Annotated in this window: 57 protein-coding genes, 1 tRNA gene and 1 pseudogene (1 of these 59 cut by a window edge); 38 read left to right on the top strand and 21 right to left on the bottom strand. The window is 37.6% G+C overall.

Annotated features, from left to right (window positions below):
- From QE431_RS13545 to QE431_RS13515, 7 genes are all read right to left on the bottom strand, one after another.
- A protein-coding gene (locus QE431_RS13545; RefSeq protein WP_307296750.1) for a DNA polymerase III subunit alpha crosses the window boundary here: on the bottom strand, window positions 1-956 show its beginning. The gene continues 2,098 nt to the left of window position 1, outside the view; the window shows 956 of its 3,054 coding nt (coding positions 1-956); the start codon lies at window positions 954-956; its stop codon lies beyond the left edge, outside the window.
- Window positions 957-959: 3 nt separating this feature from the next.
- A complete protein-coding gene (gene dinB, locus QE431_RS13540; protein WP_307300552.1) occupies window positions 960-2,141 on the bottom strand; it encodes a DNA polymerase IV in 1,182 nt (393 codons plus the stop codon).
- Window positions 2,142-2,310: 169 nt separating this feature from the next.
- A complete protein-coding gene (locus tag QE431_RS13535; protein ID WP_307296747.1) occupies window positions 2,311-2,550 on the bottom strand; it encodes a hypothetical protein in 240 nt (79 codons plus the stop codon).
- Window positions 2,551-2,608: 58 nt separating this feature from the next.
- The gene (locus QE431_RS13530; protein ID WP_307296745.1) at window positions 2,609-3,079 is read right to left on the bottom strand and encodes a RadC family protein; all 471 of its coding nucleotides are present in this window, start codon (window positions 3,077-3,079) and stop codon (window positions 2,609-2,611) included.
- A 270-nt stretch (window positions 3,080-3,349) separates the two neighbouring features.
- Entirely contained in the window at window positions 3,350-4,666 is a 1,317-nt protein-coding gene (locus tag QE431_RS13525) for a PcfJ domain-containing protein (RefSeq protein WP_307296743.1), read from the bottom strand.
- Window positions 4,663-5,040 (bottom strand): Cas9 inhibitor AcrIIA9 family protein, encoded by a 378-nt coding sequence (locus QE431_RS13520; protein ID WP_307296740.1) that lies wholly within the window; start codon window positions 5,038-5,040, stop codon window positions 4,663-4,665. Before QE431_RS13520 ends, QE431_RS13525 begins: the two co-directional genes overlap by 4 nt.
- Before the next feature lie 38 nt (window positions 5,041-5,078).
- Entirely contained in the window at window positions 5,079-5,468 is a 390-nt protein-coding gene (locus QE431_RS13515; RefSeq protein WP_307296739.1) for a single-stranded DNA-binding protein, read from the bottom strand.
- 314 nt (window positions 5,469-5,782) lie between these two features.
- On the opposite strand from QE431_RS13515, the gene QE431_RS13510 reads away from it, so the two are divergent.
- The 3 genes from QE431_RS13510 (at window position 5,783) to QE431_RS13500 (ending at window position 10,659) form a co-directional block, all read left to right on the top strand.
- Complete coding sequence (locus tag QE431_RS13510) at window positions 5,783-6,217, top strand: DUF1810 domain-containing protein (protein ID WP_307296737.1); 435 nt, start codon at window positions 5,783-5,785, stop codon at window positions 6,215-6,217.
- A 571-nt stretch (window positions 6,218-6,788) separates the two neighbouring features.
- Complete coding sequence (locus QE431_RS13505; protein WP_307296735.1) at window positions 6,789-8,936, top strand: AAA family ATPase; 2,148 nt, start codon at window positions 6,789-6,791, stop codon at window positions 8,934-8,936.
- Window positions 8,917-10,659 carry a UvrD-helicase domain-containing protein gene (locus QE431_RS13500; RefSeq protein WP_307296733.1) on the top strand — a complete coding sequence of 581 codons (1,743 nt, stop codon included), beginning with the start codon at window positions 8,917-8,919 and terminating at the stop codon, window positions 10,657-10,659. Before QE431_RS13505 ends, QE431_RS13500 begins: the two co-directional genes overlap by 20 nt.
- A 439-nt stretch (window positions 10,660-11,098) precedes the next feature.
- Here the strand turns inward: QE431_RS13500 and mobC are convergent, their stop codons facing one another.
- From mobC to QE431_RS13485, 3 genes are read right to left on the bottom strand one after another with little or no spacing between them, the layout of a single operon-like run.
- Window positions 11,099-13,087: a conjugal transfer protein MobC gene (gene mobC / locus QE431_RS13495; protein WP_307296730.1), complete on the bottom strand. Its 1,989-nt coding sequence runs from the start codon at window positions 13,085-13,087 to the stop codon at window positions 11,099-11,101.
- Between the two features lie 19 nt (window positions 13,088-13,106).
- A complete protein-coding gene (locus QE431_RS13490) occupies window positions 13,107-14,357 on the bottom strand; it encodes a relaxase/mobilization nuclease domain-containing protein (RefSeq protein WP_307296728.1) in 1,251 nt (416 codons plus the stop codon).
- On the bottom strand, window positions 14,342-14,734 hold the full coding sequence (locus QE431_RS13485; RefSeq protein WP_307296725.1) for a plasmid mobilization relaxosome protein MobC: 393 nt from the start codon (window positions 14,732-14,734) through the stop codon (window positions 14,342-14,344). Before QE431_RS13485 ends, QE431_RS13490 begins: the two co-directional genes overlap by 16 nt.
- 398 nt (window positions 14,735-15,132) lie before the next feature.
- On the opposite strand from QE431_RS13485, the gene QE431_RS13480 reads away from it, so the two are divergent.
- The 3 genes from QE431_RS13480 to QE431_RS13470 all read left to right on the top strand — a co-directional run bounded on the left by QE431_RS13480 (window position 15,133) and on the right by QE431_RS13470 (window position 17,509).
- Window positions 15,133-15,423: a hypothetical protein gene (locus QE431_RS13480; protein ID WP_307296723.1), complete on the top strand. Its 291-nt coding sequence runs from the start codon at window positions 15,133-15,135 to the stop codon at window positions 15,421-15,423.
- A gap of 207 nt (window positions 15,424-15,630) precedes the next feature.
- On the top strand, window positions 15,631-17,154 hold the full coding sequence (locus QE431_RS13475; protein WP_307296721.1) for a DoxX family protein: 1,524 nt from the start codon (window positions 15,631-15,633) through the stop codon (window positions 17,152-17,154).
- 91 nt (window positions 17,155-17,245) lie between these two features.
- Window positions 17,246-17,509 (top strand): hypothetical protein, encoded by a 264-nt coding sequence (locus QE431_RS13470; RefSeq protein ID WP_026983230.1) that lies wholly within the window; start codon window positions 17,246-17,248, stop codon window positions 17,507-17,509.
- Between the two features lie 73 nt (window positions 17,510-17,582).
- Here QE431_RS13470 and QE431_RS13465 read toward each other — a convergent pair whose 3' ends face one another.
- From QE431_RS13465 to QE431_RS13455, 3 genes are read right to left on the bottom strand one after another with little or no spacing between them, the layout of a single operon-like run.
- Window positions 17,583-20,237: a prolyl oligopeptidase family serine peptidase gene (locus QE431_RS13465; RefSeq protein WP_307296719.1), complete on the bottom strand. Its 2,655-nt coding sequence runs from the start codon at window positions 20,235-20,237 to the stop codon at window positions 17,583-17,585.
- A gap of 10 nt (window positions 20,238-20,247) precedes the next feature.
- Complete coding sequence (locus QE431_RS13460; RefSeq protein WP_307296717.1) at window positions 20,248-21,630, bottom strand: RagB/SusD family nutrient uptake outer membrane protein; 1,383 nt, start codon at window positions 21,628-21,630, stop codon at window positions 20,248-20,250.
- Between the two features lie 13 nt (window positions 21,631-21,643).
- Entirely contained in the window at window positions 21,644-24,664 is a 3,021-nt protein-coding gene (locus tag QE431_RS13455) for a SusC/RagA family TonB-linked outer membrane protein (protein ID WP_307296715.1), read from the bottom strand.
- 513 nt (window positions 24,665-25,177) lie between these two features.
- Between QE431_RS13455 and QE431_RS13450 the strand changes: the two genes are divergently transcribed.
- The 3 genes from QE431_RS13450 (at window position 25,178) to QE431_RS13440 (ending at window position 26,608) form a co-directional block, all read left to right on the top strand.
- Window positions 25,178-25,444, top strand: a complete 267-nt coding sequence (locus QE431_RS13450; protein ID WP_307296713.1) for a helix-turn-helix domain-containing protein — start codon at window positions 25,178-25,180, stop codon at window positions 25,442-25,444.
- Window positions 25,445-25,574: 130 nt separating this feature from the next.
- Window positions 25,575-25,838, top strand: a complete 264-nt coding sequence (locus tag QE431_RS13445) for a hypothetical protein (RefSeq protein WP_307296710.1) — start codon at window positions 25,575-25,577, stop codon at window positions 25,836-25,838.
- A gap of 2 nt (window positions 25,839-25,840) precedes the next feature.
- Window positions 25,841-26,608 carry a hypothetical protein gene (locus QE431_RS13440; RefSeq protein ID WP_307296708.1) on the top strand — a complete coding sequence of 256 codons (768 nt, stop codon included), beginning with the start codon at window positions 25,841-25,843 and terminating at the stop codon, window positions 26,606-26,608.
- A gap of 213 nt (window positions 26,609-26,821) precedes the next feature.
- Here QE431_RS13440 and QE431_RS13435 read toward each other — a convergent pair whose 3' ends face one another.
- The gene (locus QE431_RS13435) at window positions 26,822-26,998 is read right to left on the bottom strand and encodes a histone H1 (protein WP_042565375.1); all 177 of its coding nucleotides are present in this window, start codon (window positions 26,996-26,998) and stop codon (window positions 26,822-26,824) included.
- Between the two features lie 77 nt (window positions 26,999-27,075).
- Window positions 27,076-28,749 carry a helix-turn-helix domain-containing protein gene (locus tag QE431_RS13430; protein WP_307296703.1) on the bottom strand — a complete coding sequence of 558 codons (1,674 nt, stop codon included), beginning with the start codon at window positions 28,747-28,749 and terminating at the stop codon, window positions 27,076-27,078.
- Window positions 28,750-29,080: 331 nt separating this feature from the next.
- Between QE431_RS13430 and QE431_RS13425 the strand changes: the two genes are divergently transcribed.
- The 20 genes from QE431_RS13425 (at window position 29,081) to QE431_RS13330 (ending at window position 44,138) form a co-directional block, all read left to right on the top strand.
- Window positions 29,081-29,686: a hypothetical protein gene (locus QE431_RS13425; protein WP_307296700.1), complete on the top strand. Its 606-nt coding sequence runs from the start codon at window positions 29,081-29,083 to the stop codon at window positions 29,684-29,686.
- A 336-nt stretch (window positions 29,687-30,022) separates the two neighbouring features.
- Window positions 30,023-30,892 (top strand): AraC family transcriptional regulator, encoded by an 870-nt coding sequence (locus QE431_RS13420; protein WP_307296697.1) that lies wholly within the window; start codon window positions 30,023-30,025, stop codon window positions 30,890-30,892.
- Between the two features lie 56 nt (window positions 30,893-30,948).
- Window positions 30,949-32,142 (top strand): hypothetical protein, encoded by a 1,194-nt coding sequence (locus tag QE431_RS13415; protein WP_307296694.1) that lies wholly within the window; start codon window positions 30,949-30,951, stop codon window positions 32,140-32,142.
- Window positions 32,143-32,340: 198 nt separating this feature from the next.
- Window positions 32,341-32,802, top strand: a complete 462-nt coding sequence (locus QE431_RS13410) for a hypothetical protein (RefSeq protein WP_307296691.1) — start codon at window positions 32,341-32,343, stop codon at window positions 32,800-32,802.
- Window positions 32,803-32,980: 178 nt separating this feature from the next.
- Window positions 32,981-33,265 (top strand): DUF4134 domain-containing protein, encoded by a 285-nt coding sequence (locus QE431_RS13405; protein WP_223704658.1) that lies wholly within the window; start codon window positions 32,981-32,983, stop codon window positions 33,263-33,265.
- A gap of 12 nt (window positions 33,266-33,277) precedes the next feature.
- Window positions 33,278-33,604, top strand: coding sequence for a DUF4133 domain-containing protein (locus QE431_RS13400; protein ID WP_307296689.1), 327 nt, complete (start codon window positions 33,278-33,280; stop codon window positions 33,602-33,604).
- A 20-nt stretch (window positions 33,605-33,624) separates the two neighbouring features.
- Window positions 33,625-36,096, top strand: coding sequence for a TraG family conjugative transposon ATPase (locus QE431_RS13395; protein ID WP_307296687.1), 2,472 nt, complete (start codon window positions 33,625-33,627; stop codon window positions 36,094-36,096).
- Window positions 36,097-36,105: 9 nt separating this feature from the next.
- Complete coding sequence (locus QE431_RS13390; RefSeq protein WP_307296685.1) at window positions 36,106-36,789, top strand: conjugal transfer protein TraI; 684 nt, start codon at window positions 36,106-36,108, stop codon at window positions 36,787-36,789.
- Between the two features lie 14 nt (window positions 36,790-36,803).
- On the top strand, window positions 36,804-37,037 hold the full coding sequence (locus tag QE431_RS13385) for a hypothetical protein (protein WP_307296683.1): 234 nt from the start codon (window positions 36,804-36,806) through the stop codon (window positions 37,035-37,037).
- Window positions 37,038-37,095: 58 nt separating this feature from the next.
- Window positions 37,096-37,419: a hypothetical protein gene (locus tag QE431_RS13380; RefSeq protein ID WP_307296681.1), complete on the top strand. Its 324-nt coding sequence runs from the start codon at window positions 37,096-37,098 to the stop codon at window positions 37,417-37,419.
- Between the two features lie 11 nt (window positions 37,420-37,430).
- A complete protein-coding gene (locus QE431_RS13375) occupies window positions 37,431-38,066 on the top strand; it encodes a TerB family tellurite resistance protein (RefSeq protein WP_307296678.1) in 636 nt (211 codons plus the stop codon).
- Window positions 38,067-38,069: 3 nt separating this feature from the next.
- Window positions 38,070-39,281, top strand: coding sequence for a conjugative transposon protein TraJ (gene traJ, locus QE431_RS13370; RefSeq protein ID WP_307296677.1), 1,212 nt, complete (start codon window positions 38,070-38,072; stop codon window positions 39,279-39,281).
- A gap of 12 nt (window positions 39,282-39,293) precedes the next feature.
- Window positions 39,294-39,914: a conjugative transposon protein TraK gene (traK, locus tag QE431_RS13365; RefSeq protein ID WP_307296675.1), complete on the top strand. Its 621-nt coding sequence runs from the start codon at window positions 39,294-39,296 to the stop codon at window positions 39,912-39,914.
- A 6-nt stretch (window positions 39,915-39,920) separates the two neighbouring features.
- Window positions 39,921-40,172 (top strand): hypothetical protein, encoded by a 252-nt coding sequence (locus QE431_RS13360; RefSeq protein ID WP_307296673.1) that lies wholly within the window; start codon window positions 39,921-39,923, stop codon window positions 40,170-40,172.
- A 4-nt stretch (window positions 40,173-40,176) separates the two neighbouring features.
- Complete coding sequence (locus QE431_RS13355; RefSeq protein WP_307296670.1) at window positions 40,177-40,551, top strand: hypothetical protein; 375 nt, start codon at window positions 40,177-40,179, stop codon at window positions 40,549-40,551.
- A complete protein-coding gene (gene traM, locus QE431_RS13350) occupies window positions 40,511-41,467 on the top strand; it encodes a conjugative transposon protein TraM (RefSeq protein WP_307296668.1) in 957 nt (318 codons plus the stop codon). The genes QE431_RS13355 and traM overlap by 41 nt, the downstream gene beginning before the upstream one ends.
- Before the next feature lie 12 nt (window positions 41,468-41,479).
- Window positions 41,480-42,325 carry a conjugative transposon protein TraN gene (traN, locus tag QE431_RS13345; RefSeq protein WP_307296665.1) on the top strand — a complete coding sequence of 282 codons (846 nt, stop codon included), beginning with the start codon at window positions 41,480-41,482 and terminating at the stop codon, window positions 42,323-42,325.
- A 33-nt stretch (window positions 42,326-42,358) separates the two neighbouring features.
- On the top strand, window positions 42,359-43,516 hold the full coding sequence (locus tag QE431_RS13340) for a hypothetical protein (protein ID WP_307296664.1): 1,158 nt from the start codon (window positions 42,359-42,361) through the stop codon (window positions 43,514-43,516).
- Window positions 43,517-43,520: 4 nt separating this feature from the next.
- Window positions 43,521-43,823, top strand: coding sequence for a hypothetical protein (locus tag QE431_RS13335; RefSeq protein WP_307296662.1), 303 nt, complete (start codon window positions 43,521-43,523; stop codon window positions 43,821-43,823).
- A gap of 36 nt (window positions 43,824-43,859) precedes the next feature.
- Complete coding sequence (locus tag QE431_RS13330; protein WP_307296659.1) at window positions 43,860-44,138, top strand: DNA-binding protein; 279 nt, start codon at window positions 43,860-43,862, stop codon at window positions 44,136-44,138.
- A 344-nt stretch (window positions 44,139-44,482) separates the two neighbouring features.
- Here QE431_RS13330 and QE431_RS13325 read toward each other — a convergent pair whose 3' ends face one another.
- The 6 genes and pseudogenes from QE431_RS13325 to QE431_RS13300 all read right to left on the bottom strand — a co-directional run bounded on the left by QE431_RS13325 (window position 44,483) and on the right by QE431_RS13300 (window position 49,118).
- A complete protein-coding gene (locus tag QE431_RS13325) occupies window positions 44,483-45,790 on the bottom strand; it encodes a site-specific integrase (protein WP_307296658.1) in 1,308 nt (435 codons plus the stop codon).
- Between the two features lie 291 nt (window positions 45,791-46,081).
- Window positions 46,082-46,162: transfer RNA gene (locus QE431_RS13320), tRNA-Tyr, on the bottom strand.
- 461 nt (window positions 46,163-46,623) lie between these two features.
- A pseudogene (locus QE431_RS13315) lies at window positions 46,624-47,010 on the bottom strand (TlpA family protein disulfide reductase); the annotation flags it as partial.
- An 18-nt stretch (window positions 47,011-47,028) separates the two neighbouring features.
- Window positions 47,029-47,790 carry a DUF4369 domain-containing protein gene (locus QE431_RS13310; protein WP_057116262.1) on the bottom strand — a complete coding sequence of 254 codons (762 nt, stop codon included), beginning with the start codon at window positions 47,788-47,790 and terminating at the stop codon, window positions 47,029-47,031.
- Window positions 47,791-48,051: 261 nt separating this feature from the next.
- On the bottom strand, window positions 48,052-48,492 hold the full coding sequence (locus tag QE431_RS13305; protein WP_057116261.1) for a KTSC domain-containing protein: 441 nt from the start codon (window positions 48,490-48,492) through the stop codon (window positions 48,052-48,054).
- Between the two features lie 380 nt (window positions 48,493-48,872).
- Window positions 48,873-49,118 carry a hypothetical protein gene (locus QE431_RS13300; protein WP_057116260.1) on the bottom strand — a complete coding sequence of 82 codons (246 nt, stop codon included), beginning with the start codon at window positions 49,116-49,118 and terminating at the stop codon, window positions 48,873-48,875.
- Window positions 49,119-49,205: 87 nt separating this feature from the next.
- Between QE431_RS13300 and QE431_RS13295 the strand changes: the two genes are divergently transcribed.
- The 9 genes from QE431_RS13295 (at window position 49,206) to QE431_RS13255 (ending at window position 57,480) form a co-directional block, all read left to right on the top strand.
- Window positions 49,206-49,748: a hypothetical protein gene (locus tag QE431_RS13295; protein WP_307296652.1), complete on the top strand. Its 543-nt coding sequence runs from the start codon at window positions 49,206-49,208 to the stop codon at window positions 49,746-49,748.
- Window positions 49,748-49,894, top strand: coding sequence for a hypothetical protein (locus tag QE431_RS13290; RefSeq protein ID WP_095931643.1), 147 nt, complete (start codon window positions 49,748-49,750; stop codon window positions 49,892-49,894). The genes QE431_RS13295 and QE431_RS13290 overlap by 1 nt, the downstream gene beginning before the upstream one ends.
- 98 nt (window positions 49,895-49,992) lie before the next feature.
- A complete protein-coding gene (locus QE431_RS13285) occupies window positions 49,993-50,226 on the top strand; it encodes a hypothetical protein (RefSeq protein WP_057116258.1) in 234 nt (77 codons plus the stop codon).
- A complete protein-coding gene (locus QE431_RS13280; RefSeq protein ID WP_307296645.1) occupies window positions 50,198-50,596 on the top strand; it encodes a YchJ family protein in 399 nt (132 codons plus the stop codon). The genes QE431_RS13285 and QE431_RS13280 overlap by 29 nt, the downstream gene beginning before the upstream one ends.
- A 106-nt stretch (window positions 50,597-50,702) precedes the next feature.
- The gene (locus tag QE431_RS13275; RefSeq protein ID WP_057116256.1) at window positions 50,703-51,821 is read left to right on the top strand and encodes a VWA domain-containing protein; all 1,119 of its coding nucleotides are present in this window, start codon (window positions 50,703-50,705) and stop codon (window positions 51,819-51,821) included.
- 146 nt (window positions 51,822-51,967) lie between these two features.
- Window positions 51,968-53,431 (top strand): AAA family ATPase, encoded by a 1,464-nt coding sequence (locus QE431_RS13270; protein WP_307296642.1) that lies wholly within the window; start codon window positions 51,968-51,970, stop codon window positions 53,429-53,431.
- Between the two features lie 103 nt (window positions 53,432-53,534).
- Window positions 53,535-54,389: a DMT family transporter gene (locus QE431_RS13265; protein WP_307296641.1), complete on the top strand. Its 855-nt coding sequence runs from the start codon at window positions 53,535-53,537 to the stop codon at window positions 54,387-54,389.
- Window positions 54,390-54,839: 450 nt separating this feature from the next.
- Window positions 54,840-56,126: a Glu/Leu/Phe/Val dehydrogenase gene (locus QE431_RS13260; protein ID WP_307296639.1), complete on the top strand. Its 1,287-nt coding sequence runs from the start codon at window positions 54,840-54,842 to the stop codon at window positions 56,124-56,126.
- A 130-nt stretch (window positions 56,127-56,256) separates the two neighbouring features.
- Window positions 56,257-57,480, top strand: a complete 1,224-nt coding sequence (locus tag QE431_RS13255) for a sterol desaturase family protein (protein ID WP_307296637.1) — start codon at window positions 56,257-56,259, stop codon at window positions 57,478-57,480.
- The last annotated feature ends 191 nt before the right edge of the window (window positions 57,481-57,671 follow it).

Genomic DNA, 57,671 nt, shown 5'->3' with positions numbered 1-57,671 from the left:
CCCAGACAGTAGGCAATAATGCTGTTGGCGCCCGAACCCCTTCCGATATGGAGAAAACCCCGGCTGCTGCTGTATCGTATGATATCCCAGGTAATGAGAAAATAGCCGCTGAATTCAAGATCATTGATGACTTTGAGCTCTTTCTCCACACGCGCTTTTGCCTCTGCATTATGTCTTCCATAGCGCCACACCAGACCTTCTTCGGCCAGTGTGGTCAAAAGGGCAATGTCACCGGCTTTATTTTTGGTGTAATGTTTTTTGTTTTTCGGGCTTTCGAAATCATATTTAAAATTACAGTGCTCGATGATGTATCGCGTATTCTGGATAATCTCGGGATAATCTTTATAAAGGGCGGTAAGTTCAGCTTCAGCAATCATCATATCGGATTTTCGGCAGCAGTCATTGGGCCCAAGTTTGGACAGTAGCTCATTGAGGTCAACGGCGCGCAGGATCCTATGCAGGTTGTATTCCCTTTTGGTTCGGAATACCACGGACTGCAGGATAACCATTTTGGAAATCTTCTTTTTAAGCTCAGGCATATAAAGCTTTCCGAGCTGGTCAGGCTCAATACCTATAAATTCATTTTCGCTGAGCTCTGCCGGCGCATTTTCCAACGTATATATAAAAAAAACCGATTCAAACGGCGGAGCCTTTTCCGGCAGGGGATTTCCGCTGAAATTGTGATCGGTCAGAAAGCGGTTCATCTGGGCAAGTCCTGCAGCATTTTTGGCCAGACCGATATAGCGAAATTTATGTCTGCAGCGGAATTCTATCCCGACAAGCGGTTTTATGCCTGAGGTCTCGCAGCCTTTTATAAAATCATAAATCCCTGTTACGGTATTGATATCGGTCAAGGCTGCCGCCGTGGCACCGCAATCCGCTGCCTGTCTTATCAGATCATCCAGCGGAATGGTGCCGTAGCGCAGGGAATGAAAAGAGTGGCAGTTGAGGTACATGATCTATTTTTTGCGTTTTAGAATTTCGTCTTTATTATTGGGTTTGAAAGATGCGCCGGCGCATCTCATCACGGCATCAAATCCGTAACGGGTCTTCATTCTGTCCATAGCCTGATAGAGTGCCAGCATTTCTTCGGTATCATTGAATAGGTCAATCTGGTAGGTTCCCCTGACCAGTCCGCTGAAGCGCACGCCTATAAGACGCAGGCGCATACGGCGCTGGTAGAGTTTGGTAAAGAGATCTGTTACCGTCTGAGTCAGAATATGATCCGCTGAGGTGTACGGGACTCTGCACTGTTTGGTTTCGGTATCAAAATTGGCGTATCTGATCTTCACGGTCACCGTTGAGGTGAGCCACTGCTCTGCACGGAGCTGATAGGCCAGTTTCTCCACCATTCCCTGCAGGATTCTGTTTAGTTTCAGCACATCAATAGTGTCCTGGGAAAAGGTGTCTTCGGTTGAAATTGATTTTCTTTCCGTGTAGGGCTCCACAGGCGTGTTGTCAATGCCATTGGCTTTTTTCCAGAGTTCGGTTCCGTTTTTGCCGATCATCTGCTGCAGGGATTCGGCAGGCATTTCAGAGAGTGTCTGGATGGTGCGGATGCCGATTCGGGAAAGAAGCTCAAAGGTTTTCTGGCCGACCATCGGAATTTTTCTAATGGAGAGCGGATTTAAAAAGGACTGGACAAGATGTTCAGGAATTTCAAGGTTCTGCTTCTGCTTGCCTTCCCCTGTACCGATTTTCGATACGGTTTTATTGACCGAAAGCGCAAAGGTGAGAGGAAGGCCTGTTTCTTTTGTAATGCGCTGCGCGAGCTCATCGGTCCATCTGTAGCTGCCGTGGAATCTATCCATGCCGGTGATGTCCAGATAAAATTCATCAATGCTGGCTTTTTCCACCACGGGCGCTTTTTCCTGAATGATTTCGGTAATGTCATGGGAGAGCCTCGAATAGAGCTCCATATCGCCTTTCATGATTTTTGCCTGAGGGCAGAGCTTCATGGCCATGTGGATCGGCATGGCCGAGCGCACGCCGAATTTTCTGGCTTCATAGGAGCACGAAGCCACAACGCCTCTCTCACCGCCTCCAATGATAAGCGGTATGCCGTTAAGTTCAGAATTTGTGAGTCTTTCGCAGGATACGAAAAACGTGTTCATGTCGATGTGTACAATAGCCCGGCTCATAATCTTAATCATTTTATACAGACCAAAATTAGTACAGTTGGTAACAAATTTTAAAAATAAAATGTTCCAAATAATAACAAAGTTTAAAAAGCCTTATTTTTCGGGGCATAAAAAAAGCACCGATTTCGGTGCTTTTTTCCTTTATTAAGAATTTACGGAAGGATCAGAATTATTCTGAAGCTGGTTCCTCATTGATTGGCTGGCCTGCTGTTTTTTTCATAAGCAGGTAAAAATCTCGTAAATGCCACCATGCCGGACAGCGGTCTATCGGGCCGCTAAAATTTCTGATGGTGGTATAACAGCTGTTCAGGAAAACCTGAGTGTCGGTAATCTTCGCCCATTCGGTCCACACTACTTCCTTCGGCGGCGGATTGTTCTCAAAATGGCGTTTTATTTCTTCATGATTCATAGGGCAAAATTACTTCAAAAAACAGAACAGCGCAAGGGCATGAAAGATGAAAACGCCCTTACAGGGCGCCTTCATCTGCAAAAGAGTAATAGGTCTCGGGTGTCACGATCAGGTGGTCGAGCAGCGGGATATCCAGCAGTTTTCCCGCTTCGCGGATTTTTCGGGTCATATTTCTGTCGGCCTCGGAAGGTGCAGTCTTTCCGGAGGGATGGTTGTGGGTGATAATGATCCCGACGGCGGCAGCTTTTAGGGCTGCCGCGAAAAGCAGGCGCATATCAACCACGGTTCCTGAGATGCCTCCTGAGGAAACCTCATAGATTCCCAGAACCCTATTGGACTGGCTGAGCAGCAGCACTTTGAACTGCTCAAAGAATTCTATTTTTCCGGGATCCCAGCTGTCGAGCAGTATGCGGTAAGCATCTCTGGAAGAAGTGATACACGGTCTTTCAGTGCTTTTTACTTTGGTTTTATAGATCAATTCGATTTCTGATACTTTCTGCCAGTCTGTGTTTTGATATTGATTTTTCATAATTGCTGCAGTTTTAAGATTAATTACAGCACCGCCGTGCGGGCAGGGACGAGCGAACGCAGAAAGCAACGCAATAAAGCAGGAGCGCAGCCCTGCATTTATGGGGGAATTTTTTGCGGAGAACCGAAGGACGTGCCCGAACTTTGTGATGAAATTGACTTAACATTCCACAGTAGCCCCTAAGCCGGGACTGCTCCGTGCACCTTAAAGTGTCTGCGCGCGCAAAAAAATACCGCAGTGTAAAATCTGCGGTATCAATAGTAAAATGGGTTAAGCGGGAGCAGTCTGTTTTTTTCGTTTCTTCAGCCGTCCGGCAATCTCAGGCAGGTTTTTATTTATAATCCTAAGAATCCTGCTGTGATATTTAGTGGCTTTATTGCGAAGCCCCCTGCACTGGATAATTTCCATTTTGGAAAGGGAGAGTTCAATGGTTTCCACGGGTCTGTTTTCAATCTGAGCAGAAAGAATCAGGGAATCTTTCTTTTTATAATATTCATTGGTAAATACGCAGTGGTGGAGCGTGTCGCCCTCATAGAGAAAATCCTGCACACGGTCAAGGACTTTTACGGTAAGGTCATTATCGGTAAAAGAAAGTCCGAAGAACTGTTTTTTATCATTTTCATAAATCGGCTCTGCTTTCTGTATTTCAGCACGCATCTGCGCAAGATGCTTTCTGCGCTGTATGTCCCTTTTTTTGGCAACAAGCCTGTCATGCGCCTGGTCTAAATTTTCAGGGCAGACAAGCGCAGGTGAGCTGAGGTCTTTTTTGAACCATCGGAGCAGGGCAATATAATCCTCCCAAATTTTTATGTCCTGAATCTGATAACGCTGTTTAAGGCAGGTTTTTACTGCCTGCCAGTTTTCACGCAGATGCTGTTCATGCGAAGTCAGGTAATGCTTGAGCAGAGAGGTCTGCGAGCTTTTCAAAAGGGTTTCTGCAATATAGTCCTTTAACAGGGCAGTAAAGAGTATCTGCGGTGCAATGCCGTGCACGGAAGTTTTAAAGCCGTTTCTTTTCAAAAACGTAATGACTTTCATGTGCGGATAAACCTTGTAGGGATTGATGCGGTATTTTGGGGAGTTCTGAAAATCCTTTGGACGGATTTCTAAAGGGGAATAGTACTGCCATGCATCATAGGCATTGGAAAAAACATTGGTGCTTCTTGAGATGGTGCGTACTTCCCCTTTTGGATTTATCCAATGCTGCATTACTTCGGTATGGCAATAGGCGGGAAGAACATTCTTTTTCATGTTCTTGTGCGAGCAGATGATTCGCACCACCTGATACCCAGAGCAGGTATCGGTGAGAGCGAAGTATTCGATTTCTTTGAAATGCACCTGATTGTGCTGATGCATTTTAAGTTTTCCCTGACAGGAGGCACATTTGATAAACTTCTGGCAGGACTGGCTTTGACTGTCGGGCTTCCACGAATGGGTGCATTCCAGACAATGGAATTTTCCCCTTGAGAGCACCGCCCATTTCAGGAAAATGTTTTTTTCCGCCCACTGATGCATCTGCGCTGTGATTGGGGTTAGGGTTTTGCTTAAAGCGCTTATTTCTTTTTCTGTAACTGTTTTGGGTATCATAAGTCAAAGAGTGTTAAGGGTTTTACAGGCTTTACAGGCTGTACCGTTTCTGTTTTTTGAAATGTGCTTTGCGATACTCCGGGAGCAGTTGAGAACAAATCAGGTTTTGCAGGAGCACTTAGCGCCACTCTGCACGCAACAGGGGCAGGCGTTCCAATGCTGTCGTCTGCGTAATACCTGATAGCCATGTCAAAGATTTCCTGATTGTCAAAGGCGCATTCGCCTGTTTTTCTGACCTCGCCGAAAATGTAATGGAAACAGCTTTCGAGGTTTTTGCTCTCTTTGTTGAGGTCAGCGGAAAACTCGGCGTCGTTCTGCGCTTTTTCGCTCAGGTAACTTTCTATGGCGGTTTTAAATTTTTCTGATGCTTTCATGGTGTATAAATTTTAATATGAAAAGGCGTTTGTTTGAATCAGAACGGCAGGTCGTCGGGTTCATTTTTAACCTTTTTTTTCTTTGAAACTGCGGGAGCATTGGAATCGCTTTCCGCTTTCGGGAAAACCAGTATCTTGATATTACTGGTGTGAAAGGTCAGCGAGCCGAGCGCTTTTCCCTCGGCATTATTGTAGACATTCAGACCTATGCGCCCGAAGAGTTCGACCATAGTTCCTTTTTTAAGCCACTGCGCCATTTTGGAACCCATCCAATAGGAGCAGTCGATGTAGGTCACAATCTTTTTAAGTTCTGCAGACCCTTTTGGTCTGTAGCTGTCGTTTATGGCAATGGAGAAATTTATCACCTCCCTGTCGTTTGAAACTTTTGCCGTTACGGCATCTTTTGTAATTCGTCCTGAGATTTCCATGATGCAAGATTTTAAGTGAATGTTTATCTGTTTTTTCCCAAGCCCCGCATGAAATTTTCCAAAAGAAAAACGGGAAAAAAGAAAGCACAAAATCAAGCGCCCGATAAAGGCTTCGGAGTGCTATAAGTCCCGAAGGGCGGCAGGGCCGTTATGCGCATGCAGGAGACTGCGGGTGCTATTTTCGCGGCTCTTTTAATCCGTTTTCATTGGAAATTTCCCAGTTCATTTTACGGCAGGCAGAAGCAATTTCAGACGCCTGTTCTGGGAACGGCATTGAAATATTTTGTAAATTCAAACGGCAAAAAAACACCGCAATGGAAAAGCAATATGATCTGGACCGTTTTTTAGAGGCGCAGCGGGAAACGTACGGCAATGCACTGCGCGAAATCGGAGAAGGAAGAAAACAGACCCACTGGATGTGGTTTATTTTTCCCCAGCTGAGAGGACTGGGATATACGGATTACAATATCTTTTACGGCATTGAAAACCTAAAGGAAGCCTCACTGTATCTTGACCATCCGATACTTGGAAAACGTCTGATGGAGATTACCCGTGCAATGCTTAAAATCGAAAATAAAACGGCACTGGAAATCTTCGGCAGACCGGATGAGAGAAAACTCAAATCCTGCATGACCCTCTTCAGCCTGCTGCCAGATACGCCCGACTGTTTCAGGAAGGTGCTTGAGAAATATTACCATGGAGAGCAGGACGAAAAGACGCTGCAGATTTTAAAGAAATCTACCACCTAAGAAAATTATTTTGCACAAGTAAATATAGTTTTAAAGCAGCGTACAGAAATCCAATGTATAAGTTTCGAACGTAAACCCGGAAAGCCTTGATTTTGCTGAGGTAAATTGGAAGTGCCACGATTTTACCACAAAACTTAAAACATCTATTTTCAAAATAGATTTTAGATGATTTATGGTAAATTTGCTACTTGTGAACAGGTTTCGATCTAAATTATTTGAACCCCTAATGTATACTAGGATTTATATTTATTTTTTAGCAGGTGCAAAAAAAAGTGGATCTCCGAATTTTTGGGATTGCAAGTCCAATTGTCAGAGATTGATTCTATTTGCTACAGAGAAATTTGCTTGCTAAAATCAGGTATTTATACTTGTTTATGTTTTATTAATATAGTCGATGTTTACCGCTATAATGTAGATTTAGAATTATAATGAGCAAATTTTCGAATATTCGGAGTTTCATAATACTCAGTGTTTTGAAAGCTTTTGATGTTTCAATACTTTTCATTAAAATTTATTTTTCTAAAAATGAAGGGTCTATATAGATCTGCATTATCTTTTAAAGTATTTAAAAATGTATATATCAAAGCTGTCAATAAGAAATTTTAGAAACTTTCGCAATGTATCTCTGCGATTTAATAAAGGAGTGAATACTGTAATCGGTGAAAACGGTTGCGGAAAAACAAACTTATTTCATGCAATTCGAATTCTTATTGACGAAAGCATGCCACGAACAATTAAACTGCATGAAACCGATTTTAATCGTTCAATAGGCGGATGGAAAGGAAACTGGATAATCATTCAAATCGAATTTGAAGACCTTGATTCTAGTGAAGAAGCGCAGTCAATAGCAATGCATAAAATGGGAGTTGTAAATGATTTTGACCATTCAAAAGGCACGTACTCTATGTACTTTAGGCCAAGAATCGATATTAGACGAAAGCTTTTTGAATTGTCTGAAGATGAATTTAAATCAAAGGAATTACTTGAGGAAATATTGGTGGACGTTTCACTCAATGACTACGAGGCTGTTTTTACAGGACGCGGAAATATTGATTTTTCAGATGATTTAAATTATTCTCAATATGTTGCAGATTTTGATTCTCTTGTTTTTCCTAATCCGGATGACGAACGTGCAGATATTTATGGAGTAAAAATGTATGGCATTTCAATTCCCAATGAATTTGCCTGCACGTTTGCAAAGGCGCTAAGGGATGTCGAATCTGATTTACGCTCTTACAGAGACAATCCTTTGCTTAATCTTCTTAGAGATAAGGAGAAAAACATATCAATTGATAAAAAGACCCACATAGAGTCACAAATTACGACCTTAAATAAGAATATTTCGGATCTTGACGAAGTAAAGCTGGTATCGTCAGGGATTTCGCAAAGCATAAAAGAAACAGTTGGAGAAACATATGCTCCAAATGTACGGATTAAGTCAGAGCTTCCCGATGAAATGGAAAAGCTGTTGCAATCATTGAAATTATGGGTTGGGGATTCAGATGAAGAAGATTATGAGGGAAGATTGTGGGAATTAAGTCTTGGTGGCGCAAATCTTATATATCTTTCTCTAAAGTTATTGGAATTTGAAAAAATTAAAAAAGAAAATAAAATAGCTAATTTTATTTTAATAGAAGAACCTGAAGCACACCTGCATACTCACATTCAAAAAACTTTGTTTCAAAAATTAAAGAATGAAAGAACGCAGATTTTTATTTCGACTCACTCGACCAATATTTCATCTGTAAGTGCAATAGGTTCTATGAATATACTAGGAAAAGGGAATAGAAAAACTGAAGTGTATAATCCAGCAAAAAATCTGAGCCCAAAAAAAATTGTAAAATTAGAAAGGTATTTAGATGCCAACAGAACGAATCTGCTTTTTGCAAAAGGTATCATAATGGTCGAAGGGGATGCAGAACATATCTTAATACCAACATTAATTAAAAAAGTTTTTGGTGTTTCTTTAGACGAATTAGGTATCTCGTTGATCAATATAGGCAGTACAGGTTTTGAAAATCTCGCGCAATTATTTAGTGAAGACAGAATACGAAGAAACTGCAGCATATTAACTGATAACGACATGTCAATTGTTCCTTTACCTGATCCGGCTGAGAGGGATGATACAACTTATGAGAAGAATTGCAGACAATCTGAGGTGGCAGGTATAGCGCGAAAGGTAAAACTGGACTCATATTGCCTAGATAATATTTATGTGGCGCCATTTTATGCAAAATATACTTTTGAGGTCGATTTTCTACGGTCCAATAATTCATATGAAGTAATTGCTGCACTTAAAAAAGAATATAAAAAAAAGACAGAAATAGATAAAATAGAAAAGCTTCTAAAAGACAAGAGCGTTGCCGTATCTGGAAAGGAAATTTTACGTTTGGCTGAAAAATTTAAAAAAGGATGGTTTGCAATTATGATATCTGATGAAGTAACGTGTATAACTGTAATTCCGGAATATATCATAAATGCTGTGGTTTTTTCGTGCCAGAGCTTTAATGACGCAACTTTAATATCGATTGCACAATATAGGCTTAAATCCCTATCAATTAGATGCTTTGATGGTGATGATAAAGATTATAAAAAAATATTCGAAATACTAAATGCCTTTGCCTCACATGCTGAAGCGCTTGAGTATTATAAAGAAACTTTGCCGAATGATGTATTAACCGCGTTAATTACGAAAATCAATGCTAAAGGGATTAAATAAACAACAAATAGATGCGGTTACTGAGCCTTCCAGTGTTTTTTTGACCGCATGTCCGGGGTCCGGAAAAACTAGGGCACTTACGTTTAAAATTGCTTATGAGTTAAATCAACTGATTACTTTAAAAAAGGTAATTGTAGCTGTGACATTCACAAATAGAGCAGCGGATGAAATTAAAAAAAGGATTCGAGATTTAAATGCTGAAGATTCAAATTTATGGGCAGGTACTATCCATGCGTTCTGCCTTGAATGGATTTTAAGGCCATACATGTGCTATTTGGAAGAACTGAAAAACGGCTTTTCGATATCAGATGAGTATAACTCCGAGAATATAATAGATAGTTTAAAAAAACAATATAATCTTAAGTATTGGGATGATGTCTCAACTAGATACTCGGTTTCAGGCGAGAAGGAAGAGAAAATTAATAAAGCACTGATTGATGAATACCATGAACTGCTGAGTAAAGACAGATTAATAGATTTTGACCAGATATTGCATTATTCAAATAAGCTCCTCTCTTTATATCCTAAAATATCAGAAACGCTTAAAAATATGTTTCAAATGATTTGCGTTGATGAATATCAGGATACCCAAGAATTGCAGTATGCAATTTTAGCAAATATCATGAATGCTAAAACAGGCAGTTGTAAAATGTTTGTCGTTGGCGACGAAGATCAGGCCATATATGGTTCTTTGGGTGGCATTGCAAAAACACATTCTGAAATGCAAAAACAATTTAATACAGTTTTTAAAAAAATGGAGCTATCTGGAAATTATAGAAGTAATCAGTCGATAATAAATTACTGTAGAAATTTTCAGACTTCAGATATTGACATAAACGCAGTTGGAAACAATGCAGAGGATCCAGCTGTCATTACATATAATAATACCGTGCATAAGGATTTCCTTGTTGCGCACATAGTTGAAATAATTAAAAAAAAAATGAGTGAAGGTGTGCCTGAGCGTGAAATCTGCGTTCTTGCCCCAACTTGGTATCTCGTAATTCCCATGGGCAGAAAACTTAAATCACTATTGCCTGAGGTTAATTTTGATGCTGTCGGATTATCTCCTTTGCTGAAAAATAAAGAAAATTTATGGTTCAAGATTGCAAGACTATTTCTTGTTCCCCCTTCTCCAAAATCTTATATTTTGCGTAAGAGATGGGCAAAAGAAATCATAAATGAATTACAATGTTATGATGTCTTTATTTTTGAAGAAGCGCTATATAAGGAAAAAGAATTCTTAAAGGTTATTAATTCTATTAATTCCAATAATGATGATGGATTAGATTATCTGAGAGAATGTTTCTATTATTTATTTGATGTATTGGAAATTGATATCCATTCCAATGAACATCTGAAAATTCATTGGGATGCATTTTTCGAGGGAGCGATTAAAAGACTAGAAAATCCCGACTTTGAATTGTCTAAGGATATTGAAAGTTTTAAAAAAATGTTTAAACATGAGGAAGGTATTGTAATTAATACCTGCCACGGTATTAAAGGAGAAGAATTCGACACAGTAATCTCTTTTGGATTATTACATGGAAAATTACCAAATTGGAATGAAAAAACAGAGAGGGCGGCGGAAAAACTGCTTTATGTAATTTGTTCAAGAGCAAAAAGGGAACTTCATCTTATTTCTGAAAGGGGGCGAACGACAGGGTCAGGAAATGCTTATCTTCCTACAAAGGAATTGATTTCAATAGATTACACGTATGACTAGATCATAAGGACAACCAAGATAGTGGCAGCGGTCTGCTGCATGCGCATAACCAACTCAATTTCATTTCGTCCGCCCTTCGGGACTGGTTTAATATGGGCTATTTAATGGCGGGTTATAATGAGTTCGAAATCCTACACCAAATACTGATAAATTTGCTTCAAAAGGCCTTGTACTGATGTCTGCCTATTCTCAGCCGACCATCTCTCCAAGTCGCTGTACAATAGTGACCGGCCAGCTTCCTATTCATCATTCACTGAGAAATCCAATATATACACCTTTAATTTGTAGTAACAGTTTATTGTATGTAATTGTAAAAAAAACAGGTAATTTTACTGGGATACTTAAATCATAAAAAATTAAATTAGTAGAATAAAAAATATAATTACGTTAAACCGTAAAAATTATATAAACCGCTAATTTATTTTTGAGCGGTTAACATTTACTTTTCTTTTTTGAGAACCAGCGGGGAAAGCGCCGGATTTTTAATTATCCTTTCCATTTCGCTGTGGATTATTTCCTGAATCTCAATTTTGATCTGAAGGTAATTTTTTTGGATGATGACATTATCAATGGCTCGAATGATGGGGATTTCCTTGTAATTATCGGTCTCTTTTTTTATTTTTTCGTGGTCGTTGATGATCTCGCAGTGAAAGGTTTTAAGCTCAATGCGGCAGTCCGGATTATCGGCTGTCATGCCGACAAATTCCCCCGAACTCAGCGTAGAGATCTTGGATGGCGGTACTGCAGATTCGAGCTGTCTTGAACGGCTTATCGAGGTGTCGCTGCTGTTGATGGAGAGGCTTTCGCGATCCTGCATTATCTTTCCGAAACGCTCTGATAGCTGTTTGGCCGTATCTCCGCTGACCTGTCCTGAAACAATATTTCCAACAATGTTGACAATCACGTCAGCCTGCTCGCGTCCGTAGTCCTTACGCAGCTGGCTGAAGTCCTGAATTCCAAGGCAGGTGCTCACTCTGTTGCTTCTTGCAGTCGCAATCAGGCTGTCGATATTGTTGAGATAGATAGTGGGAAACTCGTCAAAAACAAGGCTGCTTTTAAGTTTCCCCTTTTGGTTTACCTGTTTGATCAGACGGCTCACGAAAAGGGAAAGCACCGCTCCGTAAGTCTGTATTTTCTGCGGATTGTTTCCCATTGAGACAATTTTCGGATCGGTTGGATTATTAATATCAAGTGTGAAATCACTGCCCGAGAGCACGTAGTAAAGCTGCGGGGAGGAGAGTTTTGCCAGCGAGATTTTAGCCGAAGCGATCTGGCCCTCCAGCTGGTCGACTGCCTCCTGCTGGAACGCACTGACAAAGGGATTGATCAGCACTTCAATCTCTTTTTCGGTTCTGAGAATAGTGAAAAGGCTCTCGTAATCGGTCTGTATCATTTCAATGACATGGGGCAGGGTGCAGTACTCGCCATCGCTGTATTTTCTGAGGTACCAGATGACTGCCGTCAGGAAATTTATGGGCGATTCGACAAAGAAATCCCCCTGTTTTTTGATCCACTCCCGGTTGAGCCCCATAAGGATGGTGCGCGCCGATTCAGCGGCATCGGTAATGTCTGACATTGCTGCAGGATCGAGAGGATTGCATCTGTGGGTACGGGAGAGGTCATCAAAATTTATGATGTAAAATTTTGGCTCCACGGCATAAAGATGACGGAATTCCAGCCAGGCATTATAGGCGATGATGGTAAGGTCATCGAACTTAAAATCATATATGAACATGGAAAATCCCTTGGCGATATGCTGGGTGATTACATGTCGTATTACGAAGTAGGATTTTCCAGAGCCGGGAGTTCCGGGAACCAGAATACCGCGAAAAGGATTTATGATATTGATCCAGCTGTCACGCACTTTGTCTTTGAGATGGTAACGGGCGGGAAGGTTGACGGAATATTCATTTTCAATGAGCCTTTCCTCCTGAGGGAAAGTTTCATTTTCCTTATTGAAAATATCTGCAGGACCAAGCTTTCTGCGTATGATGCGGGAGATGAGCGTGCCACCGGAAAGCATCAGCAGATAGCCCAGAGAACACAAAGAAATATACAATACTGAACACAGCTCAATATCTGAAAAGATTACAAGAGCCAGATAAGATCCAAAGTAAAACACCAGCCCCAATGCCATATAATAAAAAGCAGTTCTGAAATGGAGCTTTTCATCTTTTCTTCCCCTTGCACCCATTAGGGAAATAACCAAGAATCCAAGCGCAAAAAGCTTTGATTTATGGAAGCTGTCCAGAAGCCCCGTACGATGGATATTCTCCAGAATCCTGATTGCAAAATCGGGCGCAAGATTCCACCGGCTGAACGAATCGAAGCAGTAATAATAAAAATGGATGAGCAGCACTGCGATACCCATCAGTCTAGTCATATCCAATATTTTTCTAAGCGCCTGTTCATTTTCTCCTGTCTGCATGCTCATGATTTTTTAAGTATTAACGGTTATCAGACTGTCCTTTTCTTTTTCTTTTTTTCCGTTTGTTTTTAAGCTGATTGGGAACGTAATCTGAAGGTGCTCCCGCATACAGTACATCATCAATTATCCGCTGCACTTGCGCTGCGGAAATAAAAGAACCCCGGTTCTGAGCAGTACCATCAGGAACGGTATAATGTTTCTCAGAATTAAAGGAATGCCCCAGACGCTGAAGCAGCCCTTTGGCTGCATATTCAGCGCCGAGACTGCTTCCGTTGAAAACGCATCTGGTATAATGATCTATGTAGGTCATGCCGTAGATTATCCCATGTTCATTTTTTCTGACAACTGCCGTGATGCCCTGATTTGCCAGCCGTGTTTCGAGCTGTGATAGCGTAAGGGACGGGTATTTTAAAAGCAGCAGATCGATGGCATTTCGGGTTCTTTTCATGTTTACAATACGCGCCGTTTTAGCTGAGGCAAAATTAATTTCAAGCCGGGAAAGGGTAGGTTTGGAATAAAAACTGCTGGCTTTTATGGGAACCCCGACGGTCTTTTTATTCTCATCGATAATCTGGTAGATCAGCCCTTTGTTCTGAAACATTTTTGAATTTTCCTTTCCTCTTTCCGCCTTGACGTTATACAGATTCAATACTGCGTTAAGCTCGCCAAGGGTTGTGTATTTGTAGTGCGGAATAACTGCGTTTAGTACGCTGCCGATAGCTCTTTTGGAATCCACTGCGCCGTATTTTACTTTTTCCACATCAATGGAATCCATTAGTGCAGGACCCTGTTTTTTTCTTGAATCTGCCCGAACCAGATTAAAAGAAATCTCCAATTCTCTGCGGGCCGTTTCGGACTGGTATCTTCCAATATTGTGCATGTTGATCCTGGATCCATCTACTCTCACATTTATGGACGCGATATGCAGGTGTGGATGTCCCGAATCGTGGTGCTGGTAGACCAGATAGGGCTGTGCGCCAAATCCAATTTTCTCCATATAAGAAGAGGCAATCTCCATGAGTTTCTCTTTTGATAAATCCTTGTCCGAACGGTCAAAATTCAGTGAGATGTGCACTGCGCCGCGCTTTACATTTTCATTGAGCTGGAGCTGTTTTAGAAATACGCCGAGCTTAAATGATTCTGACATTTTTTCAATATCGGCTGGATAATTTCCCTCACCGATGCACACCGCGCACCCCTGGGCAACTTTATTCTCATTGTATATGAGAATTCCTCGTATCGATTGTCCCGTGTTTATGACTGCAACCATTTCTGGGCAAGATTTTCAATGTGTTTTTTAATTTCGTCCACCAGCGAAAAAAAATTATTCCTGTCTAAATCATACGCTAGAATCCATACTCTGAAATCGGAAATTTCAAAAAGGGTATGGAGTTTTTTAACGCTCTGATTGAAATTGTTTCCCATGTAATTCAGCTGGATTTTGAGCTGGATAAGCTCCTGCAGCAGCTTATCCAGCGACTCGTTTCTATATCTCATTACAATGGGTTTTCTCAGCAGATTTCTGCGCACGAAATCACTGCGTTTGCGGCAGGCTGACGCTTTGAAATTCTTATCAATAAAATCAAATTCTTCTTTAGTCAGCCGGATGTGCAGCCATCTGTTTCTGCTGCTGTTTTTGTCTTCCATAATCTTTTCTTTTCATTGTTTCAATTTCATTCAATCTTAAAGTTTCACTGCCAGCGAGTTCCGAGCAGAGGGGCAGCAAGATTTTTGGTTGTGATACAACCAGACATCTTGCTGACGGCTAAAAACCGCAGTCCGAAAGCTTCTAAAAGGCTTTTTCAGCGTTTTCAATCAGCTGAACTAAAGTTTCATAGCATACAAAAATTCAAAGGAAATCCATATCAGAATCTGCCTTAAAAATTTAAAATGCACCAATTGCAGAGTTACTGCGGATTTACCTGAGGCTAAATTAGAAAAGACGGCCAAGCCAAGCAATCCTCCCCAAATTTTGAGTAGGGTAAATTGGTAGTATACTTTCTAATTTTGCGGTGAGCTAAATATTAATTTTAAAACATTACGTTATGATTACAGCAAATGATGCGGCCAGGGTTTTTGATACGGTGCTGAGTATCCCGGGCATGAACGAGACGGTGAAGATGGATTTGAAAATTTCAAGAAAAAATGTGCTGCTATTAAGCCATCTGATTCAGGACGGACTGAAGATCAGGGAAGGTTCATCAGTCCTTTTGGAGACCATTAGCGAGCAGGGAAGAACTGAATTGGAGAGCCTCTCTGAGGAATGCCTTCAGAAAGCAGGGCTTATAGAACTGCATGAAAAACTTGCCGGAATCAGTGCCTCTATAAAAGGCTGATTGAAAAGAGACTCAACATGATTTATTGCCTGCACGATTCTTACAAAGTGCAGGCATTTTTTTATGCTGCAAATGTAGAAGTATAAAATTGCCTGATTTTCAAAAGTTTTTGGCTTGGTTTTTAAAGTATCTGCACGAAAAATCTGATTTACATTTGCATTAATTACACAGTAGAAAATTTATAATGTATTTTAAAACGATAAGCAAATGACCTTAAGCAATCATGTTAAATATTATATTATCGAGACGATCTGTCTGCTCTATATACTGTTGTTCATTTACGCTTCAATAAGCAAACTAATGGATTTTGAAAATTTTCAAGTTCAGGTTGGACAGTCCCCTTTGATAAGTGCCTTTGCTTCATGGATTGCATGGTTAGTTCTAATTTTAGAATTAACTGTTGCTTTACTATTATGTATACCTAAATTCAGAATATGGGGGCTGTTGGGGGCTTTCAGCTTAATGACATTTTTTACTATATATATATTCATCGTTTTGAATTACAGTTCTTTTGTTCCCTGCTCCTGCGGTGGAATTTTGGAGAAAATGAGCTGGAAAGTACATCTGGTTTTTAATTTTGTTTTTATACTGCTGGCAGCATTGGCGGTTTATTGGCGAACTAAGATTGATCACATAAAAATCTTCAGCTATAATTTAAAACCAGTTAGGAGTATGTTTATCCTCTGTCTTTGCAGCACAGGAATCATGATATTTTTATTCCTGTATTCAGAAGATATTATGCATTATGAAAATCCTTTTATAAGACGTTATGCAAAGCATCCTGTCACATTTCTTTCTAAAAAAAATCTAACGTTTAATTCTTTTTATATCGCAGGAATCTCTCAGGGAAGAATTTATTTGGGAAATTATACGAGCCCTTTACATATTGTTTCGGTGGATGAAAAACTGCAGGACGAGCAAGTGCATCAGATTAGTTTTATCCCCCAAAAAAATCCTTTTAAAAGTATAACAATTAATGTCAGAGGAAAGTATTTTTATCTGAAAGACGGAACGGTTCCCGCGATTTTCAGAGGAAAAATTTCTGATTGGAGAGTTAATAGTGAACTTAAAAGTCTGCCATACTTTACACAGGCAGAACCAATGGACAGTACAGCTGTTGTGTTTCGTTCCAACAATGGTAAGAACCTCGCTCATGTTTTAGGGATATACAATTCGAATGACAAAACAAAAGTGGTTTATAATGACTCTTTGCTTCAAAAGCAGATAGATGGTGTTTTTGATACGGACGGAATATTGACTTACAGTGAGAAGCAGCGTAAAATAGTTTATCTGTATCTGTACAGAAATGAATTTATCGTAGCTGACCAGATAGGCAGACTGACTTTTCGTGGTAACACAATTGATACAACTAGTAAAGCAAAAATAAAGGTCTCTTACATTAAAGACAGCACACAGAGAAAAATGTCAGCTCCTCCTTATGTTGTTAATGCTAAAGCTGCCGTATGTGAAAATCTGCTTTTTGTCCAGTCAAAAATAAAGGGAAGATATGAAAATGATAAACTATGGAACCAGGCATCCATAATCGATGTTTACGATTTAAGTAAGAACGCTTATGTACTGAGCTTTCCGGTTTATAATTTAAAAGACGAAAAAATGAAATCATTCAGAGTAAGCCATACCCATTTATATGCAGTGATTGGACGTGATTTAGTGGTTTATGACTTTAAAGATGAGCTGAGAAATAAGATGGAAAATAAGGATTCAGAATAATTTGAATTTGAAAATATACTGGCCAGTATCAGGAGGCAGATCGAAAACCTGTAAAAAAAAGTAGATCAAAGTTAACTTAATATTTGATATTATGAAAACGCAATTTTTTAAAAACGCAATGCCTTTTGCAGTAGCTGCATTGGGTATTATTGGGGCTTTTACAACCACTTCGATGCAAAGTGCAGAAAAAGAAATGGTTCTTGTTGATGCTTACAATCCGAGTAATTGTCAGGACATTGTCAAACAATGTGATAATCAGGAAAGAACCTACATCTGTAGTTTTAACGGTAATCAGCTCTATGCTAAAGACAATATTGGAAATTGTACAGAGACCTTATGGCAAGAGCAGCCATAAGCTTGTTACTAACTTTTAAAAAACAATGCCGCTCCAAACAGGAGCGGCATTGTGAGTTTTAATTATTTAATGATTAAATATGACCGTTGATCCAGTCAGGTGTTTTTTCATCTTTAAGATAATAATCTAACCATTGTAACACTCGAATGGTTAGATCTTTCTGGTTAACTGGATTAAGGAGTGTGTGGCTTTCTTTTGGATAGAGAAGCATGATGCTTTTTTTGTTTAGCCTGCGCAGTGCCATGTAATATGCTGTGGTCTGGAATGGATCAACCTGTGTGTCTTCTTTTCCGCTCCACATTAAAAGCGGAGTCTGTAAATTTTCAATGAACGCAAGTGGTGAATTTCTGTCAAAATCTTCCCTGCTGGAGAAAGGCGTTTTGTCTCCCATACGCCAGCCTCCTGATGCAAAACGCCATATTTCTGGTCTTGCCGTATTTATGCCTACGGTGAGATATCTTCTTGTCAGGTCTGTTATGGCTCCGCTGGCTATTGCCGTAGCAAATACGTTAGTCTGATTTATAACATATGAAGTTTCGTAGCCTCCGAAGGAATGTCCCATAATTGCAATCCTTTTAGTATCCACTTTTCCTGTTTCCATGATTTTTTTTGTGCCGGAAAGCACACAATCCAAGGTGGAAGGGCCGACATTTTCCTTTTCATGGAGGATGTCAGGCAGAAAGACAAAATAGCCGGTAGTCGTAAAAACACTTGGATTGTAACCTGATTCGTTTTCCAGCGTAGGGTTCCAATATTTGTGGAGTCCGCTGGACTGTATTTCATAAATATATACAATCATGGGGTATTTTTTATTTGGGGAATAGTCTGCTGGGTAATATAAAACACCTTTTAAGTTTTTATTTTTTGAATTCTGAAAAGATACAAGTTCGCTTCTTCCCCAGTTAAAATCATCATGCTGAGAATTACTCTGGAAAATACATTTTTCATTTAAATTGTTTCCCACAGCAATCATCCTCGGAGGAAGATTAAATTTCTGTTCCATACAGAAATAGGTGCCTCTTTTTGATCCTGTAATAAGATTGGAAAAATAGGAATCGCGGGCTATGATTGTCTTTATTCCCTCAGTGGAATTCCACGTGTAAAATCCTGTTTGACCATTTTGGTTTTCACCCCGCATCAGTAGTGTTTTTTTTATATCATATTGCTGGTGCACTAGTCCGTCATAAAGATATTTACGGTTAATTGTTTTAGGTTTCAGATCCAGTTTAAATCTAATTTGTGCTTCCCTGCCATTAGTTAATCTTCTGTTTCGGGTGCCATCCGGTTTAAAAGCCCACAAATCAAATTCGTCATAAAGAAGAATTTCTTCGTCTGAAGAAGTCCAACCGGCATTTCCATAAGGACTGTCAGCTGAAAGCGCGACTACTTTTCCTAAAAAAGGAATGCCAGTTTTTGAAGTTAGGTTGGTATGGGTTTTATCCTTTAGGCAATAAATCCACCAGTTTTTGTCTTTAAAGTACGTGATATATTTTCCTGTTGGAGAAATGGAAATATCATGCATTAATACAGATTGTTTTCTTAGAAGAAGATGTTTTTCAAAAGTGATAAGATCTAAAAGATAATAATCCCTGGGACCTTCAAATTCGAACTGTGGTTCATAGGCTTTTGGATCGGACAGCACAGCGTAGCTGCAGTCAGGGGAAAGCATCATAGAAGACAAGTTATTGTCTGTAATCTGTCTGAATAATTTTTGTTCAGGCATCCATACCGCAATTTTTGGAGTCGAGTAAGAATTTCCGTTTCGCTGCTCCTGTGGGTATATCCATTTGTCATTAGTACTCCAGATCTCTACTTTTGAATCTAATTGATTAAGGGGCGCTTCGCTTTTGTTTTTTAAAGAAAAAAAAACCTTTTTAAGATCGTCTGATATCAGCATCTTATTTCGTGAAGTGGCGGCTATGGAAGCTCCTTTAGGAAAACTATCCACTACATTTAAATCAAGCTGATAAATTTTCTTGTCAGCAATGGTATAGAGAAGCAGTGATACTGGAGCTCCTGCTTTTGAATTACTGCAGAAAGCGACAGCTTTATCAGTTCTCTGCCAGGTAAAATTGTCATAATAGTTTTCATCAGTTTTTACCAGCTGTTCTGACACGGATATATTTTTAAGATCAAAAAGAAACAGGGAATTCTTTCCATTGAGAGTGATGTTATATAACAATCGACTACCTGAAGGGCTCATGGAAAATTTAGTCACATTAGGTATCTCCAGAAGCGTTTTATCTAGCGGGGACTTAACTCTTAAGATACCTTTGTTTTTCTCTGAACGGATAAAAACCAGCAGCAGGTTATTCTGATAGGAATACTCATAATGATCAGCTCCTGTGATTATGTCCTTTTTTCCGTTTTCTGGATTAATGGTGGTTAAGGTATCTCCTTTCATAAAGAGAAAGAGATTATTTTTAGTAAACAAGGACTTTACAGCAGTAGGAAAACTGTAGGTTCTGCCGTCCGTAACGTTGCGCAGGAATAACGTATCGAAGCTGTAGGCGTAATTAATGCCGTAGCTTACCCATTTTTCATTCGGTGCCGTTTTATCTATTTCAAAATTAGACCATAGTTTGTAAGAGGCCTGATCTAATTTCTTTTTTTGCATTACCTGCCCCTTTAAAGGGCAGGTTACTAATGGCAAAATAAAAAATGGAACAAGGTTAAAAAATGGTAAAAATGAGATTTTAAATATTCTCAATGGAATAAATGTTGCCATAATAAAAGGTTTAATATCCAGGATTTTGAGGAAGAAGGTTGGGATTTAAATTAAGTTCATTCTCGGGCAAGGGAAGAAGCTTGTCCGTGGCATCCCAGCCTGGCTTAACTTCTGAGAGCACGGCATCTATTTCCCCAAATCGGCGTAAATCAAAAAAGCGATGTCCTTGTTCTGTAAAAAGCTCCCATCTTCTTTCCTGAAGAATAGCATTCAGGATTTCTTGCGGAGAAACTGCAGCAGTGCTTGCAAGACCTGCCCTGCTTCTGATTTTATTCAGATCCTCTTTTGCCCCAATGAGGTCTCCCTGACGGATCCGCGCTTCAGCTCTAATTAGATATTGTTCGGCAGTGCGAAAAATGATGGAATATTCTTTAGAAACTGAAGTGTTGTTCTGTTCTTTGTATTTGTAAGCATGAGACCATGAACCATTTGCATTGGTAACGGTCCTGATCCAGCTGGCTTTGCGCAGATCGGCATTTGAAAAGGAGTTCAACAGATAGGGGGTGAGTGCTACAGTGGAAGGCGGACCGGCCTGAAAGATAAAAAAGGATCCTTCAGCTGCATTCTGGCCTGCTACCGAGGTCTGCAGCTGCCAAATAGTTTCTTTCGAATTATTTATAAATACCTTTGAAAGATCATTTTCCATTATAAAAAGTTCTGTTTTGTTCAGCACTGCAGAGGCTTCATTTGATGCCTGCTCATACATTTTATTGTAGAGGTAAACCCGCGCAAGAAAAGCGTGGCAGACATATTTATTGGGACGGATTCGATCTGTAGAGCTGTAATTCTCCGGTAATAGATCTATTGCTTGTTTTAAATCATTAATAATATTCTGATACACTTTTTCTTCGGTCATCCTAATGACTTTTGTGTTTTGCTCAAAGTCAGTCTCTTTGATGTATGGTATACCACCGAAAAGATTGAGAAGATAGAAGTGCGATAAAGCCCTGATAAAAAGGGCTTCACCAAGAAGCTGTTTTTTTCGGTCTTGACTGAAATTAATATTGTTTTCGACCCCTTTTAATATTGCATTGGCGGTATAGATCTGGTTGTAGGAACTGTTCCAATATGTCAGTATCACAGTTGATGAAGCAGGAACCGTGTTATCATAAAATGTAAATACTGCATTTGAGGGGAGGCCATAAGCAGTCAATTCATCTGCATAATTTCCAAGCTGGTTTGAAATTCCTATGGTTGATCCGTTCAGAATTCCGTTATCTCTGATCTTTGAATAAATATTGGTAAGAGCGGCATTTGCAGTGTCGTAATTATCAAATACAGCTTGTGCGGTCAGTTGTGACTTTGGAAGGTCAACTTCGACAAAATCAGTACAGGAGCTGAACATTAGCAATATGGCCAGCATTGAAAAAAATGAATTAATAGAATGTATCATTAGAATATCTTTTTTAAAAGGTTAATTGTACCGCTGCAGTCACAACTTTAAGAGGAGGGAGGTAACCGATAGTAGAAAATTCAGGATCGCCGTCCTGATACTTTGTAAAAGTCAGCAGATTCTGAGCCTGCAGCATTACCTTGCAGCTTGTATCTTTCAGGTTTAACGGAACAGTATAGGAAAGCGCAATATTTTTTAAACGGATAAAGCTGGCATCGGTTATGATTGCATTGCTGAGCAGGTAATTATTATTTGCATTTACTACGTTTCTATCTGTGCCAGTTGTATACATTTGATAGGCTGTCTGGTTCCCTATTGTCTGCCAGCTGTCTGTTAATCTTGTCTGCTGATTGGACATCATCCCGGGCGTCCCCATTGGAAATATTCGGTTCTGTTGTTTTGTGAACTGAAAAAGAAAATCAAGATTCCAGCCTTTATAAGTGAGCTGATTTTGTATGCCTCCAAAATACTTGGGATTCAGATCAGCGGTATACTGCCTGTCATAAGGTGAAGATATTACGCCGTCGTTGTTTACATCTTCAAAATCATAAATGCCTGTCTGTGCATTTACGCCCTTAAGTCTATACAGCAGCAGAATATTGAGAGGTTCACCTATTCTGTACTGTTGGCTGTAGGTTGAACCCTCCAGACCAGGAAAACTCAGCAGTTTATTTTTTGCAAAGGTGAGGTTGAAATTGGTAATCCACTGAATATCTGCTTTTTTTAGATTAACTGTACGCAGTGTAAATTCTAAACCTCTATTTTCAACAACAGCATTAAGATTGGCCTGAATGGAGGAAAAACCTGTTGTTCCTGGAAGTGGAATACCTACCAGTTGATTAGAGGAACGGTTTTGATACCACGCTGCCGTTGTGAAGATTCTGTCTCTGAAAAATCCTGTTTCAAATGCAAATTCAAGTTTTTTATTTATCTCCCAACCGAAATCAGCATTGTAAAGCCTTGAAGGGGAAATTCCGGTCACACCATCATAGTTGACACCTGTTGTACCATAGGTGTCAAAAAACTGATAATCTCCAATCTGGTCGTTTCCTGTAGTTCCGTAGCTGCTACGGAGTTTTCCAAAACTGAGCCATGAACTGTTTTTAAAGAAATTTTCATTTGTGAAGAGCCATGCAAATCCCGCCGCTCCAAAGTTGGCGAATTGTCTGCCGGGTCCAAAGCGGCTGGATCCGTCTCTTCTTGCCGTAAGGTTTAAAATATATCGGTCCTGCCAGTTATAGTTTAACCTTCCAAAAATAGCCTGATACTTATATTGTGTTTCATCGTCCAGCTGTATGGTAATGACTTTGGCGGCTGCAAGATTATAAATTAAGCTGTTGGAACTGAAACCGCTCCCTGACTGATAAAGAGCAGCTGTGGTCTGGTTTTGAAAAGTGGTGCCTGCCAATAAATTTATTTTTCCCTTTGCAAATTCTTTTTCCCACGTAAGCTGTGGTTCTATAATCCATGAAGTCCTTGAAGTCTGGTTTTGATAAAGCACTGATCTCTGACTGGTGTAATTGTAAGCGGGGTTAAAGATTGTTGAAGGTGCCGTGCGGGTTTCCTGAGTACCCAGATCAGTAAAACCGAAGTTGCTTTTAATACTTAAACCTTCTGATAGCTCATAAGACAACATAGCGTTTGCAATGAGGTCTTTGGTCTTCGATTCATATTTTGCATTAAGGTTTCGCAGTGGATTTTCCCAAGTCTGATTTTCCCAGTTTAAACTTCCGTCTGCATTGTAAAGTGCAGGGGCGTTAGGTGCCAGAAACCTTGTGGCATTAGTTAGATCACTGGCTGGCTGGTTATTTTTCTGTGCAGAATATCCGCCTGTGAATATCATTTGAAATCTATTATCTTCAGACCTGTGGTTGATATTGACCTGAAACCCTCCTCTGTTATAACCAAAATGGCCCGGAAATACTGTTGATTCACTATGGTAGTTACCACTGAGCAGAAACTGGGTGTTTTTTGAGCCCCCGGAAACAGTCATCTGATTGTCATAAATTTTTGAAGTTCCACCCAGTAGTTCCTGCTGCCAGTCAGTATATCTGTTTTGATCCCAAGTACCGTTAACATCATAATCCGCACTACCATATTGTTTTCCATCATTTACGAAAGCTTGTTTTCGCATTGCCAGATATTGTTCAGTATTCATGAGCTTGAGAAATCTTGTAACGGTTCCGGCTCCCGTACTGCTTGTTATGGTAAATCTGGTTTTTCCGGATTTTCCTTTTTTAGTTGAAATCAATACAACCCCGTTCGCTCCCCGCGATCCGTAAATAGAGGTAGCATCGGCATCTTTTAGAACCTCGATGCTTTCTATATTGTCAGGATTGATGCTGTTCAACGGACTGGTTGAGGTCGGAAAAATGGATGAGGTCTGCCCCGAACCAATAGGGCTGGAAGAATAAGGGACCCCGTCAATGATATACATTGGGGCATTGGCCGCTGATCGCAGGCTATTCTGCCCGCGGATTTTAATATCAAAACCGCCTCCGGCAACTCCAGTAGTCTGCGTGATACTTACTCCGGCCATACGGCCCTGCATGGCAGCCAGCACATTAGTCACAGGCTGGGTTTCAATATCTTTGGAGGTAATTCGGGCAATGCTCCCCGTACGGTCACTTTCTTTTACGGAATAATAACCAGCATTTACCCGAACCTCCTGCAAGGTAGTTGTATCATATTCAAGCTTAATGTCAATTTTAGCTCTGTCATTTACTGGAATCAATTTGGTTTTGAATCCAATAAAAGATACTATCAATGTATCCCTAGAAGAACTTTGAATAGAATAGTGGCCATTGAAGTCTGTGATTACGGCCGAATTCTTAGTGCTTTTAAGCATAATTGTCACTCCTGGCAGAGGAGAAGTTCCGTCACTTACAATACCCTGAACCTGATAGCTCTGGCGAGAAAGTATTTTTGAATTTCGTAAATTTCTGGAATAAACGGTGGAAAAAGACAACAGGATGCCAGCAAAAAATAGGCAATAAAGAGCTCTTCCATCCTTAAAAAATGAAAAATAATTCATAATATTGGGATTGGTTAGTTAAATGGATATTTGATTAGCTAAGGTCCTCTGCTCTAGTTTGGTCGCTGCAGCTGAGGGCCATTTTTTATGCATTAAGTAAACGGCTTAATAACATATAGTTTTTTTTTTACATAGACATTAAAAATTAAAAGGTTCAACTTTGATACTAAGCGAAACTTGAAAGTAAGGTAGGAGAAGAGAATCACTAAGAAAATAAGAAAAAGTTATGACCTAAAAAAAGGCATGGAACTCATCTCACTGCGCCGAAGGTACTGGTATACCGAGCAACAATAAGTGAGCCCACGCCCATAGAAGACGTGAGCATCTTACTTATCATCTCGTTGCTAAAATTACCAGTTTTACGGCGCGAGATTCAAAGCGAATGCTTCAAATATTTTACATGAAGAATCGCAAAATTAATACTAATTCAAGTATTTCGGACATAAAGATATAAAAACTTAATGACATATTCGTCATTGTCTTCGTTTTTTTTTCTTGTTCTCTTTGATATATATGAAACAATATAAAAACTATAAACTATTAAAAGCAATCTCGCTCGTCTCAAAAGAGTATCGAGAACTTAAGAATGTTAATCAACTTGAAGTTAATAATGATATAAAAGAAAATAAAAAAGTTGCGTTTCATATTGGTAGAATTGAAACAGGTAAGAATAATGTTTCAATAAGTACATTGCAACTGTTATGTGAATACTTCGAAATTTCTCTGTCAGATTTTATGAAAAGAGTAGAAGAAATAGAAAATAGTTTGAAATCAAAGTAAAAAATGTTTAGGCATTTTTTTAGCAAAATAAAAAATAAGTTTTTTTAAAGCATGTCTCCATTTTTAACCTAGATCACATTGCCATTCTGCTAGTGGCGAAAATCCAATAATAAAATCATAAAAATAAATCATGGAAGGTGTACAAATATTTGAACAAGAATTTTTAAATAGTGAAGGGAATGTTGTCGGAAAAATGGCCATTCTAGTGGGAGGGCTGCAATCGAGAAATCCTAAAGAATTTATGGACAATGCAGTCCACCAGTACGTTGGTACAACAGAACATAACCAATATATAGAAATTCATATGGATAATCCATGGACAAGATTGATTACTACTGGGATTAATGAATTGCCTTTGAGGCCTTTGAAAATAAGTGATTCATTAAAAAATTAACTATGGTATCAGATCTCTTTCTGAAGCATGTGGGGACTGCACTGCATAGCTGGCTAAATTATATAACAGCGGTTGACCGCAGGTATGTTCTGGCTGAGAACTCCATTATTTATCCCGTTTCTGAATTTATTGGAACAAAGACAGGTACAAATGAAATCTGGCTGGACAGAAACCACCCAAATCTCACAAACAAGAGATTAGATCTGCGATTTTTCTCAATGCTTGACGGACTTCGTCACGAAGTTGCTATGGAATTTAAATATGCTAGATCAGGTTACACTGAAGGAGAAGGTGAACAGCAACGAATATTAAACGATATACTCAGACTTAAACTTTTTCAAGAATCAGAACCAGATAGAAAATCCTATTTTCTAATGTGTGGCGAACAGCTTGATTTTCTAAAATCCTTTCAATCAATTGGATGGAGTGTAAAAATTGACAACGTTGGTAGACCTTTACCTAAAGCTATGGGTATAGATGATATTAAAAACCTAGGATTAATTGAGCCTGAAGGGTTTTATACTAACTGGTTCCCTTTCAAGCAGACCAATAATAAAACAGAATTTCATATCACTGATTCCAAATCAGTTCCGCAAAATCTACTAGATCAATTTTACATTGACTATGAAAAATGTTTTAGGAGTATGACTAGAGCTAAATTTGAATCAACAAAAATTGAAGTAAGACTAGTATATTTGTCCAACTTAAGCACGACAGAAGACATAAATAATCTTATGCGTGTAGGCATTTGGGAAATTTCTGCGAAATAATTCCCGTTGCTTGCTTATGTAAATTATAGAATAAGGCATATTTCTTCCCAGCCCCGATTGAAGTGGAAATCCTTTTATGCCGGGGTTCGGCATACAAGATTGGAGCGTAAAGCGGGATAAGCTGGCATAATCAAATAAAGAAATCAAAAAACAATGGGGCCGAAAAGCCCCATTATCAACCTTTTACATCCAGTAAGACACTGTCCGTAATTCTTATTTCTTTGACTCCTCAATAGAAACTTTTCTAAACTCTTTTAAAAGTTTTTCAATTTCTAAAGATGATTTTCTTGCTCTAGCCCCTGCAGCTTTAACTCCTTTTTCTGCTACAGCTTCAGATTCTGTTTTAAACGTTTCGATTTCAGCGTTGATTTTTGCAACTAGGTCTTTCATTTTACAATTTTTTTAAATTAAGAGGGCAAATGTAAAGTTTTACCATAACTGCAAACGGTATTGGTGACAAAATATTTTCAGGAATTCTCTTTCCTCAGCTTTTTAAGGAAATAACTGAGTGAAATTCCTGTTTTGGAGCGGAAAGCATTTGTTAATCTAGGAGTGGAGGTAAAACCGGCTTCCTCAGCCAGCGAGCTTATCGAGTAATTTCTATGCGCGCTTGAGTTTCGCAGCAGTTCCACCAGATAATCAATTTTCAGGTCATTGATATAATCAGCAAAATGCTTGCCGCTGCGATAGTATATCACTTTTGAAAGGTATTTGCTGTTTGTATTAAACCTTACAGTTAAAGCGGCCACCGTCGCCTCTTTGTGCAGGAATTTTTTATCCCTTTCAAATTTTTCAAGGTGTCTGATAATCTGCTGTACAGTTTCCTGTGCAATATCGGTTATTTCGAATTTTTCGGGTGACTGTTTCTGTATGCTGCTATTTTCATTTTTTTCCAGAAGCAGGTCAAATTTTATCTTATTGCGCTTTTTGGTTTCAAAGTGGTTATAGGTGCCATAAATGACAGCAGAGAACAGAACCACAACTACGCTGATTAGAATAACGTCATAATATTTCTCTTTTACAAGCTGCTGTTGTATTTTTTCTTTTTCCAGCAGAATTTCCTTAGTATCATACTGCTTATGGATTTTTCCCATTAGATACCTATTATTATCTGTTAATACAGAATCCGCTTTTAAAAGCTGGTCCATATAATAAAGCTGGGATTCCAGATTATTTTCCTTTTTGTAATATTTAATCAGTAATTCAAAAACCTCCCTTAAATCCGGACGCATGTAGCCTTTCTCAATAAATGCCTTTTCCACTTTTTTGAAGTAGGGAACTGCTTTTGCAGCAAGCTGAAGTTTCCAATAGTTTTTTCCGATATAAAAATTTGCAATAGATACGTTGGCAAATTCTGTCATGCCGTTTAGGTGAGGCAGAACCTCCTGAAGCGTTTGTATAGAGGTGTAATAGTTATTTAGAAAGAACTGGTTGATTCCTTCTGAGTGTTTGAAAAATAATTCCATTTCCGGAATTTTCAGACGCTTACATTCTTCAAGTCCTAATGCATTAGTCTGCGAACATCTGCTGTAATCCCCAGCCTTATTATAGCAGACACTTAAGGAATGCAGTGAATTTAAGTAGGGTCGTGCCTGATTTTTTTTAAAATAGGCAAGGCAGTCATTAAAGAGTGAGATAGCTTCATCATAAAAACCGAGATAATATTTAATCTGTGCAATATGATATTTGGTTTTGTAGATCAGGTAATCATTTTCAGTTTTGGAAATGCTTTCGTTTGCCTTAATGTAATAGTCATATGCTTTTACATAGTTCTTTTGGCTGTAATACACTATTCCTTTAGATAAAAAAGCCGATCCAATCAGTTCATTGCTTTTTGATTTTGCAGCTGCCATCACCATGCTGTCAGCATATTTTAATCGAAGATTCATAGGGGACTCATGAAGTATGTTTTGATATGCATTAACCGTCTGTTCATGATTCTTCTCCGTTTTTGCCTTATTTAAATAGGCGTATAAATATGGGGAGGCTTTCAGACTGTCATTTTTGTATTCATAAATTCTATCATCCAAATATTCATAACTTTTAAAAGTAAGGGAATCAGGAATTCTGTTCGGAGTATTCTGGGCAGTTAAAGATTTAATTATAAATAGAAGCAGCAGTAACGGTAAATTACATTTCATAATACATAGAAATTTTGAGATTATGCATTGATAAAAGCATAAATCAGGTTAATAAAATCAATGTAGAGGTAGTTAGAGAGCAACTTTCAAAAATACTTTAAATATTTGAATTGCAATATTTAATGTAGGAAAAATACATTGCTGATTTCATGAAAATCGATAGTGGATTTTCCGAAAATCCACATACAAGTGCTTGATTTATGATTTTTTGCAATTTAGATTTGCCTTGAATTCAACAGCAAAAGATTCAGTAAAGCACTGAGCAAAAGTTCTGCTGGCCCGGGCAAAATGGACTGAGAAAAATTCTCAATTAACCAAACCATTTTGCATTATGAAAAATTTACTATTAACTGGTTTAATTATTTTTTTAGGTTCATGTTCAAATGACAGTTTAGACAATTCCGATTTAAGTCTGATTTCGAAAGGAACAAATAACAAAGGAGAAAGTTTAGATTTAAAAAAAAGAACTGCTTCAAAGGAAAACTTTAAGGAAGTTGCGGCGGGAGATTATATACTTCTGGTTCCTGCCCAATTAAAAGAAAAGATCATTTCAGTATTAAAAGCCCAACATGGGCGAAATGAACTAAAGACTTTTGAGAAAAGCAGTTCTGCTTTAGATACAATTTCATCTACGGAGGATCCTGTCTCAACATTATACATAATTGTTGATGAAAGTACACTGAGATCATCATTGAAACTTGATGTGAAGGGATATATAGTTAATCTCGGAAATCTCCGCGGCCAGCAGTACCAGATCGTGGATGATTTTATAATTCAATATGAGATTTCAAAAAGACAGGATTCGACACTTCTAACAGATGAAAAGGAATCCATTTTATCTATTTCATCCATTTCGGAAGCAGTTTTATTTAGTGAAAAGGAGAGAAAGGATAGGGACTGGGAGACCTCTACAACCAGTAAGCATAACGACTATTGAAGTTTTAATAGTGCTGGTTCAATTAAACTGTGAACAACTTAAAAATAAGTGATTTAATAATTTTCTAATCTGTCTGAATATGAAAAAGCGTGCTTTGTTTTATATTTTATTATTCTTTTTCAATCTCTTGAGTCTTTATTTTATAATGAAGCTCTTTGCGGCCGATCAGCTTGTCCGTTACGTTTTAAACGAAGACAATATTACTGAGAGCCCCAGATTAACAGCGTATGTTTTATACGTGTGCTGTCTGTCAAATTTGTATTTCCAGTTTCTAATATGGATGGAATATTTCTTCAAGGATAAAATCTAAAAGCAGATCTGCGCAAAAGACAAAAAATGATTAGAGAAATTTTAAATACAGAAATTAAAAGCATTGAAAATGACGGTATCGATGTACTGCTGCTTTCAGAATACAAAGTGAAAAATGTACTGGAAGTTCCATTTTCCATTTCGAATTTTTCAGTGCTTTTAATCAAAAACGGCAAAATGAATATTAGATTTCATGACGAGGCCAATATATTGAAACGCAGAGATTTATTTTTAATTCCCTATAATTCAGTCTGCACCAAACTTGAGGTAACTCCTAACATCCAGCTTTATCTTATAAGGACAAATTTTGATTTTGCCCATAATAACTGTTATGAGAAAGAGCTTTTGGATGCTTTCAGCTTTTTAATGCTGAAATCTGATCAAAAGATCAGCCTGAAGGAGAATGATTTTAAAGTCTTATCGGTAATTTATAAATTGATGAGTGTGCTGCAGTACGGAAATGAAAGACCAGATATTATTATTAAGCTGCGCCGGATATGCTTTAATCTGTTTATATATGAACTCAAGTTTATACATTCCAAATATAAACCAGAGCTCGATCTTGATTTTTCAAGAAGAGAAAGCATTGTAATCCAATTCCTGACTTTACTTTCAATACACTTCAGAACACAGCATCATGTGCAGTTTTATGCGGGTGCTTTATTCATTACTCCGGGGCATCTGAATAAGATGGTTAAAGAGAGCACAGGAAAAACTGCGAAATCCTTTATAATTGAAGCTCTTGTCAATGTTTCGAAAAATCTTCTTACTGATTCCAGCTATACTGTGGTCAATATTGCCGATGAACTACAATTCAGCAGCCCTGCAAACTTTGGCGTATTTTTTAAAAGACATACCGGCATGCTCCCAACAGAATTTCGTTCCAATAAAAAGTAAGCTACCAAATCCGCTTCTTATTCTGCCAGAGACTGTTTAATTAAAACGATAAGACGATGAATAAAATGTATCCTTTGGAATGGTTTGATTCGTTGATTATAAATTCATTTGATGCTGATAATTCTTCTGTAAAAGTATCGGAATATGAATTGGAGAATTTGAATAAAACAATAGTATCTGAATCAAAAAAAATTAAAATTCATATTAAATATTCTTTTTTCGAGCTGAAAAGTAAAAGGCAGATTAGACTTCTTATAAGAAAATATCATTCTTCATTGGTTTTCTTAATAGACAGGGTAGTAGAGATAAGAAAAAGAGAAAAATTCAACACTCCTGAATTTTTAAGAATATTTGACATGATCGTTAATTCCCTGGAAGATTTGCTGTCATTTGTAGAAATCAGATATTCGTCCTTTATGAGTCTGGACCAGAGGGTATCCTACAGCTATTTTTCAGTATGGAAAAAGGAGACGCTTACGATTTTAAAGCATCTAGGTAAAAAAGAACAAAACTCAGCAGATCATGATCAAGAATTGCAATTTATTACAGATCTTCTCGCGGCGCCGCTGCATAATTCCAGAAACACAAAATTTACATACCGCCAGATTTTGTATTACAGGGAGATAATCACTGAACTGCAAAAAATTAAGCATCCAGTTTCTGAAACAGAATGTATTTCAGATCTTGATCTTATGCTTATTAGAATGAATTTTAATTCCAGAGAATATGCAGAGAAACTGGCTGCTAAAATTGGATGCTATTTAGAAGGTTTTGAGAATTTATCGGAAAGGCTTGAAAAATTACTTTACATCTGCAGCAGACTATCTAAAATAAACGCAAGCTTAAAATTAACCTTTAATCCATCACAGCAGAATCTGATTTTATTTTTGGAATACTGGTTTTCCAGCGAATTAAGATATGTTGAAAAGAAGGCTGCAATCGAAATGCAGCAGCAGACGGCCAATTATGCTGGAAGTGAATTTGTAGAGAAAGCTGATTCCAAGCTGGAATGTATGCTTTCAGGAGATCAGATTGGACTTATTTTAAGGGCGACAGACGAAGCGAGAATTATTAAGGCCAAGTCTATGAACTACATATTTAAAAGCATTGTACCTTATCTCTCTACTCCAGTAAAGAGAAATCTTTCTTACCAGTCAGTCAGAAGCAATTCATATAATGCGGAAGAGCGCGATAAGGAAATTGCTATTGAAAGTCTTGAGAAAATAATCCGTAAAATAAAAACATATTAGAATTTATTGCCCTGTATAATTTGGCAGCCCTTTAAATTCAAGCATTTTGAAAGGATACAAAAAGGGTACAGAAAAGTTGTACTTGTAGAAAATTTATCCTTGTCGTTCCTTTGGCCTGTAGAATAAATCCCGCCAGCTTTTAACTGACGGTGGTTTTCATAGAGAAGGATAAAATGTTGAACGATAAAATGAGGAGCTATGTTTACAAATATTTCATGGGGCAGTTATCTGACCGCGGCCGGTATCGCTGTAATTTTCTGGTATCTGATAATCTTACTAAAATTTCACAGTAGTGATTTAAAAAAAATCTTATCAGGTGAAAAGAAACTGCAGATACCATTTCTAAAAAAAACTACGATAAATTCACAGGAAATAAAATCAATATCCGATTCATTTCCCAAATCTTTTGATACGCTGGAAGATGCGGAAAATCTATCGCTGCGTATTAAAGAAGCAGTTAAAGAAAGTGCAGAAAAAAGACTAACAAAACAGCAGTTTCAAAACTACCTGCGAATGCTTCTGGATGAATATCCTTATGTGAAAATTTCCTCTCTCAAGGAGAACATTAATCAGCTTATGGTTTCTGAGTCCCAACTATATCCCAATCTTCTTTTAAGTCTGAGCGAAGCAGACAGTCTCTGGGAAGGACCGGTATTTTAAAAAAATCAGAAGAGGAATATTCCCCGTTCTCTCTGGTGCGGTATGGCTTTGTGTGACAGGAAAAATAGAGCTGCAACGGCGTTATTCCTCTTCTTTTTATAAAGAATAACTTTAAAAATGATGTGTGATGAAAAAATGCAGATGGAAATTAAAAAGTCTTTTTAGACGATTTAGAGCTATGGGATCGTCGCTGCTGATGATTCTGGTTAGTAATGTTATTTACAGCCAGGATGGTGTGGCGGGAATTAATGAAGCCAACCAGAAAGTGAGAAGTTACTTTGATGCCGGCACTGAATTAATGTATGCGGTAGGAGCGATCCTCGGGCTGATAGGGGCAGTAAAAGTATACCAGAAATGGAATGCCGGAGATCCTGATACCGGAAAAGTCGCAGCTGCCTGGTTTGGAAGCTGTGTGTTTCTGGTGGTAGTCGCTACTGTAATTAAATCCTTTTTCGGGGTTTAAACGATAGAGAAAATGAGTAACAGCGTTTATTCGATCAATAAAGGAATCAATCAGAGTATAGAATTTAAGGGGCTTAAAGCGCAGTACATCTGGTATTTGGGCGGAGGTGCTGCAGGTCTTATGATTCTGTTTGCTGTCTTGTATATAATTGGAGTTCCTTCCCTGATATGCATTGGTTTTATTGGAACGGCAGGAGGTTTTCTTGTTTTTAAAATATACAAAATGAGCAATACTTACGGAGAATACGGCATGATGAAGGCTCTGGCTAAAAAACAGGTACCAAAGTGGATTAAAGTTTACAGCAGAGCGGTTTTTGTGAGTTATAGCTGTAGATCGTAAATGATAAAAGTGTATAAAGGATGGAGAAGAGGATGGAAAATATGCTGCCGGTTATGGCAGTGGAGCATAACTGCATATTGTCAAAACAAGGAGATGTAACCATTGTATTTAAGGCTGAACTGCCTGAAATATTTACAATGTCGGATCAGGAATATGAAGCTTTCCACCAGTCGTGGATAAAGGCTATAAAGGTACTGCCGAAATTCTGTGTTTTTCATAAGCAGGACTGGTTTTTAGAAAGTTCGTACAAGGCTGATTTTTCAAGTGAAGACAGCAGTTTTCTGACCAGAAGCAGCGAGCGTTTCTTCAACGAAAGACCTTTTCTAGATCATTGCTGCTATATCATGCTGACCAAGAAACCAGCGGGAAGAAGAAATGCAACCTCATTGTTTTCTAATCTGCTTAGAAGTTCCATAGTGCCGGTGGAAACATTAAAACCGCAGCTGCTTCAGGATTTTGCAGATACTTGCGGCCAGTTTAAGAGAATTATGGAAGACAGCGGATTTATAAAGCTGGAGCGTCTGCAAAATGAATCGCTCAGAAGCGAAAGCAGAAGAATCGGGCTGGTGGAAAAGTACTGTTTTTTATCAGAGCAGGAAAATTCATTCGTTTTTAAGGATATAAGATTTGACGAAGGATTATCAGTAGGGGATAAACACTGCCAATTGTTTACACTTGGTGATGCGGCTGATCTGCCTGGATTATGCGGATCAAGAATCAATTTTGACCGCTATTCGACCGATAAGACCAAATTCAGCGTTGGTTTTGCTTCAACGCTCGGCCAGCTTTTATCCTGCAGTCATATTTACAATCAGTATATCTTCATTGAGGATTCACAGAAGACCATCCAGAAGCTTGAAAGCAAGCGGCTCAGACTGCAGTCGCTATCGGCTTACAGCAGGGAGAACATGATTGCAAGAGATGCGACGAATGATTTCCTGAACGAAGCAGTATCACAGCAGAGGCTTCCGGTTAAAGCGCATTTTAATGTACTGGCCTGGAGCACGGATAAGGAAGAACTGAAAGAGATTAAAAATAAAATATCTTCTGCGATGGCTCAGATGGATGCGTCGGCAAAACAGGAAACAGTCGGGGCTCCGCAGATCTACTGGGCAGGAATTCCGGGAAATGCAGCTGACTTTCCCATGAATGACACCTTTGATACCTTCACGGAACAGGCAGTATGTTTTTTGAATATGGAGACCGGCTACAGATCTTCGCTGAGTCCGTGCGGCATCAGGCTGGGAGACAGGCTGACAGGAAAACCAGTTCATGTGGATATCAGCGATGAGCCTGTTAAGATGGGCATCTGTACCAACAGAAACAAATTTATACTGGGGCCATCTGGAAGCGGCAAATCCTTTTTTACCAATCATATGGTAAGAAGTTATTATGAGCAGGGTACCCATATCGTGCTGGTGGATGTTGGGCACAGCTATAAGGGACTCTGCGATATGGTCAACGGATATTATTTCACTTATGATGAAAAGAATCCTATCCGTTTTAACCCATTTTATATTTCAGAAGGAGACAGTCTGGATACGGAGAAAAAAGAGAGCATTAAAACGCTTCTGCTGGCACTCTGGAAAAAAGACGACGAAACCTTTAACCGGAGCGAGTATGTAGCACTCTCCAATGCCCTGCAGCTGTATTACGAGAAATTGGATTCTAATGAACAAATATTTCCCTGCTTTAACAGCTTCTATGAATTCCTGAAAGAGGATTTTATCTCCATTTTGGAAGGCGATAAAGTAAAGGAGAAGGACTTTGACGTAAATAATTTTCTGTATGTACTTCGTCCGTATTACAGGGGAGGTGAGTTTGACTATCTGCTGAACGCAACCGAAAATCTGAATCTTCTGAAAGAACGTTTTATTGTCTTCGAGCTGGATAACATCAAAGACCACCCGATTCTTTTTTCTGTAGTGACCATCATAATAATGGAAGTTTTTATAAATAAGATGCGAAAGCTTAAAGGGATCAGAAAAATGATACTCATTGAGGAAGCATGGAAAGCACTGATGAAGGAGGGTTTTGCAGATTATATAAAATATCTTTTTAAGACTGTGCGTAAATTCTTCGGGGAAGCAATAGTGGTAACTCAGGAGGTGGAGGATATTATTTCTTCACCAGTGGTCAAGCAGGCTATTATCAACAACAGCGACTGCAAGATCCTTCTTGACCAGAGTAAATATCAGAATAAGTTTGACCAGATTCAGGAGCTGCTGGGACTAACTGATAAAGAAAAGGCGCTGGTTTTATCAGTAAACAAAGCCAATGATCCAGCCAGGAAATACAAGGAAGTTTTTATCTCTTTGGGAGGGATGCTTTCCAAGGTATATCGCACGGAAGTTTCGCTCGAGGAATATCTGGCGTACACAACGGAGGAAAGCGAGAAAGTGAAAATGAATGCCTACGCGAAGAAGTTTGGAGGGGACATAAAGAAAGGAATAGCCGCAATGGCTCAGGATATGAGAAATGGAATTAAATGAAAAGGAATAATGAAAAAGAAATTAATTGTCTGTTTGGTCTGCCTGCTGCTGGCCGGCACTTCGGCGAGACCTGCTGAAAAAGTAGCGGTACTGCCGATACTTGAGATTGTAAAAGCAGTAACCAAGAAAGTAATTAAAGCAATCGATCTTCGAATCCAAAGACTGCAGAATAAGACCATCTGGCTTCAGAATGCACAGAAGCAGGTGGAAAATGTACTATCCAAACTAAAACTAGATGAGATCTCGGACTGGACCCAGAAACAGAAAGATCTTTACAAAGGCTACTATGAAGAGCTGGCAAAAGTAAAGTCAATTATTACCTACTACCAAAGGATAAAAGAAATTACCAGAAAGCAGACACAGCTTGTTCAGGAATATGAAAGAGCCTGGAATCTTTTTAAGCAGGATACCCATTTTAAAGACAGTGAAATCCAGTACATGGAGCGCGTTTATACAGGAATACTGGAGGAAAGTGTGAAGAATATCGACCAGATTTTTTTGATTCTGGATTCTTTTGCCACCCAGATGAGCGATCTCAAACGTCTTGAAATCATCAACAAGGCTGCTGACCAGATTGATGGAAACTACGATGACCTTACAATGTTTAACCAGCAGAACATACTGCTGAGTCTTCAGAGGGCCAAAACAGAAGCAGATGTAAACCGGGTGAAACAATTTTACGGAATTCCATAATTTATTTAAAAATCATGAAAAAGACAGCTGTAATACTAATAACGCTCTTTGTTTTTAATCAAGGTATGAGCGGGCAGGCAAAGCAGAGGAAGGAACTTATCCTTCAGATAGCGGCGCTTCAGGTTTATATTGACTATGCAAAGAAAGGATATTCGGCAGTATCAAAGGGACTCAATTTTATAGGGGATGCCAGAAAAGGTGAAGTCAACCTGCACAGTGATTATTTTACCTCACTTTTAAAAAATTAATCCAAAGGTTCGGAATTATTATAAAACTGCCCAGATCATCTCCATGCAGTTTAAAATAATGAAACTCTGCAGCAAGACTTTGGCAGATCTTAAAACTGCAGATTTGTTTCATGGTAATGAACTGGACTACATCGAGAGGTCTTTTGGGAGGCTGCTTCAGAACTGCAGCCAGACTCTCGACCAGCTGCTTGTTATTACTACCGATGCAGAACTGGAACTAAAAGATGACCAGAGGCTTGAACGCATTGATCTCCTGCACAAAACTATGCTGGAGGATTATAATTTCTGTCTTTCTTTCAGCAGGGATGCCAGACTGATGTCGGTATCAAAAACTGCCGATAAAAAGGATTCGAAGAATGTTGATGAATTATATGGATTATAAATTAAGCTACTATGAAAAAGATTTTGATTTTGGCAATATTGATCACTTTGTTAATGATTCCGGTTAAATCAATAGGGCAGTCAGCAGAAATTCAGCAGCTGATTTTGAATATTGAAAAGCTTTCCCAGTTCAAGAAAATTCTCAGTGATATGAAAAAGGGGTACGAGCTGCTTTCAGGTGGATACAAAACGGTGAAAGAAATGACTGAAGGAAACTTCAGCCTTCATAAAACTTTTTTAGATGCTCTTATGCAGGTAAGTCCAGCGGTGAGGAATTACAAAAGGGTAGGAGAGATAGTGGAATATCAGATTTCAATAGTCAAGGAAAGCCGCAACGGAATGAACCGATTTATAAAAAACGGAAATTTCAGCGGACAGGAAATAAATTACTTTGAGAAAGTTTACGGAAACCTGCTTAATCAGAGCCTGCGAAATCTTGATGAACTTACGATGGTCATAACAGCTGATAAGCTAAGGATGTCGGATGATGAAAGACTAAAGGCAGTTGACGATATCTATGAGCAGATGCAGGATAAACTGCTTTTCTTAAGAAACTTTAATGCCTCATCTAATGTGCTGGCTCTTCAGAGATCAAAAGAGAAAAAAGATGTTTATGTCTCAAAGAGTTTTCAGGAATTTAAAGAGTAGAGTATGAAATGCCTATTAAACAAAAAAGCAGTTTGTGTGATACTTATCTTATTACTGCATCCCTGCAGAATAATAGCACAGGGACTAGGTGATGATATGAGTAGTCTACATGGGGTCTTAGACCAGCTTTATGATGAAATGATGCCGTTGTGTTCTAACCTAATTGCTGTAGGGCAGGGAATCGCAGGTTTTGGAACTATATGGTACATCGCCTCACGCGTGTGGAGGCATATAGCAAGTGCCGAGCCCATTGATTTTTATCCGCTCTTCCGTCCCTTTGTAATAGGATTCTGCATTATGATTTTTCCGTCGGTTCTGGCACTTATTAACGGAGTTATGAAACCAACTGTTACAGCTACTGCCGCTATGGTAACAGGCTCTAACAATGCAGTAGCTGTTCTGCTTAAAGAGAAAGAAAAAGCAATTAAAGAAACCGATCCATGGAAGATGTATGTAGGGGCAGCCGGGACGGGTGATCGCGACAGATGGTATAAGTATACACATGACGGTGCTGATCCATCTGATGAGAGCATGCTGGCAGGCATAGGCAATGATGTGAAATTTGCCATGGAAAAAGCTTCTTACAGTTTTCGAAATTCGGTTAAGGAATGGCTGAGCGAGGTGCTGAGGGTTTTGTTTGAAGCTGCCGCCTTATGCATTGACACCCTTCGGACCTTTCAGCTTGTGGTGCTTTCTATTTTAGGGCCGCTGGTATTTGGAATAGCTGTATTTGACGGTTTCCAGCACACGCTCACTGTATGGCTTGCCCGATATATCAATATTTACCTGTGGCTTCCCGTGGCCAATATATTCGGAAGCATAATCGGAAAGATTCAAGAGCTAATGCTCAAGCTGGACCTCTCGCAGGTGCAGGCTACAGGAGATACTTTTTTCAGCAGGACCGATATGTCATATTTAATTTTCATGATAATAGGTATCATAGGATATTTTACCGTGCCTTCTGTTGCCAATTATATTGTTCACGCAGGCGGAGGAGGAGCCCTGGGCCATAAAGTGACAAGTATGTTTGGCAGTTCAGCCAATTCTGTTGTGAGAACCTCTTCAAACGCGGTTGGAATGGCTGCTGATGCGATGGGAGATGCGGATCGCAGAATGACCAGCAGCATGGCTGCGACAGCAGGAAGCAGTCCTTATTTTACGGATAAAGGAAACTATTTGAATGACAGGCTTAAAGGAAATTCCAAACAGACTTAATAACAGGAGCATATGTTTACCAAAATGAAAAACATTGATACGGCATTTAGATATGTGAGAGGTTTCACGATGCTTGTAATTGCAGGCTGCATCATAATAAGCTGCTATGCTGTCTATAAAAGTTTCCAGACAGTGAGCCTTATGCATGATAAAGTATATATTCTGGCAAACGGCAAAGCGCTGGAAGCTTACGCTTCGGAAAGAAAAGATAATATTGCTGTTGAAGCAAGGGACCATGTGAAAACCTTTCACAAGTTTTTCTTTACCCTTGATCCTGACGATAAGGTCATTAAAACCAATATAACAAAAGCGCTGTATCTGGCAGACGACAGTGCAAAACGTATTTATGATGACCTGAAGGAAAACAATTTTTATTCGGGTATTATATCAGGAAATATCAGCCAGACCATCCAGATTGACAGTGTGAGTATTGATATCCGTGAATATCCCTACCGTTTTAGATGTTATGCCAGACAGAACATTATCCGTACTACCAGTATTTTGAAAAGAAGCCTGCTTACAGAAGGTGCGCTTCGCAATGTATCAAGAAGCGATAATAATCCGCATGGTTTTCTTATCGAGCGGTTTAATACGATTGAAAACAAAGATATTTCCGCAGAAACCAGAAAATAGAGATTTATGAAATCCTTTTTTACAAGGCAGATTGAGCCTTTTGTGTATCACAAGTATTATCTGCTAATGCAGAAAAGATGGGCAGAAAAAATGAAGAGAGCCACAGACGGGCTCTCAAAAACAAAACTGATCTTGGGGCTTCTGTTCTTTACGGTTCTGGCATCGGGTTATTTAATCTATAACCTATATAGTACATTTTATAAAGAAGCTGAGGTTCCAGAAGCTTCAAAAATTAAGACAATCAACTTGAAAAACTAAAATTATGCAAGAGAAAATAGTATCACCAAAGGAATCTAAAAAGAGAAAGATGCTTTTAATGCTGCCTCTTATAACATTTCCATTTTTGACATTCTTATTTTATTCATTAGGCGGCGGAAGAATGGAATCCAAGATGGCAGGGAACGATGAAAAGAAGGGATTCAATTTTAATCTGCCACTGCCTAAATTTAAAGAAGACTCGGCACTGGATAAGATGAGCTATTACGATCAAGCGGCAGTTGATTCGATAAAGCTGCGCGAGCAGATAAAAAAAGATCCGAACTATATTGATAATAAAGTCTCGGAAGATAAAGCAGATTCTTTTTCCACAACTGATTTTGAATCCCGCATGCTTCCAAAAAAACAGATCCGCTTTTAATTCTCAGTCTTTTCAGGACCATAATGAGCAGAAAGTTTATGAGAAGCTCAGAGCTCTTGAAAAAGTAATCAGCCAGCCTGCTGTCCCTGCTTACGGTCAGGATATGATGGAATTTGAAAATTACGGCACTTCTGGAGGTGAATCGGAAGAGATTAAAAAACTCGAAGGGCTAATGTCAGCCATGAGCGCTCCGCAGGAACCTGATCCCGAACTTCAGCAGTTAGGCGGTATGCTGGAAAATATTTTGGATATACAGCATCCGCATCGTGTGCAGGAAAGGCTAAAGCAGACATCTGACAGCAAAAAAGGCCAAATATATTCAGTGCAGAAAAAAGAAGCAGAGAATAACATAAGCTCACTTCAGCGGAATGCCCATGCGCAGACCTCTTTGAAAACAAATGAATTTTATTCTCTGGACGACTCGCAGCCTGCTGAAGAAATTCAAAATTCTATTGAAGCAGTTGTGCATCAGACGCAGACTATTGTCAATGGCTCGGTGGTTAAATTAAGACTTACGAATGATATTTTTCTCCAAGGAACAATTATACCCAGAAATACTTTTCTGTATGGTATGGCGGCTTTAAAAGGAGAGAGGCTGGAGGTAAAAATCACAAACATCCAGTACAATAATTCGATATTTCCCGTCGAGCTGGCAGTCTATGATATGGACGGGATTGACGGCATCTATATTCCCGGAGCGATTAACAGGGATGTGGCTAAAGCATCAGCTGACAGATCCATTCAGACTCTCGGTCTGACCGGGATTTCGGATTCATGGGGAGCACAGGCCGCAGGTATGGGCATCGAGGCAGCCAAAAGTCTTATGAGCAAAAAGGTAAAACTCATAAAAGTGGTTGTAAAGGCAGGTTATCAGGTGCTGCTGTATGATGAAAAACAAAAGAATTTAAAACCTTAAAAGAGAGAAAATATGAAAAGAGCGAATTATTTGTTTTTAATCAGCTTGCTGCTGGTTTGTACTTCAGTTAATCCACAGTCAAACGCAAGGGAAACTGTCTTTTACGAAGACCAGTATAAAAATCTACAGGTAGGTTATTCTAAAACCACAAGCATTGTTTTTCCTTATACAATCAAGAGCATAGATAAAGGAAGTGCAGAAGTGCTTGTACAGAAAGCAAAAGGAGTTGAGAATATACTGCTTGTAAAAGCTGCTAAACAGCATTTTTTCCAGACCAATCTGACAGTTGTAACATCTGACGGAAAATTATACGTTTTTGTACTGAATTATGACGATTCGTGCCCTGACTTAAATTTTAAGGCTGAAAATGCTGTGGCTGCAAGCAGGGATGTGCTGTTTTCTTTAGAAAACGAAAATCAGAAAAGAATTGAACAGTGTGCTTTGGCTGCATATTCCAAAAAGAAAAAAATCAGTGGTCTAAAAAAATCAAAATATCAGATCAGACTGGAGGTGAACGGCATCTTTATCCAGCAGGATGTTTTGTATCTGCGTGTTGTTTTTGAAAACAAATCAAAGATTAACTATGATATTGATCAGTTTCGTTTTTTTATCAGGGATAAGAGAAAATCAAAACGAACTGCATCACAGGAAATTGAATTGGAGCCTTTGTATGCAACTTCATCATCTTCTGTGATTCCTTTTAAATCTGAAATAATAAAAGTTTATGCGCTGCAGAAATTTACTATACCTGAGAATAAGTATCTGACGATTCAGATGATTGAAAAAAACGGCGGAAGACATCTGGAAGTAGATATAAACAATAATCTGGCTGATCTGGTTTTTCCGATTCCCGAATGAGGCGGTGACACTTTTTAAGCTTTGAAATAAATTATGATAATCAATTTAGCTGACACCGAAATAATGCTGTCGTTTGCCGAGGAAATGGCTTATAACGGCCATCGATTTGCTGCTTTTAATACTGATCTGGTAACAGATACCTATTCAATTGAGTTATTTAAAAATGCTTGGGAAGCAAAAGAATACTGCTATGAAATGACCACAGATGCAGACTATTATAAAAGTGTGCCGATAGAAGGGATTATAGCTGACTTAAGAGCAGTTTTAGCAAGCGGAATTAATACTTCCGAAAATGAAGCAATAGAACTGACTGGATTTGCCGCATGGGAAAGAGAAAGGAAAGAATTTTTAGGAAACAATTTAAATGAAAATGCAATGAATGAGAAAAATTTAGAATACCTGAAAGACCAGTTGAAATATACTGGATTTGGAGAAACGTTCGATGCTGAACTGCGAGAGAACATAATGAAGGGAATTAAGGATTTTAAAATCATGCACACCGGCATTATGAACAATGGTCTGCCAAATAAGGATACCATAACAGTAGAATTAAATTTCAAAAGGTCTGAGCAGACAGATATGTATTTTTTTAATTCCTATCATGTCAATCTTCAGAAAGAAGAAAACAAACCTGGTCTGGAACAGACCTTCTACATCAACAAAGACAGCGCCAGCATTACAATGAAGGAGGCTTATAATTTGATGGAAGGCAGATCTGTCAATAAAGATCTTAAAAACAAAGAAGGGGAGAGCTATAATTGCTGGCTTAAAATTGACTTTAAACAATCTGACAATGGTAATTTTAAGCTGAACCAATACCATCAGAACTACGGGTATGATCTGGAAGCAAGTCTGGCAAAACATTCAATCAAGGAACTCAACACGCCGCAGTATAAAGAAGACCTTTTGAATTCGCTTAAGAAAGGAAATCTTCAGTCGGCGACTTTTGTTGTGGGCGGCGTTGAAAGTAAAATGTATGTGGAGGCTAATCCGCAATTTAAGACCGTCAATGTTTATGATACAAATCTCCAGCGAATCAACCATCGAGAGAGCAAGGAAGAGAAGAAGGCTGAATCTCAAAGAGAATCAGTTTCTAAAGATCAAAAACAAAAACAAAATCCAGATTCAGATGAAGGGGATTCAGGGAGGAAAGACAATAAAGTAAAGAAAAGAAAATCGCCTTCACTTTAAAATTATGGAAAATTTAAAGCCTTTATCGGATTTTTTCACCGCAATAGAGAATGATTATCGGATCAGTCCAATGCATATTGCCATTTATGCGGCCTTATTGCAGTTTAGATCCGTTAAGGGCTTTGTTAACCCAATTTTTGTATTCAGCTCGGAGATTATAGTTATTGCCAAAGTTTCCTCTGCAAATACATATCATAAATGTGTCCAAGAGCTTCATCAGTATGGATACATAAAGTATAGACCATCTTTTAAAAAAAATCGTGGCAGTGAAGTATATTTTTTGTTTTCAGCTGATGCGGACAACTAAATGTTCTGCAATTAATAAATTTTATGAAATAGTACTATGAATGAAATTGTAACCAAGGAAGATCTGAGACAGTTTGGTCTTCTTCTGATTGATAAAATACAGGCTGCATTTAAAGATAAGGATTGTGGACTGAAAGAAACTTTGGAGCCAGAGTGGATTAGAAGTAAGTCTGTGAGGAAACTGCTTGATATTTCAGCAGGTTCAGTACAGAATCTTAGAATAAGCCAAAAAGTGCGTTTCAAAAAAGTGTTTGGCTCGTACTACTACAATAAAGAAGATCTTCAAAAACTATTTGATGATGAAACAAAACAATAGGTTTAAAGAAAGGAAGATTATGGATTACATCTCACTTTACAGTGAAGATCCACAGCTGAATGTCTGGCATTTGTCTATTTTAATAGCAATATTAGGATTAGGGTATAGGCAGGGGCAGCGAAGAAGGATTAAAGTCAGCCGCAGTAAAATTATGGAGCTCTCACATGTCAATACGCTGCCCACGTATCATAAGTATTTTAAACAGCTTCAGGATTTAGGCTACATTAAGTACACACCATCTTATCATCCAGGCTATAAGAGTGAAATTAAACTATATAAAAAGAGGCTATCTCAACAATTTTGAGATAGCCTCTATGGTTTTAATTGATACCTGAATGCAAATATCATGAAGTTATATTGTATTTCTTTTTGATTGCCTGTATTTCTTTTTCAAGTCTTCCGAGAACTGCTAAATCGGGTTTTGAAATCTTTGAAGAGGTTTTGTTGAGCTTTTTATTCAAAATGGACATTTCACGTCCGATTGTGGCCTGCTCAGTTATAGCATATGCTTCAGTCTGTTTTACCGATGCATGACCCAGCAGTTCTTTAACGACGTTAATAGGAACATTGTTATTGAGGGTTACCGTGCTTCCAAAAGTACGGCGGGCCATATGCGTGTTGAGCGTAAAAGGAAAACCGCACAATACAGCAACTTCTTTCAGGTACTCATTCATTTTCTGGTTGGATGAAACTGGAAGCACGGTTCCACGCTGGATACACAGCGGGTGCTGTTCATACTTTTCAACTATTTTCAGTGCTTGGGGAAGAAGAGGGACATTAAATGATGAGTTTGTTTTCTGCCTTTCGGACATAATCCATAGATTTCCATCAATGCCTTCTTTGATATCCTTTTTCTTTAATTGATATGCGTCTATGTACGCCAGGCCAGTGTAGCATTGGAAGACAAATACATCCCTTACGACATTGAGCCTGTCAGTTGTGAAATAATGACTTTCCAGTTCGTACAGTTCCTGTGCGGTGAGTGGTTTTTTCACCAGTTTTGTTTTACGTCCCTTAAAGTTCTTAAATGGATCCTTTGTGATTATTTCCTTATCGATGGCGCGGATTACAATCTTTTTGAAATTTGCAATATACTTTAGGGTGGTGTTGTTGCTGCAGTCCCGTACAGTTCTAAGGTAAAACTCGAAATCCTTTACAAACTCAAGATTCAAATCCGCAAATTCAAGATCGTGCTTTTTAAGCTTGAATTTTATAAACGCAGTCAAATGGTTTTTAGTAATGGTAAACCGGTCAAGGGTGCCTTTTGCATAGCCTTTTCCAAGAAGCGCCTCCATTTCATCGTTATGCTTTTGAAATTCTTCAAGCACCTTAATCTTTGGGGCTGTCCTTCCCAGCACCTCGTCCATAATTTTTTCAGCGGTTATGCTTTTGCCGCTGTACATCATTTCGGTTTTGATTTCATTGATTTTTAAAGTCAGCGAATCCAAAAAGAAGTTCAGCGATTTTGCATCTTCCTTTGAGCCGACCGCTCTTTCGAACCTTTGATCCCATCGTGTATTATCCCATTTTCTTTTAGTTGAGCTTTCCTTACGGATACCGTCAACAGTTATTCTGAAATACACAATCCATTCTCTACTTTCTATTTTGGGTCTTTTTAAAAAGAATCCCAAACCAAAACTGCTTTCCAACATAATCCTACTTTTTAAATTAATAAATGTAGAATAATATCACTGCCAAATCAAGTCGTTAATCTCGTTAACCCCTATAATATAAGGGATTTTAGCTGTTTCTGGTGCACTTTTCTGCGCGCTGGAAAGTGCACCGATTCTGCACCTTTAATTTTGTGAGCATTTATAAATATTGAAAACAGCCCATAAAGCAAAAAAGCCAGTAAATCATCGGATTTACTGGCTTTAAGACATTTTTTAAGGCTTTTTGAAAAGATTGAAAACTTGCAGTTTTCCGGCTTTTCGGCCTTTCCGTGGGGAGAGCAGGATTCGAACCTGCGAAGTTCACACAGCAGATTTACAGTCTGCCCTCGTTGGCCGCTTGAGTATCTCCCCTCAGCTTTGTATTGTTGTGCTTTGTTGTTCTAAGCGGTTGCAAAGATAGCAACGTTTTCTACATTTGCAAACAAAAAAAGCACTTAATTTTAAGTTATTTTAAAGTTATTTTTTAATTCATTGGAAGTGAAGAAAATAAAAAAAGCTTAATTGGGACTTTTTTTTTATTTATTCAATAAAATAGGATTATTCTTAATGTGTGATTGCCGTTTTTTTATGTTTTACAACATAGATTTAAATTTATAATTACTGATTTTCCTCATAAATCAAGGGTAAAGTTGATCAAAAATTCTGGTTTGTTTATGAGTGTTGACTTAAAAAAAAACAAACATATTTAATATGCAGATCGTTTTCTAAGGGCTGATTAATTAAAACTGTTGCTATTTTTAATGAGTTTTCAATATTGGGTATAAAATAAAAAATCTCCACGAGGGAGATTTTTTATTATTCTGAAAATGCTATTATTTAGCTAAAAGCTCTACGATTTTTGCTTCCAATTCTGGACCTCTTAAGTCTTGAGCAACCACTTTTCCTGAGGCATCAAGAATAAAAGTGGCAGGAATAGATTCAACATTATATTGTTTTGCAATTCGCTCGTCCCAAAATTTTAGGTTTGAAACGTGTGTCCAAGTTAAGCCATCTTTTGCAATCGCTTCTTTCCATTTTGCAGCATCTTTATCTAAAGACACTCCAACAATATTTAATCCTTTTGGGTGCAATTTTTTATACATTGCTACAACATTAGGATTTTCTTGTCTGCATGGTCCACACCATGAAGCCCAGAAATCTACGATTGTTACTTTACCTAAACTTTGTTTCAGTGAAACTACTTTTCCTTCTGGATTAGGAGCCGAAAAATCTGCTCTTCATTTAGCACTGCCCACTGGTGCAGCTGTAGCTCCAACAGATGGCATTTTTGCTTGGCCAAATCTAGTTTTGATTTCTTTTCCAGGAGTAGTCTTTTTCAAAGACTCATCTAAAGAATTGTAAAGGCTTTCTAATTTTTTAGTATCAGCTGTTGGATCATTCAATAAATTTTGAATAAGAATAGCTGAGATATATGATTTTGGATGAGTTTCAGCATAAGTATAATATTTCTTTTTGCTGTTTTCTCCAACTTCTTTCTGGATTTCCATGTATTGTTTCATCAAGCTGTTGATAACTGCAGTATCTTGAGCTTGTTGTGCTTGTTGCATTTTTTGATTATTCTTTTTCTGAAAATCAATTAAGCTTTTTTGAGTTTTTGTAATATCTTCAATGAAAGATACATACTCATCATTATTGTAAGTTCCAGAAACTTTAGATTTTTGGATACTGTCTTTATCAATTGTAACTTTAATTTCACCTGATTCAAGAATCAATGGAATAGGACCATTAGCTCCTTGTAAAATCAAAGTATGGAAAGCTGGTTCAGTTACTTTTCCTTTTATTTCAAATTTTCCATTTTCAACTTTTACTGTATCAAGAGAAACTGGCATTCTTGTAGCAGGATCTGCACCTTGTAAAATAATAGTTTTCCCGTTTTCAATCCCTGTAGCTGTACCCGTAATTAGGTATTCTCCATCTTTAACTTTGCTGCAAGAAATGATAGCTGCAGAAGCTGTAAGTACAAAAAGTATTTTTTTCATTATAAAAAATTAATTAGTTAATTGATTTGTGCAACAAAAGTATCTAAAATTATAAAACATACAGAATTTTGTAACCTAAAATTTTGTTATAGTTTTTTTAGTCTTAAAACCCATTGAATCAGTGTGTTTGTTGGCTTAATTTGATTTAAAACTCTTAACTAGAAACTAATTTTAAATCTTAATAATCAAATTTTTAATTTTTTGACATAAAAAAAGCGCTCGTTTAATAGAGCGCTTTTTTGTAAATATAGTGTTTAAAAACTATTCTTGATTTGTTTTCTTTCTCCAAGTAAAAGAGTTTAAGATATGTCTTTTTGCAAATCTTCCAGGAGAATCTGCATTTACCATTTTAACGTAAGTTGCTTTAGGAACACTAATGTATTCGTAAACGCTTCCGTTAGAAAAGTCAATGATTAAACGACCTTCAACAAATTTATAATCTGTAATTGTACAAGTTGAAATTGTTTCTGTGTACTCAGGTAAATTAAGTTTAATAGTATCAGGGTGAATGCTTACTAAAAAGTGGTAAGCTTCGATGATAGTTTTACTTTTTTCTTCTGCAGCTTTTAGACCAGCGTCATCTCCTTGAAATTTATCAGGATGCGCTTCTTTCATTGCATTACGATAAATTGTTTTTAACTCTTTTAACTCTGCAGTTTTTTCTACGTTTAGTAACTTGCGGTATTCAACTATTTTTTTCATAAATAAAAGGTAACTACTTGTCTATTAGTTTGAAATCGATATTAATTAGTTCAAATCGACAAATTTTTTGCAAAGGTACACTTTTTTTTAACTTTTTAGTTTTGATCGAAAAAATATTCTTTACGGAATCGTTAAGAGTTAATGGAAATGTGATGTACTGATCGTTTTTTAACCACAAAGCGCACAAAGAGTTTTATAAGATTCTGAATAAAACAAAAACACAGAGTTCGCAAAGCTTTGTATTGATAAAGCTTTGCGAACTCTGTGTTTTAAACATCCTTTAGATAAAAAAAACTTTGCGTTCTCTGCGTTAAAAATTAAACGTTCCAACCTGAAACCTGAAACTTGAAACTTGAAACCTGAAACCTGAAACCAAAGAACTATTCCGGCTTATGATTAGCCTTATCGAAGTTTCTTGATTTCTTTGGATATTTATTGTAGCTGATATCGCTTGGATTTTCGATAATTGACTTTATAGTAATCCAATCGCCGACATTAAAGTTCGATTGAACCATTTTATAATCTAAAAGATATTCGCCGCAGAAATAATTATTGTTTTCATCTTTTTCTATAATACCTGTAAAAACTCCTTTTTGCGGCATTTTTTGTTGTGAATCTTTAGACATCTTTTTTTTATTTTGAAATTACGAAGCAAAGGTAAGCAATTAATGTTTGTTTTAGGGAGTTCCGTACAATCTGAGTATATTTGCAGCATGCAGAAAAACTTTAAGCCACATCCTAATTCTTTTAAAAATACATTTTGTGCCTTTAAGGAAGTGCTTCCAAATGAAATTGAAGGTTTAAAAAAGCAATTTGAAAGTAAAGCAGGAAGTTCCTATTATTATACAGAAGCGGGAATGTACCGCGTTTCCAATCATTGGGGAAGATTGGCAAACAGTAAATGGCGTCTAATAGCCAGAGAACCTGAAACAGAATCGAAAACTAAGATTGGTTTTGCTAAATGGGAAGAATTTTACCCAGATAATGTCGAAGAAAAACTGTATTACATAAAAGCCGATTTCGAAAAAAATCTTGCCAATTATGAACATAAAAATAACCCAGAATATGATGGTAAAGCAGTGCTGCGAACAAGTTTTGAAACGACCAAAAGATTGAAACAAATAAGAAATTTGCAGCAATTAACTTCTTGGGCAAAGCATTTTGATTATGATGATATTGATGAATTGCGAAAGCAGATTATCAACGAATTAATTTTTACGGAGAAAACGTTGGAACAAATTAAAAGAGAAATATAATGGGACGCAATAACGAACGCAATATCAAGAAACACAATGATAAATTGCACAAAGCCCAAGCAAAAGCAAAGCAAGCCGAAATAGCTCGTAAAGAAAAGCTAAAGGAAATTGTAAAGAAATTTAACGAAAGTAAAAACGAAGAGTAAATAAGTTTTTAAATTTCAGGTTTCATGTTTCAAGTTAACGTTTGGAACATGAAACCTGAAACCTGAAACTTGAAACAAAATAAAAACAAAAAAAATATATGAATAGTAAATTCGAAACCTTAAAAGCAAGCGTACAAGAAATTATCGATTTAATCGCTGCAAAAAATGACAGAGAAGCAAACAATAAATTATTGGAAGTAAGCGAAACACTAGATGAAATGATTGATTTTGCTGAAGAAGATGAGGAAGTAAGAGAAATCACTCGTTATCAGGTTTTGTTAAACCAGCTTCATGTAAAAATTAATGGAGAAGAACCAGTCGATGGAGAATAAAAAATGCTTCTGCGATACCGGTTTATTGTTTGAAAACTGCTGCGGATTGTATTTAGATACTAGTCAAAAAGCTCCATCTTCATTGGCATTAATGCGTTCGAGATATTCGGCATACGCTTCTCATAATGCAGATTATCTTTTGGAAACGACTTATAGTTCAGAAAGAAAATATTATTCAAAACCAGAAATTTTAAGATGGGCAGTTTCGAATAAGTGGCAAAAACTTGAAATTTTGAGTTTTACAGAAAACACAGTTGAATTCAAAGCATACTTTTTAGATTCAAATAATAAACCACAAGTACATTATGAGTTTTCTACTTTTAAGTTCGAAAATGGATCTTGGTACTACGTAGACGGAAAATTTGAATAATTAATACATCTAACATTGTTAATTGTAGTTTTTGATTAAATATTTTAACTAAAAATTAATAAACGATTCGTTTTTCATAATTCTAAAAAGACGTAATTTTAGATTTATGAAAAACGAATTTAAAAAAGGCTTTTACTTTAAGACTTACGAAGCTCCTTTTCAGTCTCCGTTTGACAAACTTTTTACTATTTTTAAAGAGTTGATCACCCATACTTCGGGCGATTTTGACGAAGCTATCAGCTGGCTTCGGGAACTGGACATCGAATATAAACTTACCGACGAAAATTATACCATCGACGATTTTATTGAGGATCTTAAGAAAAAAGGATACATCAGAGATGAAGTTAAAGACGATGGAAGTCCTGGATTAGGAATTACTGCAAAAACCGAAAGAGCCATTAGACAACAGGCTTTAGATCAGATTTTTGGTAATTTGAAGCGTTCAGGAAGCGGTAATCATAAAACAAAACATGCCGGAAATGGAGATGAACACACAGGGGAATTCCGTGAGTTTAATTTTGGAGATGGTTTAGAAAGAATTTCTTTGACCGAAAGTCTTCGAAATGCACAGATCAATAATGGAGTAGAAAGTTTTATGCTTACCGAAAATGATTTGGTTGTCGAAGAAACGCAGTACAAAGCACAGATGAGTACGGTTTTGATGATCGATATCAGTCACAGCATGATTTTATACGGTGAAGACCGAATTACGCCTGCAAAAAAAGTGGCAATGGCTCTTGCTGAATTAATTACAACACGATATCCAAAAGATACACTCGATATTTTAGTTTTTGGAAATGATGCCTGGACAATTCCAATTAAAGATTTGCCGTATTTGCAAGTTGGACCTTATCATACCAATACGGTTGCAGGTTTGCAGCTGGCAATGGATATCCTTCGCAGAAAACGAAATACAAACAAGCAGATTTTCATGATTACTGACGGAAAACCAAGCTGCGTTCGCGAACGAGATGGTTCCTATTATATGAATAGTAATGGTCTTGACGAATATATTGTGGATAAATGCTACACGCAGGCACAGCAGGCAAGAAAACTACATATTCCGATCACGACTTTTATGATTGCCAAAGATCCGTATTTACAGCGTTTTGTAAATCAGTTTACAGAAGCAAATCAGGGAAAAGCATTTTATACTGGACTGAAAGGTTTGGGTGAAATGATTTTTGAAGATTATGAAACGAATAGGAAGAAAAGAATTAAATAAAGGGGCAAAGGTTCAGAGGAACAAAGGTTCAAAGTTTTTTTCTGTAGCGACGCACAGCAGTGCGTCTATGTAGGTTCAAAGGTTTCTTTGACAAAAAAAATATAACGCTCACCAAATCAATAATAAACAATCTATATTTCAATAAAATGGAAATAAATAATATAAAGACTTTAGGTCAATTAAAAGCCGCTGGATATAAAAGTACAAGCATTAAAGATGAATTGCGAAATAATCTTCGTGAAAAAATAAAATCTGGAAAACCTGTTTTTGAAGGCGTTCATGGTTTTGAAAATACTGTAATTCCAGAATTAGAGCGCGCAATTTTATCACGTCATAATATTAATTTACTCGGACTTCGCGGACAGGCAAAAACTCGTTTGGCACGTAAAATGATCGAATTATTAGATGAATATATTCCGTTTGTATCGGGTTCAGAAATTAATGACGATCCGTTAAATCCGATTTCTCGTTTTGCTAAAGATTTAATTGAAGAAAAAGGAGAAGACACACCAATTTCTTGGCTGCATAGAAGTGATCGTTTCTTCGAAAAGTTAGCAACTCCAGACGTAACCGTTGCCGATTTAATTGGAGACGTAGATCCAATAAAGGCGGCAAATTTAAAATTGTCTTATGCAGACGACCGCGTAATTCACTTCGGAATGATTCCGAGAGCGAACCGCTGTATTTTTGTAATCAACGAATTACCCGATTTACAGGCAAGAATTCAAGTTGCTTTATTCAATATCCTTCAGGAAGGCGACATACAAATTAGAGGTTTTAAAGTTAGAATGCCCCTAGATATGCAGTTTGTTTTCACGGCAAATCCAGAAGATTATACCAATAGAGGAAGTATAGTTACACCTTTAAAAGACAGAATTGGGTCTCAGATTTTAACGCATTATCCAGAGAATATTGCTATCGCAAGAACAATTACAGAGCAGGAATCTAAATTAGATCAAAACCAAACGGATATTGTTTATGTACCAAGTTTAGCCAGAGATATTTTAGAGCAAATAAGTTTTGAAGCCCGAGAAAGCGAATACATTGATAATAAAAGTGGTGTAAGTGCCAGAATGAGTATTACGGCTTTTGAAAATTTAATAAGCACCGCAGAACGTCGTGCATTGATTTTAGGAGTTGATAAAACAACGCTGCGTTTATCTGATTTTATCGGAATCATTCCAGCGATTACAGGAAAAGTAGAATTGGTTTACGAAGGCGAGCAGGAGGGAGCAGATGTTGTAGCCGAAAGTCTTATTGGTTCCGCCATTAGAACTTTGTTTCCAGAATATTTTCCTAAAATTGAAAAATTAGAAAAACCAGACGAAAAAACGCCATATTCTGATGTCGTAGAATGGTTTTTTGCCGAAAGTGGTTTCGAATTATTAGACGATGCTTCAGACGCTGAGTATGAAAGTATTCTGGATGAAGTCACTCCATTAGATGAATTATTAAAAAAATACCAGCCTCAATTGGCAAAAGAAGATCAATACTTTATGAAAGAATTTGTTTTGTGGGGATTGGTTGAATATAGAAAATTAAGCAAAGACAGATTTGCAAAAGGAAATCAGTTTAGAGATATTTACGGAAGTTATATCAGCAAATTTTAAACGAATTTTATTTGAAATTTTATCTGGTCTAACCGGTTTTTTAAAACCGGTTGGACCTTTTTATTTTGGAATAGATTACTTTTACAATCCAAATATAAAATATATGTTATTCCTTATTTTAAGCATTTTATGCAGTGTTATTGTGGGTGTTGTATTCAAAATTTCAAGAAAATACAATGCAAATCCTTCTCAGATCATTTCTTTCAATTATGTAACAGCCATTACACTCTGCTATTTTACTTTTGGACCAGACCTTCAATCATTAGATAATAATGCACCTTTAGGAATTTATACAGCAGTCGGAATTTTGCTTCCAATTGTATTTTTATTTTTGGCACTTTCCATTCGATTTATGGGAATTGCAAAGACAGATGCCGCGCAGCGATTATCACTTTTTATTCCCATTTTAGCAGCCTGGCTTTTGTTTAATGAGGAATTTAATACCTATAAAGTTATTGGTGTTTTAATTGGTTTTGCTGCACTTTTATTCATTCTTAGAAAACAGTCTGATAATAATGACAACAAGTGGATTTATCCAGCATCGGTATTATTCGGTTTTGGACTTGTAGATATACTTTTTAAGAAAATTGCTTTGTATACAGCAGTTCCTTATACAACATCCTTGTTTTTGGTTTTTCTAATTTCGTTTGCTGTTTCGGTGTTTATCGTGCTTTATAAAGTAATCTTTTCAAAAGAAAAATTAGAACTTAAAAATATTCCTTTCGGAATGCTGGTTGGAGTTTTTAATTTCGGAAATATATTATTTTATCTAAAAGCCCATAAAGCATTTGCAGAAAATCCGTCGACAGTTTTTGCAGGAATGAATATGGGGGTTATTATTCTTGGAACTATAATTGGCGCTTATTTCTTTAAAGAAAAGCTTTCTAAAACCAATATTTTTGGCTTGTTTCTGGCTTTAATTGCTATCGTTTTTATATTTATTTCACAATTGCAGTAATTTTTTTTAGGTGTTAATCCTTTAATTTACAGTTGATTTAATGTTATGTTTTCAATTGATCGAAAATAAATTCGACTAATTCTATAGAATTTATAAATATATTTTTGTAGATTTGCTTCAACAATGAAAAACTATAGCCGAAATATGAAAACGTTTTTTCCATGCAGCTTTGCGATGTGCTGCATGATGAACCGCGTTTTGAAATGGCGTTAATAGAGAAAGTACTTGTTAGTTATTTTTTTTTTTTTAGCCTTTCATTGCACCATGAAAGGCTTTTTTTTGAATTATTTAAAAAATGAAATATGAGAACCAATAGAAATATAAATATTTTGATGCGCTGCTGTTTAATAAAAATTCCGTGTTGCATGTAGCAGAAGGAATAAAGCAGATAAAAATCTTCATAAAGAAGATATAACTTAAAAAGTAACCCAAAACTAAAAACTATATATTATGAGTTCAGAAATTATAAAACATAATCCCTTTCAATCGATGATTGATCGCTTTAATATTGCTGCAGATATTTTAAAATTAGATGATTCTATTCGACAAAAACTGCAACGACCAGAAAAACAAATCACTGTAAACTTTTCTATTGTCTTAGATAACGGAGACGTTCAAAATTTTGAAGGTTACCGAGTGATCCACAATACAGCTTTAGGACCTTCAAAAGGAGGCATTCGATATGATACCGCTGTTAATCTTGATGAAGTAAAAGCACTTGCCGCCTGGATGACCTGGAAATCTGCTGTAACCGGAATTCCGTTTGGCGGCGCTAAAGGCGGCATTATTTGCGATCCTAGAAATCATTCTAAGGCAGAATTAGAAAAAATTACAAGAGCTTACACAAAAGCTTTAGCAGATATTTTTGGACCAGAAAAAGATGTTCCAGCTCCAGACATGGGAACTGGTCCAGACGAAATGGGATGGCTGATGGATGAATTTTCTATAGTACACGGCAGACCAATTCATGCCGTAGTTACAGGAAAACATCTTCATTCTGGAGGATCTTTAGGCAGAGTAGAAGCTACTGGAAGAGGCGTAAGTATTATAAGTCTTCTGGCACTTCAAAAATTAAAAATCAGACCTGCAAGAGCTACTGCCGCTATTCAAGGTTTTGGAAATGTCGGACTGCATTCGGCTTTGTTTTTATATGAAAAAGGAATAAAAATCGTTGCCGTTAGTGATGTTTCAGAAGCTTTGCATAATCCAGACGGAATCAATATTCCAGAACTGATTTTGTATTATAATTTGAATAATAAAACGATAAAAGGTTATCCAAATTCGGTTGCCATAAAACATGAAGATTTATTGCTTTTAGATGTCGATGTATTGATTCCTGCGGCTAAGGAAGATGTTATTACCCAGAAAAATGCTGGTGATGTTCAGGCAAGAATTATTGTTGAAGGTGCCAATGGACCCGTTTCTTCAGATGCAGATCAAATTCTCCATGATAAAAATATATTAGTTGTTCCTGATATTTTAGCCAATGCCGGCGGTGTTACGGTTTCTTATTTCGAATGGCTTCAAAATTCGCTTTTGGAGTCTTGGAGAATTCACCAGATTAACAAACGTCTGGAGGATATATTAGAAAAAGGTTTTGATACTGTTTTTAGAGTTGCAGTAAAACATGATGTAACGCCTCGTATTGCTGCTTATATTATTGCTTTGAAAAAAGTAGCCGAAACACAATCGGTAAAAGAAGTTGCTTTAGAAGCGCCTCAGTATAAACAAAATTAAATCAGGTTTACTTCGTAACGATCATTTTCGTTGATTACATTTTTAGTCTCCCTAAAAAGGTAATTAACGGGAGTGTCTTTTTCGTTTGTGCTATTAAATACAATTTTTAGAATCGAAAAATATCATACAAATGAAAAATATCAATTTTCTAGCTTTTGCTATGCCAGCCTTTTTTCTTTTTTTGTTTTTAGAATATAAGCTTGCTCAACGCAGAAAAAGGCCTGAAATTTTTAACTATGAAAGCTCAGTTTCTAATATTAGCATTGGTATTGCAGAGCGGTTGATTAACTTATTTATTGCCGCCAGTTTTTATCAGTTGTATTATTTAATCTATGACGATTATAGAATATTTGATATTCCGAGCAACGCTTTGGTTTGGTTTGCCCTCATTCTTGCCACCGATTTCGTTTGGTATTGGTACCACCGATTAGGACATGAAGTCAATTTTTTCTGGGCGGCGCATATTGTGCATCATCACAGCGAAGAATTTAATTTTACCGCTGCGGCAAGAATTACAACTTTTCAGGCAATAATACGAACGGGATTTTGGTGTGTGCTGCCATTAATTGGTTTTCATCCCACAATGGTAATTACAATGCTGATTGTTCATGGAGCATATTCTTTTTTTACACATACACAGCTTATTGGTAAAATAAAATGGCTGGAATATGTTTTTGTAACCCCTTCTGTTCATGGCGTTCATCATGCATCTGACGAAAAATATCTGGATAAAAATTACGGAGATATGTTTACGTTTTGGGATCGCCTTTTTGGAACTTTCCAAACCGAGGAAGAAAAACCAAAATACGGATTAACGCACCCGCTCAAAAGCTATAGTTTCTTGTGGCAGCATTTTCATTATTACTTTGAAATTTACGAATTATGGAAACGCTCGAGCGGATTTAAAGCCCGATGGAAAGCCGTTTTTGGAAGTCCGGCCCACATGGATCAAGATATTCGCCCCATTCTGGAAAAACGTTTTCTTCAGGATAAAAGTAATCCGCATCAAAGACTTCGATTTAAAAATTACCTTTATATACAATTGGGAATCTGTACGCTGGTTTTAACCGTTTTTACGTATTATTTTGATTATTTAGAAATCTATGATAAACTGTTTGTACTTTCTTTTATTATAATCACCTTAATCAATTGCGGGGCTTTATTAGAACAGCGAAAATGGATATATTATTTAGAATATGCCCGTATTTTATTAATTACAACTTATTTTTTATACGAAGAAGATTTGATCATGTTTTTCTTCGTGCCTATTGCAGTAATGATTTTTGTTGAGCAGTTATTTTCTTTGAGTAAACTTTATCAAAATACAATTTTACAATTGGAGACTTCTGAATAATAAAAAATAGCCACGACTTGAGCGATAGCGAATAGGCGAAGCAATTCAAGAATTTTTTGGGATGTAGTTCATACGACATGTTTTATCAGAAAAAAAATATAATGGAAATTGCTCTTTTTATGAGAAGTCACAGAGTGACGAATTATTTATAGAAAAATGTTTGTTATACAAAAAGCCCCAACGGAGCGACA

The sequence above is a fragment of the Flavobacterium sp. SORGH_AS_0622 genome (genome assembly GCF_030818825.1).
Lineage (GTDB): Bacteria > Bacteroidota > Bacteroidia > Flavobacteriales > Flavobacteriaceae > Flavobacterium.
The sequence above is the reverse complement of the archived record's forward strand: the minus strand, read 5'-3'. Positions and strand labels throughout refer to the sequence as shown.

Bases quoted from the DNA above. Each gene is read 5' to 3' on its own strand.
- dinB (WP_307300552.1), bottom strand. From the start codon at position 2,141: ATGAGCCGGGCTATTGTACACATCGACATGAACACGTTTTTCGTATCC.
- QE431_RS13535 (WP_307296747.1), bottom strand. From the start codon at position 2,550: ATGAATCATGAAGAAATAAAACGCCATTTTGAGAACAATCCGCCGCCG.
- QE431_RS13530 (WP_307296745.1), bottom strand. From the start codon at position 3,079: ATGAAAAATCAATATCAAAACACAGACTGGCAGAAAGTATCAGAAATC.
- QE431_RS13525 (WP_307296743.1), bottom strand. From the start codon at position 4,666: ATGATACCCAAAACAGTTACAGAAAAAGAAATAAGCGCTTTAAGCAAA.
- QE431_RS13520 (WP_307296740.1), bottom strand. From the start codon at position 5,040: ATGAAAGCATCAGAAAAATTTAAAACCGCCATAGAAAGTTACCTGAGC.
- QE431_RS13515 (WP_307296739.1), bottom strand. From the start codon at position 5,468: ATGGAAATCTCAGGACGAATTACAAAAGATGCCGTAACGGCAAAAGTT.
- QE431_RS13510 (WP_307296737.1), top strand. From the start codon at position 5,783: ATGGAAAAGCAATATGATCTGGACCGTTTTTTAGAGGCGCAGCGGGAA.
- QE431_RS13505 (WP_307296735.1), top strand. From the start codon at position 6,789: ATGTATATATCAAAGCTGTCAATAAGAAATTTTAGAAACTTTCGCAAT.
- QE431_RS13500 (WP_307296733.1), top strand. From the start codon at position 8,917: ATGCTAAAGGGATTAAATAAACAACAAATAGATGCGGTTACTGAGCCT.
- mobC (WP_307296730.1), bottom strand. From the start codon at position 13,087: ATGCAGACAGGAGAAAATGAACAGGCGCTTAGAAAAATATTGGATATG.
- QE431_RS13490 (WP_307296728.1), bottom strand. From the start codon at position 14,357: ATGGTTGCAGTCATAAACACGGGACAATCGATACGAGGAATTCTCATA.
- QE431_RS13485 (WP_307296725.1), bottom strand. From the start codon at position 14,734: ATGGAAGACAAAAACAGCAGCAGAAACAGATGGCTGCACATCCGGCTG.
- QE431_RS13480 (WP_307296723.1), top strand. From the start codon at position 15,133: ATGATTACAGCAAATGATGCGGCCAGGGTTTTTGATACGGTGCTGAGT.
- QE431_RS13475 (WP_307296721.1), top strand. From the start codon at position 15,631: ATGACCTTAAGCAATCATGTTAAATATTATATTATCGAGACGATCTGT.
- QE431_RS13470 (WP_026983230.1), top strand. From the start codon at position 17,246: ATGAAAACGCAATTTTTTAAAAACGCAATGCCTTTTGCAGTAGCTGCA.
- QE431_RS13465 (WP_307296719.1), bottom strand. From the start codon at position 20,237: ATGGCAACATTTATTCCATTGAGAATATTTAAAATCTCATTTTTACCA.
- QE431_RS13460 (WP_307296717.1), bottom strand. From the start codon at position 21,630: ATGATACATTCTATTAATTCATTTTTTTCAATGCTGGCCATATTGCTA.
- QE431_RS13455 (WP_307296715.1), bottom strand. From the start codon at position 24,664: ATGAATTATTTTTCATTTTTTAAGGATGGAAGAGCTCTTTATTGCCTA.
- QE431_RS13450 (WP_307296713.1), top strand. From the start codon at position 25,178: ATGAAACAATATAAAAACTATAAACTATTAAAAGCAATCTCGCTCGTC.
- QE431_RS13445 (WP_307296710.1), top strand. From the start codon at position 25,575: ATGGAAGGTGTACAAATATTTGAACAAGAATTTTTAAATAGTGAAGGG.
- QE431_RS13440 (WP_307296708.1), top strand. From the start codon at position 25,841: ATGGTATCAGATCTCTTTCTGAAGCATGTGGGGACTGCACTGCATAGC.
- QE431_RS13435 (WP_042565375.1), bottom strand. From the start codon at position 26,998: ATGAAAGACCTAGTTGCAAAAATCAACGCTGAAATCGAAACGTTTAAA.
- QE431_RS13430 (WP_307296703.1), bottom strand. From the start codon at position 28,749: ATGAAATGTAATTTACCGTTACTGCTGCTTCTATTTATAATTAAATCT.
- QE431_RS13425 (WP_307296700.1), top strand. From the start codon at position 29,081: ATGAAAAATTTACTATTAACTGGTTTAATTATTTTTTTAGGTTCATGT.
- QE431_RS13420 (WP_307296697.1), top strand. From the start codon at position 30,023: ATGATTAGAGAAATTTTAAATACAGAAATTAAAAGCATTGAAAATGAC.
- QE431_RS13415 (WP_307296694.1), top strand. From the start codon at position 30,949: ATGAATAAAATGTATCCTTTGGAATGGTTTGATTCGTTGATTATAAAT.
- QE431_RS13410 (WP_307296691.1), top strand. From the start codon at position 32,341: ATGTTTACAAATATTTCATGGGGCAGTTATCTGACCGCGGCCGGTATC.
- QE431_RS13405 (WP_223704658.1), top strand. From the start codon at position 32,981: ATGGGATCGTCGCTGCTGATGATTCTGGTTAGTAATGTTATTTACAGC.
- QE431_RS13400 (WP_307296689.1), top strand. From the start codon at position 33,278: ATGAGTAACAGCGTTTATTCGATCAATAAAGGAATCAATCAGAGTATA.
- QE431_RS13395 (WP_307296687.1), top strand. From the start codon at position 33,625: ATGGAGAAGAGGATGGAAAATATGCTGCCGGTTATGGCAGTGGAGCAT.
- QE431_RS13390 (WP_307296685.1), top strand. From the start codon at position 36,106: ATGAAAAAGAAATTAATTGTCTGTTTGGTCTGCCTGCTGCTGGCCGGC.
- QE431_RS13385 (WP_307296683.1), top strand. From the start codon at position 36,804: ATGAAAAAGACAGCTGTAATACTAATAACGCTCTTTGTTTTTAATCAA.
- QE431_RS13380 (WP_307296681.1), top strand. From the start codon at position 37,096: ATGAAACTCTGCAGCAAGACTTTGGCAGATCTTAAAACTGCAGATTTG.
- QE431_RS13375 (WP_307296678.1), top strand. From the start codon at position 37,431: ATGAAAAAGATTTTGATTTTGGCAATATTGATCACTTTGTTAATGATT.
- traJ (WP_307296677.1), top strand. From the start codon at position 38,070: ATGAAATGCCTATTAAACAAAAAAGCAGTTTGTGTGATACTTATCTTA.
- traK (WP_307296675.1), top strand. From the start codon at position 39,294: ATGTTTACCAAAATGAAAAACATTGATACGGCATTTAGATATGTGAGA.
- QE431_RS13360 (WP_307296673.1), top strand. From the start codon at position 39,921: ATGAAATCCTTTTTTACAAGGCAGATTGAGCCTTTTGTGTATCACAAG.
- QE431_RS13355 (WP_307296670.1), top strand. From the start codon at position 40,177: ATGCAAGAGAAAATAGTATCACCAAAGGAATCTAAAAAGAGAAAGATG.
- traN (WP_307296665.1), top strand. From the start codon at position 41,480: ATGAAAAGAGCGAATTATTTGTTTTTAATCAGCTTGCTGCTGGTTTGT.
- QE431_RS13340 (WP_307296664.1), top strand. From the start codon at position 42,359: ATGATAATCAATTTAGCTGACACCGAAATAATGCTGTCGTTTGCCGAG.
- QE431_RS13335 (WP_307296662.1), top strand. From the start codon at position 43,521: ATGGAAAATTTAAAGCCTTTATCGGATTTTTTCACCGCAATAGAGAAT.
- QE431_RS13330 (WP_307296659.1), top strand. From the start codon at position 43,860: ATGAATGAAATTGTAACCAAGGAAGATCTGAGACAGTTTGGTCTTCTT.
- QE431_RS13325 (WP_307296658.1), bottom strand. From the start codon at position 45,790: ATGTTGGAAAGCAGTTTTGGTTTGGGATTCTTTTTAAAAAGACCCAAA.
- QE431_RS13310 (WP_057116262.1), bottom strand. From the start codon at position 47,790: ATGAAAAAAATACTTTTTGTACTTACAGCTTCTGCAGCTATCATTTCT.
- QE431_RS13305 (WP_057116261.1), bottom strand. From the start codon at position 48,492: ATGAAAAAAATAGTTGAATACCGCAAGTTACTAAACGTAGAAAAAACT.
- QE431_RS13300 (WP_057116260.1), bottom strand. From the start codon at position 49,118: ATGTCTAAAGATTCACAACAAAAAATGCCGCAAAAAGGAGTTTTTACA.
- QE431_RS13295 (WP_307296652.1), top strand. From the start codon at position 49,206: ATGCAGAAAAACTTTAAGCCACATCCTAATTCTTTTAAAAATACATTT.
- QE431_RS13290 (WP_095931643.1), top strand. From the start codon at position 49,748: ATGGGACGCAATAACGAACGCAATATCAAGAAACACAATGATAAATTG.
- QE431_RS13285 (WP_057116258.1), top strand. From the start codon at position 49,993: ATGAATAGTAAATTCGAAACCTTAAAAGCAAGCGTACAAGAAATTATC.
- QE431_RS13280 (WP_307296645.1), top strand. From the start codon at position 50,198: ATGGAGAAGAACCAGTCGATGGAGAATAAAAAATGCTTCTGCGATACC.
- QE431_RS13275 (WP_057116256.1), top strand. From the start codon at position 50,703: ATGAAAAACGAATTTAAAAAAGGCTTTTACTTTAAGACTTACGAAGCT.
- QE431_RS13270 (WP_307296642.1), top strand. From the start codon at position 51,968: ATGGAAATAAATAATATAAAGACTTTAGGTCAATTAAAAGCCGCTGGA.
- QE431_RS13265 (WP_307296641.1), top strand. From the start codon at position 53,535: ATGTTATTCCTTATTTTAAGCATTTTATGCAGTGTTATTGTGGGTGTT.
- QE431_RS13260 (WP_307296639.1), top strand. From the start codon at position 54,840: ATGAGTTCAGAAATTATAAAACATAATCCCTTTCAATCGATGATTGAT.
- QE431_RS13255 (WP_307296637.1), top strand. From the start codon at position 56,257: ATGAAAAATATCAATTTTCTAGCTTTTGCTATGCCAGCCTTTTTTCTT.